The following is a 57,278-nucleotide window of genomic DNA, read 5'->3' as shown; positions in this document are numbered from 1 at the left end:
CCGTCGGCTCCGTTCTTGTCACCGCGCCCCACCCAGCGGCCGGCGGCCATCGCCGCGGCTTCGGTCACGCGGACCAGTTCCAGGGCGAGGTTGCGGTCTGGGGCCTCGGACGGTACATCGAGCTCGGACGGCAGATGATGCTCGGTCATCGGAGCGCACCTTTCTGATACGACGACGGCCGGATGAGGGTGTTGGCCACGACTCTATCGTCAGATCGACAAAATGAGCAGGGCGCCCCACGTATGAGCAGGGCACCCCGCGTATGAGCGGCTGGGGCACCTGCGACCATAGGGGGCGTGGCAGGAACGAACGGCAAGCAGAAGACGGCCCGGAGCATGGTGCTCTCCCTGGGCGTGACATTGCTCGCGGGCGGGGTCATGTACCTCTTCGTCCCGCACGACGACAGTGAACCGCAGATCAAGGCGGTCGACTACCGCGTCGAGCTGATCACGGCCCGCCGTGCGGCGCCCTACCCGGTGGCGGCGCCGGAGGGGCTGTCGGACGACTGGAAGGCGACGTCCGTGCGCTACAAGGGCGTCGACAACGACACCTGGCACCTCGGCTTCCACGCGCCGGACGGCGAGTACGTGCAGGTCAAGCAGTCGATGGAGAAGCGTTCGAGGTTCATCGACGACGCCACCCAGGGCGCCCACGAGACCAAGGCCACCGAGAAGATCGACGGCCGTACGTGGACCCGGTACACCGGCGGCCGGTACGACGCGCTGGTGCTCGCGGCCGACGACGAGGACACCAAGGGTGCGACGACCGTCGTGGCCGGGACGGGCTCGTTCAAGCAGCTCTCGGAGATGGCGGCGGCGCTGAAGCTGGCGTGAGTCGCGCGCGGCGGCGAACAGGACATGCGAAAGGGCCCCGGCGAGTGCCGGGGCCCTTTGCTGTGTCTCGGACGGCCCGTGGCTCGGACGGTCCGTGTCTCAGACGGTCCGTGACTCGGACGGTCGGTGCCTCAGACGGTCGTGACGACCTGCTCGTACGACAGCCGCGGCGAGCGCGGGAACCAGGCGTCCGGGCCCGGCTTGCCGATGTTGACCACCATCAGCGGGGTGTGGTCGTCGTCCAGGAACTCCTTGCGGACGCCCTCGAAGTCCAGGCCGGTCATCGGGCCGGCGGCCAGACCGGCGGCGCGCAGGCCGACGATGAAGTAGGCGGCCTGGAGGGTGGCGTTCAGCAGCGCGGAGTTCTCGCGCACCGGGCGCTCGGCGAAGAAGGCGTCCTTGGCCTGCGGGAAGTGCGGGAACAGCGCGGGCAGCTCCTCGTGGAACTCGTTGTCCGCGGAGAGGATGGCGACCAGCGGGGCGGCGGCCGTCTTGGGCCGGTTGCCCTCGGCCATGTGCCGCACCAGGCGCTCACGGGCCTCGGGGGAGCGGACCAGGGTGATGCGCAGCGGGGACTGGTTGAACGCGGTCGGACCGTACTTGACCAGGTCGTAGATCGCCTGGATCTGCTCGTCGGTCACCGGCTCGTCGGTGAAGGTGTTCGCGGTGCGGGCCTCGCGGAAGAGCAGGTCCTGGGCGGCGGGGTCAAGAACGAGGGACATGGCTGAACCTTTTCGAACGTCGTGCTGAACGACATCGACAGTACGCCAAGTGAAGTTCAACGTTCAACCAAAAGCGGGGCGTGGTGATCCGCTTCACAGCCCGCACCTCGATTCCCGGCCCCGCCGACGGCCTGCCGCACCACGGCTCACAGCCCCGGCCGACGGCCTACCGCTCCGCCGCCTCGGCCTCCTCCGCCGCGGCCTCCTCGGCCAGCGCCGCGTCCAGCCGCGCCCGCGCGCCCTCCAGCCAGCGCCGGCACACCTTGGCCAGCTCCTCGCCCCGCTCCCAGAGCGCCAGCGACTCCTCCAGCGTCGTACCACCGGCCTCCAGCCGGCGTACGACCTCGATCAGCTCGTCACGGGCCTGCTCGTACCCGAGCGCCTCTTCCACCTTGCTGGTCATCAACTCACCCTAGGTTCGACTCGTCTCGACACGTACGGAGAACTCGCCCTCGGCCACCCTCGCGCGCAGCGTCTCGTCCGCCGTGACCTCGCCCGGGTCGCGGACCACGTGCCCGTCGGCCTTCTGCAGCACGGCGTACCCCCGCTGGAGCGTGGCGGCCGGCGAGAGCGCCACCACGCGCGCGTGGGTGTGGGTCAGCTCCGACTCGGCGCGGTCCAGGAGATGCCCCAGACAGCGGCGGCCCCGCCCGGTCAGCGAGTCCACCAGGTCGGCGCGCTCGTCGATCATCCGGTGCGGATTCTCCATCGCCGGCCGCGCCAGCGCGTGCGCCAGCCCGCGCTCCTCCCGCTCAAGGAACGCCTCCATGCAGCGCCGCGCGCGGTTCCGCAGCTGCCGCACCCGCTCGACCTCCTCGCCGACGTCCGGCACGACCTTCTTGGCCGCGTCGGTCGGGGTGGAGGCGCGCAGGTCCGCCACGTGGTCCAGGAGCGGGTTGTCGGGCTCGTGTCCGATGGCCGACACCACCGGCGTACGACAGGCGGCGACCGCCCGCACCAGCTGCTCGTCCGAGAACGGCAGCAGATCCTCCACGCTGCCACCGCCGCGCGCGACGATGATCACGTCCACGTCGTCGATCTCGTCGAGCTCCTTCACCGCCTGCACGACCTGCGGCACGGCGTGCACGCCCTGCACGGCCACGTTGCGGACCTCGAAGCGGACGGCCGGCCAGCGGTGCCGGGCGTTCTCCAGCACGTCCCGCTCCGCGGCGGAGGCACGGCCGCAGACCAGGCCGATCAGCTGCGGCAGGAACGGCAGCGGCTTCTTCCGCTCCGGCGCGAACAGCCCCTCGCCGGCCAGCGCCTTCTTCAGCTGCTCCAGCCGCGCCAGCAGCTCGCCGACGCCGACGGGCTTTATCTCGGTCGCCCGCAGCGACAGCTGCCCCCGCGGCGCGTACCACTCCGGTTTCGCGAGGACGACCACCCGGGCGCCCTCGCTGACGACGTCGGCCACCGCGTCGAACACCTGCCGGTAGCAGGTGACGCTCACCGAGATGTCGTACGACGGATCCCGCAGCGTCAGGAACACCACACCGGCGCCCGGCCGCCGCGACAACTGGGTGATCTGACCCTCGACCCACACCGCGCCGAGCCGGTCGATCCACCCCCCGATGAGCCGCGACACCTCACCGACGGGCAGCGGGGATTCCGCGGACGTGTTCACAGCCATGCTCGTGAGCGTAACGGCAGCCGCTGACAATTCGGGGCAGCCGCAGTCCCCGGTCGGCCCCGCGGCTCAGTCCGCCGCGGCGGAGCCCCGGCGGCCGCGCTGGACGGCCGCCGCGATCAGTCCGACGGCCGGCCAGACCGCGCCCACCACCTGCGCAGCCCGCGACGCCTCCACGATCACGGCGACGGTGATCGCCGCCCCGAGCACCGGCACCAGCACATGCCGCCGCCAGCTCACCGGCCCCCCTCGCCGCCGTACCGCGAACCACCCCACCACGCTCGCGTGCAGCAGCGGGAAAGCGGTCAGCGCGCCGATGTCGACGACCGAGACGAGGTGGTCCATGCCGTCGTCCCGGCCGGCCGCCCACACCGCCGCGCACAGCAGCGCCACCCGCGGCACCCCGGCGTCCGTCCGCGACAGCGCCCGCGGCAGCCGCCGGTCGCGGCTCATGGCGAACAGCAGCCGCCCGGCCGCCGCCTGCCCCGCCAGCGCGGCGCCGACCGCCTTGCTGACCGCCACCAGGTCGTGCAGCCAGGCACCGACCGAGACGTCCACGGCGTCGAAGAAGGCCGAGCCCTGCCGGACGGGGTCGGCGGCCAGCTCCGCCGACGACACCGGCTCCAGCACGGCCACCGGATACATCTGCGCGACGAACAGCACACCCGCGAGGGCGAGACAGGACAGCACCGCGCGGGCGACCTTCTCCGAGCCGCCCGTCACCTCCTCGGCGAAGGAGGCGATCGCGTCGAACCCGAGATACGACAGCACGGCGACGGACACCGCCCCGATCACCGCGGACAGCGCGAACGCGCCCTGCGAACCGTCCCCGGACAGCGGCGACAGCCACGCCCGCTCGGCGCCGTCCCGCGCGAGGACGACGGTCGCGGCGGCCACGAACACCAGGAGGACCACGATCTCCATCGCCGGCACGAGGAAGCCCACCCGCGCGGCGACCCGTACGCCCCACAGGTTCAGCAGCGTGGTGAGGACCACCGCGAGCGCCGTCCACACCCATCGCGACACCTCCGGGACCAGCGCCTCCGCGCGTCGCGTCCGTACCGCCCTGCCCCGCCCCTCCCAGCTCACGGCCAGTCTCCCCGGCAGCCCGGCGGGGACGCGATCTCTGACCCCCGAACGCGGCCTTACGATGGGTCGCATGACTGCTTCGCCTGGCCGCCGTGTCCTGCTCGCCGCCCCCCGTGGTTACTGCGCGGGTGTGGACCGCGCCGTGATCGCCGTCGAGAAAGCCCTGGAGCAGTACGGCGCTCCGGTCTACGTCCGCCACGAGATCGTCCACAACAAGTACGTCGTGCAGACCCTGGAGAAGAAGGGCGCGATCTTCGTCGAGCAGACGGAGGAGGTGCCGCCGGGCAACATCGTGATGTTCTCCGCGCACGGCGTCGCCCCGGTCGTCCACGAGGAGGCCGCGCGCGGCCGGCTCGCCACCATCGACGCGACCTGCCCGCTGGTCACCAAGGTCCACAAGGAAGCCGTCCGCTTCGCCAACGAGGACTACGACATCCTCCTCATCGGCCACGAGGGCCACGAGGAGGTCATCGGCACCTCCGGCGAGGCCCCCGACCACATCCAGCTCGTCGACGGACCGGGCGACGTGGCGAAGGTCGAGGTCCGCGACCCGTCGAAGGTCGTCTGGCTGTCGCAGACCACCCTCTCCGTCGACGAGACCATGGAGACCGTCGACGCGCTCAAGGAGAAGTTCCCGCAGCTGATCTCCCCGCCCAGCGACGACATCTGCTACGCCACGCAGAACCGTCAGCTCGCGGTGAAGCAGATGGGCGCCGAGGCCGACCTGGTGATCGTCGTCGGCTCCCGCAACTCCTCCAACTCCAAGCGGCTCGTCGAGGTCGCCAAGCTGGCCGGGGCCCGCGCCTCCTACCTGGTGGACTTCGCCGACGAGATCGACGAGGCCTGGCTGGAGGGCGTCACCACGGTCGGCGTCACCTCGGGCGCCTCGGTGCCGGAGGTGCTGGTCGAGCAGGTGCTGGAGTGGCTGGCCCAGCGGGGCTTCGAGGACGTCGAGATCGTCAAGGCCGCCGAGGAGTCCATCACCTTCTCGCTGCCGAAGGAGCTGCGCCGCGACCTGCGCGAGGAGGCGGCCGCGCTGGTCGCCGAGCGCGGCGGGGCCGGCCCGGCCGGCGAGTGACGGGTCCGGCCCGCCCGGCCGGGACGTGACCGTCAGTCGTCCGTCGTAACGTGGAGCCATGCAGATCTTCGGCGTGGACATCGGCGGATCCGGAATCAAGGGCGCCCCCGTGGACCTGGACAGGGGCGCCCTGGCGCAGGAGCGCTGCAAGGTGCTCACCCCGCACCCGGCGACCCCCGACGGGGTGGCCGACGGGGTCAGACAGGTCGTCGAGCACTTCGGCTGGACGGGCCCGGTCGGCCTGACCTTCCCGGGCGTGGTCACGGGCGGCTCCACGGTGCGTACGGCGGCCAACGTGGACAAGAGCTGGATCGACACGGACGCCCGCGCGCTGTTCTCCGACCGCCTCGGCGGCCTGCCGGTGACGGTGGTGAACGACGCGGACGCGGCGGGCGTCGCCGAGATGGCCTTCGGCGCCGGGCGGAACCGCAAGGGCACGGTCATCCTGCTCACCTTCGGCACCGGGATCGGCAGCGCGGTCTTCGTCGACGGGACACTCGTCCCCAACACCGAGCTGGGCCACCTGGAGCTGCACGGGCACGACGCGGAGAAGCGTGCCTCCAGCAAGGCCAAGGACGACCACGACCTGTCCTGGGAACAGTGGGCCCACCGCGTCCGCGGCTACCTCGCGCACGTCGAGATGCTGTTCTCCCCGGAGCTGTTCATCATCGGCGGCGGGGTCAGCCGCAAGGCGCACAAGTTCCTGCACCACATCGAGGACATCAAGGCCGAGATCGTCCCGGCCGAGCTGCAGAACAACGCGGGGATCGTGGGCGCGGCGATGCATGCGGCGCAGGAGGGGCGGGGCGGCGAGGGCTGAGCTTGCGGGGGGCCGCGGCCGGGGCGTGGCCGGGCGGGTGCCGGATTGCGGGGCGGCCGCTGACGGGCGCGGTCGGGCCGCCGTTGGACCGGGTTGGTCGGTGTCCTGGCTGCCGTGGACTGCGGGGTCGGCCTTGTCGGGCCGGGTGTCGGGGCGCGGTAACGCCGCTGTCGGACCGCGGTCGGGCTGCGGGCTGGCCCGTGTCGGGCGGCGGTCGGACCGCTGTCGGGCGCTGTGGGGCCGCCCGTGGACTGCGGAGTCGGCCGGTGTCGGGTCGCCGTCAGACCTCGGTCGGCCGCCGTCGGACCGCGCCCGGTCGCTGACGGGGCCCGGTCAGGGCGCCTCGGACCGCCGTCGGGTTGCGGGTCGGCCCATGTCGGGCTGCTATCGGACGGCGAGGTCGGTCGCTGTCGGCCGCCCTCGGACTGCGGGGGTCGGTCGCTGTCGGGTCGCGGTCAGGCCGTCGTGGGCGGGCGCCTGCGTGCTGCCGCGGCGCGCTTGGCCATCAGCCTCAGCTTGCGTACGGTCACGATCGTGCCGGCGATCAGCGTCCCGCCGTACAGCCAGCCGGCCTGGGTCGCCAGGGCGGTGAACAGGGCCATGATCCGGGAGCCCGGTCCGTCGCCGTGGGCGAGCGGCAGCAGGCCCACCGCGAAGGCGATCGGGACCACCACAGGCGCGGTCACCAGGTCGCTGCGGCGCACCCACACCGCGCCGAGCACGCACACCGGCAGGAACAGCACGCCGTACACCAGTGGCGAGGCCCCGAAGAGCAGCTGGTCCAGGAAGCCCAGGGTGAGCATCAGGGTTCCGCAGAACAACCCGCAGCCCAGCCCGGTCAGTCGCGGTTTGGGCAGTGGCCGGGCAGAGCCGGCCGCCGCGGGAGGGGGTCGCCGGGCGGGCGCCGGCCGCCGTTCGGGAGCCGTACCGCGTGGTGCCGTACCGCGCTGCGGGCCGGGGCGGGTCGGCCGGACCACCGGCCGGGGTGGCCGGGGCGTGCGGACGACGCCGCGAGCCGTCTGCGGCGGCAGGGGCGGCGAGGTGCCGCGGCGCGGTCCTTGCTGCGGGGGGCGTGTCCTGTGTTGCTCCACTGGCCCAACTTAGGTCGTTTTATGTGCCGAATAGCCCGTCCGACACGCCGTGTGGCCCGCTTGGCCAAGCGATCGGCACATCGCCGGGGCCCGACGGGTACCCCGTAGACTGGGGGATCGGCCAGTCTCGTACGCGCTCAGCAGCACTCGGTCCCTGGCCCCCTGGCCCCGCCCTCACCACATACGGGAAGTCGCAACGTGTCGCTCACGATCGGAATCGTCGGTCTGCCGAATGTCGGCAAGTCGACCCTGTTCAACGCCCTGACCAAGAACGACGTGCTGGCGGCCAACTACCCGTTCGCCACGATCGAGCCCAACGTCGGTGTGGTCGGCGTCCCCGACGCCCGCCTGGCGAAGCTCGCGGAGATCTTCAAGTCGGAGCGGGTGCTGCCGGCGACGGTCGACTTCGTCGACATCGCGGGCATCGTGCGCGGCGCCTCCGAGGGCGAGGGCCTGGGCAACAAGTTCCTGGCGAACATCCGCGAGTCCGACGCGATCTGCCAGGTCATCCGCGCCTTCAAGGACGAGAACGTCGTCCACGTCGACGGCAAGGTCTCGCCCAAGGACGACATCGAGACGATCAACACCGAGCTGATCCTCGCCGACCTCCAGACCATCGAGAAGGTCCTGCCGCGCCTCCAGAAGGAGTCCCGGATCAAGAAGGACGTCGCGCCCAAGGTCAAGGCGGTCGAGGAGGCCAAGGAGATCCTGGAGAAGGGCGACACCCTCTTCGCGCACGGCATCGTCCAGGGCACCGAGCGCAACGAGCTCCTCCACGACCTGCACCTGCTCACCACCAAGCCGTTCCTCTACGTCTTCAACGTCGACGAGGACGAGCTGACGGACGACGCGTTCAAGGACGAGCAGCGCGCCCTGGTCGCCCCCGCAGAGGCGATCTTCCTCAACGCCAAGCTGGAGGCGGACCTCGCCGAGCTGGACGAGGAGGACGCCATGGAGCTGCTGGAGTCGGTCGGCGCGACCGAGCCCGGCCTGGCCACCCTCGCCCGCGTCGGCTTCGACACCCTCGGCCTGCAGACCTACCTCACGGCCGGCCCCAAGGAGTCCCGCGCCTGGACCATCAAGAAGGGCGCGACCGCCCCCGAGGCGGCCGGCGTGATCCACACGGACTTCCAGAAGGGCTTCATCAAGGCCGAGGTCATCTCCTTCGACGACCTGGTCGAGACCGGCTCGGTCGCCGAGGCCCGCGCGAAGGGCAAGGCGCGCATGGAGGGCAAGGAGTACGTGATGCAGGACGGGGACGTGGTGGAGTTCCGGTTCAACGTCTAATACGTTCGGCGAAAGGCCGTCTGACCTGCGACGGAGCGGGTTGGGCGGCCTTTGCGGTCCGCGCGGAGTCCGCAGCGTGCTGACTTCGGTCAACGCGCGGGGTAGCGGCTACGCCGCTTCATCGAGTAGCCCTGGTGCAGGCCCGCAGCGCGCCCGGATGCCCTCGCTGTTGGTGGCAGCGAGGGCATCAGTTGTCAGGCGGTGCGGGCTACGGGTAACTGCGAGACCCACGTCGTGACCTCGGTCAGGTGCGCGGGCTGCAGCCCGTCGTGCGGGTCGGGTTGCACGAGGAGGGTCGACATTCCGCGGCTGGTGCGCTCCACCGCCCAGGCGTGGTCGAGGCTGCTGAAGTCGTCGTCGATCCAGACGGCCGGGGCGTCGCCGAGCCAGGCGTCGACGTGGTCGCGTTTCCACAGGTAGCCGTTGGGGTGGCTGGTGGTGATCTGCGGGCGCGGCAGGTCGACGTACGGAAGGTTCGGGAGGCCCAAGAGGGGCCCGATGAGGGTGGTGGCGTCCTGGCGCCAGCTGGTGCACCAGACGGGGGTGATCAGGCCGGTACGGATCACGTCCGTGAGCATGGGGCCGTGGGCAGGGTTGAGCCAGACGGTGACCGGGTTGTCGGCGCTGCGGCCGGTGGGGACGACGTCGTGGCGGGCGTGGGTGGCCGGGGTCGAGCCGTGCTCGTCGGGGAAAGGTATGAGGACGCCGTCGATGTCGAGGAGCAGGTAGGGCGGGCGCATCGGTTCCTCCGGGGAAGCCGGGGCGAAAGGCTGGTCAGAGCCTGCGGGCGCGGATCAGCAGGGTTGTGGGCCCAGTGGCCCATGCGGGGGTCGTGGAACTCCTGGGCAGAGGTGATCCAGAAGCCCGCTCGACTGAGGTGCTTCTCCCAGCGGTCTGTGGAGAATTCCCAGCGGGCGATGGGGAGCCGGGAGCGGTCGGGGAGGGTGACGTGGTCGCGGCGAGGTCGGTCGTCACCCGAGGGGCTTCGGCCGCCGCGCTGCGGGTGGGGGACGGAGAAGGCGAGCACCCGGCCCGGCGTGAGGCGCTGGGCGATGGCCGGGAGCAGGAGCTCGGGGGCGACGAGGCCGACGGCGCCGAAGACGGAGTAGATCGCGTCGAAGTCGCCAGCGGCGTGCAGCCCAACTGGTCAGCGCTGTCAAGCTGGCAGCGATCAGGGATGCAGGTAGCTGAGTGAGTAGGCCCTCGATTAGCAGCCGTTGCAGAGCCATGTTGCGTCCTTCGTTCGATGTTGACGCATCGAGCGTGGCGCTCCGCGAGTGCGGTTTTGACAGATCTGGACAGCGCTGGACAACATCAGACGTCACTGGACGGGATCAGACGCGTGTTGCGCGGAGTGGTCGAGGTTCGCCTCGGAGGGGGAGACCGTGGCAAGACTGAGGGCGCCGGAGCTGCCGGATGGGCCCATGCGGCGGCTGAGTGAAGAGCTGCATACCCTGCATCGGAAGGCTGGGTTTCCGTCGACACGTGAACTGGCCCGCAGGACGAACGGGATCGGTAGTCACGGGCGCGTGCACGATCTCTTCTCAAAGCCGGTGCTCCCCGACTGGGGTTTCCTTGCGCTGATCGTTCTGATCCTTGCTCAGGATAGTGCTGGCCTGGAACCGGAGCCTGAAGTAGCTCGGTTCCACATGCTGTGGGATGAAGCGGCCATCGCAGAGCAGAAGGACGTAAGTAGCGATGGCGCTGAAGGCGCTGGGATGGCTGGCACTACCGATGGAACACCGTTTGACTGGGACGACGATGTCACTCGTGCGTTTGCAGAGCGCGAAGGCGCTGTAAAACAGGCAGCTTCGGATCACGCCACTCAGCCAACAAACTCTTCCAGAAGACCATGGGCGCCGCCCCATTCGGCTTCCCCGGGCGCTAGAAGAAACCTAGGGCGCTGCCTGCACTTTCTGTATGTCGATGCTGGCACGCCGACGTTCGCCCAAGCCATCGCTGCCATGGGCCTCGCGCCGAACACCCGCGAGACGCTGCGCAAGAACTTCATGCGGCCTGAAAATTTCTCTCTCAGCATGCTGCACAAATTTGTTAGAGCACTGTCGGAGATGGCGCCGTATCAGGATCCCGAGCACATGGTTCCTGTCATCACGGCACTTTGGAACAGCGCTCAGTGGGAACGCAGTAGTGAGATGGAATAGTGCCCACATGTAGGTGAAGTGGGCTAAAGATTCCCCCTGCTGGACCTGCGCTGGATGTTCAGACGCTGGATCAGTCGGGATCAGGTGTCGTAAACGGTGGAGCGATGCCCGACATGGACGACCCACACCACGAGCTCTCCATTGTCGACCGTGTAGACGACGCGGTAGTCGCCTACTCGCAGCCGACGGCGTTCCGGCTGTGACACGAGGGCGGTGGTGTTGAAGCCGAGGGGGTCGCTCTCCAGCTCGGTCAGCTTGGCCAGGATGCGCAGTGCCATGTCGCGAGGGATCTTCCGAAGCTCAGCCTGCGCCTCGGGGCGGAAGACGGTTCGGTACTCACTCACCGCGCGCCAGCGTCTCCCTCATGATGTCCTCGATCGGGATGCCGGGAGCCGGGTTGGCCATGCGCTCGTCGATGATGCGGTTGATCTCGCGCTCTTCCCATTCCTGGTACTTGCGCAGCACCTCGATGGAGACCACGGCGGCAACTTCCTTACCCCGCCGCGTGATCACCGTGGGTACGTCGTCGCGGTCCGCGCGCTCCACGACCTCCGCCAAGTGCGCGCGCACATCACGGATGGACTCTATGGGCAGTGGCTGCGTCATGCGCTCAAGAGTACCGAGTGTCCCATGTGTACACAATGGCTGCAGTCCATGGTGATCCATCGCTCGCGCTGGATGAATTCACACCGTGCTGGATCGGTGCTGGATGAGAGCGATGGAAACCGCGTTTTCGCAGGTGGGGGCTTTGTGCCCGACGTTCCGCTTCAACGTCTGATTCGTGTGGCTTCCCGCATCGCCGGGACGGTCACGGAGAAAGGGGCGGGCGCAAGCCCGCCCCTTCCGCGTTCACCGGCTCCGCGACGGGACGAGCTTGTCGAGGTCGAGACTGATCTCGAAGGGAACCGGGCGGCGCAGCGCGTTCCGGAAGATGCCGGCCGGCGCGTAGGCGCCTGTCGGCCGGTCGAGCTCGTAGACGTGGACGACGGGCGCCCCGTCCTCGTCCTCGATGCACCAGTAGTGCGGGATTCCGGCCTCCGCGTACTTGCGGAGCTTGACCGTGCGGTCGCGGTGGGCGGACTCCGGGGAGACGGCCTCCACGACGAGCTCGACGTCTTCCGGCGCGTACCAGGTGCGGTCCGGGTCGTAGGGGGCGGTCGTGACGAGCAGATCCGGCTCCGGCCGGTTGCGCTCGTCCAGCCTGATCGTCATCTCCCGCTCGATCTCGAAACCGCTGGGCGCGATGGCCTCGAGCGTGGTGGTGAGCGAGGTGACGAGGCGGCCGTGCCAGGACCGCTGGGGCGACATCATGAAGACGAGGGCTCCATCGATCAGCTCAGTATGGCGAGGTGCCTCGGGGAGGCGGTCCAGGTCCTCCGCGAACCAGCCTTCCTCACGCGGCGGGCGCATCCAGTCGGGCAGTGCGGTCATGGCTCAACGGTAGCGACTGCCCGGGAGGGCTGAGCCCTACGAGGCCCGCCGCGCCACCCGCCGGCACGCCTCCGCGTAACCCCGTACCAGCGGCCTCTCCCCGTCCTCCCGGCGCCAGGCGAGGGCGTAGCGGGTGGGGGTGATCCCGTTGACCGGGCGGGTCGTCACGCCGCCGAGGGTGATCAGGGGGGCGTTGCCGGTGGCGACCAGGCAGATGCCGAGGCCGGCGACCAGCGCCTCGTAGGTCTCCTCGGTGCCGGCGATCTCCGCGCCGACGCGGGGTGGCCGGCCGGCGCGGGCGTCGAGGGCGAGCCAGTGGTCGCGGAGGGGGCCGGCGGTCGGGGGGAGGGCGAGGAACGGCTCGTCGAGGAGGTCGGTGAAGTCGATCTCGGTGCGGGCGGCGAGGGGATGGGTGTCGGGGAGGGCGACCAGGCGGGGTTCCTCGGCGATCACGGTCCAGGCGTAGCGCTCCTGGTCGGGCAGTGGCAGCCAGACGAAGGCGACGTCCGCGGTGCCGTCGGCGAGGCCCGCGGTGGGGTCGTCCCAGACGGTCTGCCGCAGGCGCACCGCGGCTTCCGGGTGGGCGGCGGTGAACCGGGAGCGGATCGCGGGGAGGAGTCCGCCGCGGCCGGGGCTGGTGCTCATGCCGATGACCAGGGTCGTTCGCTGGGTGGCGCGGGCCCGGGCGACCGCTTCGGCGCCTTCCTCCCAGGCGTCCAGGACGCGCCGGGCGTGCGGCAGCAGTGCCTCGCCCGCCGGGGTGAGGGCGACGCTGTGCCGGTCGCGCCGGAAGAGCGCGACGCCCAGCTGCCGTTCGAGCGCGCGGATCTGTTTGCTGAGGGCGGGCTGGGAGACGTACAGCTGTTCGGCGGCGCGGGTGAAGTGCAGTTCCTCGGCCACGGTGAGGAAGTAGCGCAACTCTCTGCCGTGTACGTCCGTTGTCATGTCCAACGGTTATCACCGGGAATCTTGGACGGGCAACGCGCTTTTCCAGCACGCTTGTTGGCGTTACGGAAGTGACTTGAGAAGGGGACGGGACATGAGCAAGGTCTGGCTGATCACGGGCGCGAGCAGCGGATTCGGGCGGGCGATCACCGAGGCGGCGCTGGCCGCCGGGGACGTCGTGGTGGGGGCCGCCCGGCGCCCGGAGGCGTTGGACGACCTGGTGGCCGCGCACCCGGACCAGATGGAGGCGCTGCGGCTGGACGTCACGGACACCGGTGCCGCCGAGGCGGCGGTGCGGGACGTGGTGGAGCGGCACGGGCGGATCGACGTCCTGGTCAACAACGCGGGCCGTACGCATGTCGGCGCCTTCGAAGAGACCACCGACGACGAGCTGCGCGCCCTGTTCGACCTGCATCTCTTCGGGCCGGCCGCGCTGACCCGGGCGGTGCTGCCGTTCATGCGGGAGCGGCGTTCGGGCGCGATCGTGCAGATGAGCAGCGTGGGCGGGCAGATGTCGTTCGCCGGGTTCGCCGCGTACAGCGGTACGAAGTTCGCGCTGGAGGGCATGTCGGAGGCGCTCGCCGACGAGGTGGCGGAGTTCGGCATCAAGGTGCTGATCGTGGAGCCGGGTGCCTTCCGCACCTCGCTGTTCGAGGGGAACCGGGCCGGCTTCAGCCCCGACAGCGGGGCGTACCCGAAGGTCACCCAGACCCGCGGGTACGTGGCGACCGGCGACGGCACGCAGGCCGGTGACCCGGCCAAGGCGGCGGCCCTGATCCGCGCGGCCCTGGACGCAGAGAAGACCCCGCTGCACCTGCCGCTCGGCGACGACGCGGTCACCGCCGTGCTCGGTCATCTCGACCAGGTGCGGGACGACGTGGCGGCTTGGGAGAAGCGCACGCGGGAGACCGGTTTCGACGCCTGACGGACTCCTCCGCCGGGGGTCCGACCGGCCTCCGGTGGAGGTGACGTCTCGTCATAAACAGCGTGTGGCATGCCCGTTACGTCCGTGCAGGGCCCTTGTGCAATTCCTGTGCAGGCCTCAATCTTTCGGCTGACGCACAGTGAGGCACACGGGCCCCGGCTGGGCTCCGGCATGCCCCGCCGCTTGACATGTCTCGTCGCTTGGCATGTCCCTGACCTCCTCGTGCGTGCTCCGCACTACCCGTGCACCACCCCCACCGGCGCACCACCGATCGAGGAGGACCCCTCAGATGGCAGTGATGCGTACTCCCCACCGCACCTCCCGGCGAAGACTGGCCGCGCTCGCCGTCGCGAGCACCGCGGCGCTCGCCGCGGGCCTGGTCTCCGCGCTGCCCGCCGGCGCGGCACCCGCCGCCGCCGAAGGGCGCATCCAGTACGAGGGCGCGGCGAACGCCGTCGCCGACAGCTACATCGTGACCCTGAAGCCGGGCGAGGCCCGCTCCGGCTCCGCCGAGGGCCGCGCGCTGGCCAAGAAGTACGGCGCCACCATCGAGCGCACGTACACCAAGGCCCTCAACGGCTACGCGATCGAGGCCTCCGAGACCGAGGCGAAGCGGCTCGCCGCCGACCCGGCCGTCGCCTCCGTCGTGCAGAACCGCACGTTCAGCATCGACGCCACCCAGCCCAGCCCGCCGTCCTGGGGCCTGGACCGCATCGACCAGCGGAACCTGCCGCTGAACAGCTCCTACACCTACCCGGACTCGGCCGGGCAGGGCGTGACGGCGTACGTCATCGACACCGGCGTCCGCATCACCCACAGCGACTTCGGTGGCCGCGCCTCCTACGGCTACGACGCCATCGACAACGACAACACCGCCCAGGACGGCCACGGCCACGGCACGCACGTCGCCGGCACCGTCGCGGGCAGCGCCTACGGCGTCGCCAAGAAGGCGAACATCGTCGGCGTCCGGGTGCTGAACAACTCCGGCTCCGGTACGACCGCCCAGGTCGTCGCCGGCATCGACTGGGTCGCGCGCAACGCGGTCAAGCCGGCCGTGGCGAACATGTCCCTCGGCGGCGGCGCCGACTCCGCGCTCGACACGGCCGTACGCAACGCCATCGCCTCCGGCGTCACCTTCGCCGTGGCGGCGGGCAACGAGAGCACCAACGCCTCGACCCGGTCGCCCGCACGCGTGACGGAGGCGATCACCGTCGGTGCGACGACCTCCTCCGACGCCCGCGCCAGCTACTCCAACTACGGCACGGTCCTCGACCTGTTCGCCCCGGGTTCGTCCATCACCTCCACCTGGAACAGCGGCGACAGCGCCACCAACACCATCTCCGGTACGTCGATGGCGACCCCGCACGTCGCCGGAGCGGCGGCGCTCTACCTGGCCGACAACCCGACGGCCACGCCCGCCCAGGTGTCCTCGGCGCTGACCGCGGCCGCCACGCCCAACGTCGTCGGCAGCCCGGGCACCGGCTCGCCCAACCGCCTGCTGTACGTCGGCGGCGGCGGCACGACCCCGCCGGGACCGCGGTTCGAGAACACCGGTGACTACGCGATCAACGACAACGCGACCGCGGAGTCCCCGGTCACCGTCTCCGGCGTCTCCGGCAACGCGCCCGCGGCCCTGGCCGTCGAGGTCCACATCGTCCACACGTACATCGGCGACCTCCAGGTCCAGCTGATCGCCCCCGACGGCACGGCGTACACCCTCAAGGGCTACGGCACCGGCGGCAGCTCGGACAACATCGACACCACGTACTCGGTCAACGCGTCCGCGGAGAGCGCCAACGGCACCTGGAAGCTCCGGGTGAGCGACAACGCCAACTTCGACACCGGGCGCATCGACGCCTGGGCGCTGCAGTTCTGACCCCCTGGCAGTGCCCCTAGAAGTACTCCTCGTCCTCTAGAAGTACTCCTCGTCCTCGCGGAAGGGCTCCGGGTCCGTCACCCAGCCCGCCGCGAGGACGAGGCGTGAGTGGCGGTGCAGGGCGAGGAAACCGAAGGGGCGGTCGAAGCGGGCCCGGACGGTGGTGGTCAGCCAGCGCAGCTGCGGGATGCCCGCGCCTATGGCGCCGAACGCCGTGACCGCCGCCGCGCGGAAGCCGAGCGCCCCGAACCGGGCCATGGCGGACTGCTCGGCCGAGCCGACCGCGAGCGGGTGGGCGCTCACTCCGGGGAAGTGGCCGACGCGGTCGTCCCGCGCGGTGGTGAGGCCGAACAGGGCGTGGCGCTGCAGCAGGTCGTGGTGTCCGGTGAGGTCGAACGCCGCGGTGGTCACCTCCAGCGTCGGCGGTTCCGGCCGCTCGCTGCGCGTCCTGACCACGCGCAGGCCCGGCCCCACGTCCCCGTAGGGGAGCTGCGGGCCGGGGACCACGGGGCACCGGCGGGCGAGGACGTCCAGGCCCGCCGACAGCACCTGCCCCGGCGTCATGTGCTCCTCGCCGAGCAGCAGATGGACGTCCAGGGCGTTGTCGCCCAGCACCTTCAGCTCGGTGACGAAGCCGTGCGGGGTGTCCGCGACGCCGACCCGGTCCGGGAGCGCGCTCGCACGCCACAGCCCGAGCAGGGTCCGCTCGCTCCACGGCCCGGTCTCCGGCGCCAGCGGGTGCTCGTCGAACGGCCGCAGCCAGTTCGTGCGCAGCGTGAGCGCTCCGGCCAGCACCAGCTCGGTGCGCGCGTCCAGGGTCACCGGCATCCGCTCGATCAGCCCGCCGGTCCGCTTCGCGGCCCACGCGTCGAGTGCGGCGTGGTCCGCGGCGACGTCTCCGGACAGCACCCCGTGCGCCTCCGCCGGCAGCCCCGCCCGCCATGCCTCGCGCAGCGCCGGCGTGCGCTTGGTCCACAGGCCGACGGCCGTGTCCAGGCCGCGCGTCGCCGCCAGCCGGGCCAGCAGCTCCCGCGCCGCCGGGGCCGCCCGCTCCACGGGGAGGCCCACCGCGTCCGTCAGTTCGTCGCGGGCCGGGCCCCCGGCGCCGTCGGCGAGGAGGGCGAGCAGCGGCCACACCCCGGCCGCGGAGAACACCGTGCCGGCCTCGATGGTCCGCGCCCACCGCGCCGTCAACCCGTTGACCGCCCGGATCGTCGCGTTCGTGACCCCCATGTCGCCCCCCGTCGCCCCGCGCTTACCATGCGCCAAGTCGTACGTCAGTTCCTCATGAACCGAGTCAGGAGCACGGTACCCGTGTCCACACCCCCGCCCACCGGCCCCGAGCAGCCGCCGGGCCCCCAGGGCCAGTACCCGGCTCCGCACCCGCAGGGCCCTTACCAGCAGGGGCCGTACCCGCAGGGGCCGTACCAGCAGGGGCCGTACGCCTCCGGCCCGTACGGGTCCGCTCCGTACGGCGGCTGGCAGCCCTACCCCTACCAGCAGCAGCCCCCGGTCAACGGTGTCGCCATCGCCGCCCTGGTCCTCGGCGTGCTGTGCTTCCTGCCCGCCGTCGGGCTGGTGCTGGGGCTGATCGCCCTGCGGCAGATCAAGAGGAAGGGCGAGCGCGGCAAGGGCCTGGCGATCGCCGGTTCCGTGCTGTCGTCCGTCGGGATCGCGCTGTGGGCGGTGGCGGTGCCCACGGGGGTCGCCGCCGACTTCTGGGAGGGCTTCAAGGAGGGCGCGGCCGGCGAGACCCTCTCCGTGGACAAGGGCCAGTGCTTCGACGCGCCCGGCGGCTCCCTGGAGGGCGTGACGTACGACCTCGACGTCGTCCCCTGCGCCGGCGAGCACGACGGCGAGGTGTTCGCCACGGTCACCCTGCCGGGCGGCTCCTTCCCCGGCGACGACCACGTCACGGCGGTGGCCGAGGACAAGTGCTACACGCTCCAGAGCGACTACGCCCTGGACCTGTGGGCCCTGCCCCAGCACGTCGACGTGTACTACCTCACCCCGACCCGGCAGAGCTGGCGGCTCGGCGACCGCGAGATCACCTGCATCTTCGGCAACACCGACGAGAAGGGCACCCTGACCGGTTCGCTGCGCAACGACGCGACCACCCTGGACGCCGACCAGCTGGCGTACCTGGAGTCGGTGCGCGACCTCGACAGGGTCCTCGACCGGGAGCCCGACGACTACCCCGAGGACGACCTCGAGGTGAACACGGACTGGGCCGGCGAGGTCCGCGACGCCCTCGACGACCAGACCGAGGCGCTGCGCGGCCGCGGCTGGCCCGCGGACTCCGAGCAGCCCGTCGCCGGCCTGGTGGACGAGCTGGAGGCGGCGCGCGAGCACTGGGCGAAGGCGGCGGCGGCGACCGACGCGGACACCTTCTACGAGCACTACGAGGCCGGGTACGAGTTCTACGACGGCGCGACGACGATCGACGTCCGCGAGGCGCTGGGACTGGACACCAGCCCGCCCGAGTACGACTACGACGACGGCGCGGAGGAGGACGCGGGCGGCGGTGACCTGAATGTGTGAGCGCGGCCATAGCGGGGAGAAAGTGCCTGCGTAAGCCCCTCGCACGTCGATGTCATCACATCGAGTGATTCTCTGGCCTTTGCTTGCTCCGCGGAACCCAGGGTTGCCACGCTGTTGCTGTCTGTACAACCTGATGGGAGCGGCCAGTGACATTCGGTGAGCAGCCGGCGTACCTGCGTGTCGCGGGTGATCTCCGCAAGAAGATCGTCGACGGTCTGCTGCCACCGCACACCCGCCTGCCGTCCCAGGCGCGGATCCGCGAGGAGTACGGCGTCTCGGACACGGTCGCCCTGGAGGCCCGCAAGGTGCTGATGGCCGAGGGGCTGGTCGAGGGCCGGTCCGGGTCCGGGACCTATGTGCGCGAGCGGCCGGTGCCGCGCCGCATCGCCCGCTCCGGGTTCCGCCCGGCCGACACGGCCACCCCGTTCCGCCAGGAGCAGGCCGACACCACGGTGCGCGGCACCTGGGAGTCCGGCAGCGAGCAGACCGAGGCGAGCGGCCCGATCGCCGAACGGCTCGGCATCAAGCCGGGCGAGCGCGTGATGCGCACCAAGTACGTCTACCGGGAGGCCGGAGAGGCGATGATGCTCTCCACCTCCTGGGAACCCCTCGCGGTCACCGGCCGCACCCCCGTGATGCTGCCCGAGGAGGGGCCGCTCGGCGGGATGGGCGTGGTCGAGCGCATGGCCGCCATCGACGTCGTCGTGGACAACGTCACCGAGGAGGTCGGCGCCCGCCCCGGCCTCGCGGAGGAGCTTCTCGCTCTCGGCGGCGTCCCCGGCCACGTCGTCCTCGTCGTCCAGCGCACCTTCTACGCGTCCGGCCGCCCCGTCGAGACCGCCGACGTGGTCATCCCGGCGGACCGGTACCGGGTGGCGTACCACCTGCCGGTCAAGTAGGACGGGCTGCCGGTCGAGCAGAGCGGGCGGCCGGGACCCCTCCGGCTCACGCCCCCACGTTTCACGCGCGCCGCAGGAGCGCGCACGGGTTGGAGGGCGCACGCCCTCCCGGCAGTTGCCGTCGGCACCCGACCGGTCGGCGGGCCCGTGCGCGCCGGTTGAGATCCGGTCGTTCTCGCAGGTCGCCCGCACGATGGCGGGCAGGCCGCCGACCGCATGCGGCACTTCACATCGACGGCGCGTTCGATGCCGTGCGCCCCCTGGTGGCTGGCTTGTTGCGTATCTCTTCGTGAAAAGGCGTGTTCGCTGCGTGAAGGTTAGGCGTAGGCTCGGGCATATGCGGATTGCGGTTTCCTTAGCGGGCGGGGCGCGCAGGGCGGGAAGCGGAGGGGCGCGATGAACGACAGCACGATCACTCTTCCCTGGCTCGTCATACGCCAGGACGACAACGGCAATCGCTACCGCGTCGGCCGGTACGCGACTCGCGCCGAGGCCCAGAAGATCGCGGACAGCCTCGACAGCCGAGGTCACAAGCAGCTTTATTGGGTCCAGCGGATCGACCAGGACGGGGAGGACGCCGACGCCGTCGGCTGACCGCGCTGGATAGGCTCCGGTGCATGACGCAACGGACCGTGGTGGTGGGAGCCGCCCTGCTCGACGACGGCCGCCTGCTCGCCGCGCGCCGTAGCGCGCCCCCGGAGCTGGCCGGCCGCTGGGAGCTGCCCGGCGGCAAGGTCGAGCCCGGCGAGGCCCCCGACGCGGCGCTCGAACGCGAGCTGCGCGAGGAACTGGGCGTGGAGACCGAGGCCGTCGAGCGGGTGCCGGGGGAGTGGCCCCTGCGGCAGCCCTATGTCCTGCACGTCTGGACCGCGCGGCTGCGGCCCGGCTCCGTCGCCCCCGAGCCCCTTCAGGACCACGACGCGCTGCGCTGGCTGACCCCCGCCGAGATCTGGGACGTGGACTGGCTGGACCAGGACGTCCCGGCGGTGCGCGAGATCGCCGCCCGCCTGAGTGCGGGCGCGGGGCGAGCGGAGTGAGCGGCGGGCCCGTCCGGGTCTCTCGGGGGCGCACCCACCGCTGCCGTACGCCGTTCGTGCCACAGTGCGCCCCACTGCGCGGTACTGCCCCCTGAATATCGGGTATGTGCCCATTAACCCCACGAAACCGGACATGGGTGGGCTCGCTTGCCTGGGATGTGATCGGCGTGATCGACACCGAAGGCGACCGCGCCGAATGGACCTTTCCCGCGGACCCGGGAGCCGTTCGCACCGCCCGCTCGGTGGTCCGCGGCCAACTGCACGGCTGGGACCTCGACAGCGTCGGCGACATCACGACCCTGTTGGTCAGCGAGCTGGTGACGAACGCCCTGCGGCACGCCACCGGCCCCATCGGCGTGTGCCTCATCCGTCCCGCCGGCCTCCCCGACGTACTGCTGGTGGAGGTCTCCGACCCGCTCCCGGACCCGCCCCGCGAACGCGCCGCCCGCCCCGACGACGAGAGCGGCCGCGGACTCCAGCTGGTCGCCTCCTCCTCGCGGCGCTGGGGCAGCCGCCCCGGCGTGAACGGCAAGACGGTCTGGTTCGAACTGGCCGTGCCGACATGAGGGCGCACAAGGGTGTCGTCGTCGCACGGCCGTACCGGCACCGGGATCACGCCACCGGCCCGTGCCCGACCGCGTGATTCGAGGGCGTGTCCGCTGGTTAGAAGACTGGAAGTGTTCTCGCAGCACGGTCCGAAAACCAGCTGGACCGTGCTGTGATCGTGAACACCGTGTTGTGCGGCGCCGTAGTGCTGGATACTGCGGGCAGCCGCCGCCGGTGACCGGTGCCGGACGCGGTGAGCTGGAGGGGACGGTTCGCGTGAGCGAGATACCAGCGAAGGCCACGGAGTTCGAGGACCCGTCGGACGGCGCGAGGGCGAAGGCCGCGGACGCCGCGGGCGGATCCCGGCAGGCGCCACCCGCCGGTGCCCTGTGGCAGAGCAGTCCGCCCGGCTCCATCTACGACTACATAAAGGTCGCGTCCTTCTCCATCGGCCCGGACGGGCTGGTCGACCAGTGGAGCCTGCGCGCCGAGCAGTTGTTCGGCATCCCGGCCGAGCGGGCCGTCGGCATGGACCCCATCGCGGCGTTCATCGACCCCGACCTGCGCGAGCGCGGGCACCGCAAGATGGCCGAGATCCTGGACGGCCGGGAGTGGACCGGGGTGGTCCCGTTCCGGACCCCGGACCCGGACGGGGGGCGGGGCATGGCCGGGCTCGCCGAGGTCTATGTGATGCCCACCCGGACCGAGGAGAGCGAGAAGGCAGCGGTCTGTATCGTCGTCGACGTCCGGGTGCTGCGCAGCATCGAGACCGACCTTGCCGCCTCGCAGGCGATTTTCGGTCAATCTCCTTTCGGTTTCCTGCTGATCGACACCGAACTGCGGGTGCGCCGCGCCAACGAGCGGTTCGCCTCCGTCTTCGGCGGCACCCCCGACGACCACCGCGGCCGGGGCGTCCACGACTATCTGCCGCGCGCCGAGGCCGACCGGGTCTCCGCGACCCTGCGCCGCGTCCTGGAAACCGGCGACTCCATCACGGACATGCACGTCACGGGCTTCGTGCCCGGCACCGACGACCGGCGGCACTGGTCCGTCAACCTCTACCGCGTGCACAGCGGCACCGGCCGCCCCATCGGCATCGCCTGGCTCGGCACCGACATCACCTCCCGGCGCGACGCCGCCCGCGAGGCCGCCGCCGCCCGGCGCAACCTCGCCCTGCTCAACGAGGCCGGCGCCCGTATCGGCAACTCCCTCGACCTGGAGACCACCGCCCGCGAACTGCTCGACGTCGTCGTCCCCGGCTTCTGCGACCTGGCGACCGTCGACCTCTACCAGGGCCTCCTCGTCGGCGACGAGACCCCGCCCGGCCTGCCGGACGGCAGCGCCGAGCTCCGCCGGGTCGCCTTCGCCAGCGCCGTATCCGACGCCCCGTTCGCCGGCACCGGCCGGCCCGTCAAGGTCGGCGCGGTCCACCACTACCCGTTCAACTCGCCCTACGCGGACGCCCTGCGCGCCGCCCGGCCGAGAACCGTCCCCGCGGAGGAGGGCGGGCTCGTCCAGTCCACCCTCGCCGTGCCGATGGTCGCCCACGACACCGTCGTGGGACTCGCCCAGTTCTCCCGGACGAAGGGCAGCGAGCCGTTCGGCGACCGGGACCGCGAACTCGCCGTGGAACTGGCCGCGCGGGCCGCCGTCTGCATCGACAACGCCCGCCTCTACCGGCGCGAGCACGAACGGGCGTTGATACTGCAACGGTCCCTGCTGCCGCCCGGCGACCCCGTGGCCTCCGGACTCGACATCGCCTGCCGCTATCTGCCGGGCAACGCCTCCACCGGGCGGCCCAGCGAGGTCGGCGGCGACTGGTTCGACGTCATCGAACTGCCCGGCCACCGCACCGCGCTGGTCGTCGGCGACGTGATGGGGCGCGGACTGCGCGCCGCGGTCGCGATGGGCGAACTCCGCACGGCCGTGCGGACGCTGGCACAGCTCGACCTGGAACCCGCGGAAGTGCTCTCCCAGTTGGACGAGATCGCCCGCGGTCTCGGCACCTCCGGAGGCATCCAGCAGGCCACCCGCGCCGCGCGCCGCCCCCGCGAGGCCGACCTGTCCGAGGTCTACCTGGCGACCTGCGTGTACGCGGTCTACGACAGCGTCACCCGGCGCTGCACCTTCGCCAACGCCGGCCATCTCCCGCCGGTCCTGGTGGAGCCGGGCGAGGCGGCGCTGATGCTGGACGTGCCGCCGGGCATGCCGCTCGGCGTGGGCGGCGAGCCGTTCGAGGAGGTGGAGGTCGAACTCCCCGAGGGCGCGCTGCTGGCGCTCTACACGGACGGCCTGGTCGAGTCCCGCGACCACCCGCTGGACGAGGGGCTGCAGGCCTTCGTGGGCGCGCTGACCGACCCGGCGCAGCCGCTGGAGGACGTCTGCGACCACGTCCTGAACACCCTCGACACCCACCACGGCGAGGACGACATCGCCCTGCTCATGGCGCGCGTCCAGGGCCTGCCCGCCGAGTCCGTCGGCGACTGGACGCTGCCGCGTGAGCCGCGCAGCGTGGGCCGCGCCCGGGAGTACGCGCGCGGCCAGCTGCTCAGCTGGGACCTGGAACCGCTGGTCGACACGGCGGAGCTGCTGGTCAGCGAGCTGGTGACGAACGCGCTCAGGTACGGCGAGGGCGAGATCAGACTCCGTCTGCTGCTCGACCGCACCCTGGTGTGCGAGGTCTGGGACTCCGGCCTCGTCCAGCCGCGCCGCCGCCGCGCCCGCGACACCGACGAGGGCGGCCGGGGCCTGCAACTGGTCGGCCTGCTCTCCGCCGCGTGGGGATCCCGCCGCACCCACCGAGGCAAGACGGTGTGGTTCGAACTGCCCCTGCCGGACGGGGAGAATGGCCTGGTGGACCCGGCGGAGGCGCTGCTGAGCCTGTTCTGACCCGGCAGGGCCCCCTAGGGCCTGTCTGACAATTCCCGCCTGCCCTTCGGGCGAACGACGGGAATTGTCAGACAGGCCCTACGGCGGCTCCGGTGCCCGGCGGTCACGGGTGCGGGGGCCGCCGAAGCTCGCGGACGGGGCGGTGTCCGGGTCGGTGCCGAGGAGGATGCCGCCGAGGAGCGCGCCGCCGGCGCCGGTGCCGGGGGCCGCGTCCGGGTGGCCGTGGGCGCGTACGTCCTGTTCGGCGAGCAGGCGGGCCTGGCGGGCCAGGGACTCGGCCCTCACCGGGTCGTCCTCCCGCAGCGCCCGCGCCGCCGCCAGCCCGGTCCGCGCCTCGGCGCCGACCACGCCCCGGTGCGTGCCGACGAAGGCCTCCGCGTCGGCGACGGCACCACCGGCGACCAGCGCCCCGGCGGCCGACAGCACCCCCGCCCGCCCGGCGCCCACCGGCGCGGTCACCCGCACGATCCGGTGCAGCAGGTCGAGGGGGTCGTACGGGCCGGAGGTCAGTTCGTCGCGTACGACGGACAGCACCGCGTCGGCGTGCCGGATCCGCGCCCGCAGTTCACCGGCGGGCACGTCCGGGTCGGCCGCCCGTGCCCGCGCCGCCGCCAGTTCCGCCTCCGCCCCGGTCAGCGCGGCCGGGACCAGGGCGGCGGCCCGCCGCAGCCGGGCGGCGAGCCGTTCGACGGCGGTGACGAAGGTCCCGGCCTGGGCCACCGCCTCCTCGGCGGCCCGCAGATGGGCGACGGCCCGGCCGGTCTCGTCGCGGTCGGCGCACTGGCGGGCCTGGTTGAGACGGGTCGTGGCGAACACCAGCCGGTCCTTGGCCTGTTCCACGTACCCGACGACGGACGCGCTCGCGGCGGGCGGACACCACCGGGCGACGTCCGTGAGAGCGGCCTCCGCCGCGCCGGTCCGCCCGGCCAGTTCCCGGAACCGGCTCTCCGCCGTCTCCAGTGCCCCGCCGATCCCCCGCTCCAGGTCGCGCAGCCGGTCGAACGCGGCGGCCTGCCCGTCCAGCAGCCGCCCCGCCTCCGCGCACCGCCCCTCGATCCCGGCGAGCGTCTGCCGCCGGGCCGACTCCTCGGCCGGCACGCCCTCGTCGTACCGCCGGCGCATCCGGAACGCCGCCGCCAGTTCGGCCTCCGCCGCCCGTACCGTCCGCTCGAAGGGGACGACGGCCTCGGCGTCCGCGCGCGCCGCGGCGAAGTCCAGCTCCGCGCGGCTGGTGCGCACCCAGTCGTCCGCCGCGACCAGGGCCGCCCGCGCCCGGTCGTCCGCGTCGGCGAGGGACGGGCCCGGCGCCGGGCCGGCGGGCAGCCCGCCGGGAGTGGTCCGGGTACGGGCCCGCCGGAGGCGGCGCGCGTAACCGTACGCGCCGAGCACGACCGCCGCGCCCAGCGCCAGCAGCGGCAGGACGAGGTCGGCGGTGGTGGTCTCCTCTGTCTCCTCCTGCCGCGCCGCCGCGCTCGGTGAGGCCGCGGCGGGCGCTGTCGCGGCCGGGACGCCGGGGGTCGTCGTCATCCCCGGCAACGCCAGCCACAGCACCGCGACGACCGCGCCCAGCAGGGCGTGCGCCACCCGCGCGGATATGTACGGGTCGGCGCGCCGGGGGCGGCCCCGGATCAGGGAGGGCGTCACATTTCGGAGCGTATGAGCAGGAACCCGGCGCCGCGAGTGGGGTGCGCCTGCCGGTGGTGCGCGGAAAATGCCGGACCGCGTGGGCGGGCCGGCTGCGAGGATCGGCGGTTCCGGCCCCGTACGCCCGGGAGGCGTAGCCCATGCCCCGCACGGCCCTGACCCGCGACGACCTCGCCCCGCTCGCCCGAGCCGCGCTCGGCCGCCACCGCCCGCTGCGCTCCGTCACCCGGCTGCGCGGCGGCAGCAAGAAGGGCGTCTACCGTCTCACCTGCGACGACGGCTTCACAGCCGTGGCGTACGTCTGGTCGGCCGCCGAGGACTACTGGGACGCCGGGCCCACCGACCCCCGCGACCCGCTGTCGCCCGGCACGGACCTCGGCCTGTTCACGGCGGCGCACGACCGGCTCGCCGCCGCCGGGGTGCGCACACCGCGCCTGCTGCACGCCGATGGCACCCGCACGCGGCTCGCGGCGGACGCGGCGGTCGTCGAGGACCTGCGCGGCGGAAGCCTGGAGGAGATGCTGCGGCGGGACCCGGCAGCGGGGCGGGCCGCCCTGGACCGGCTGGCCGTCCAGCTCGGGCGGCTGCGCGAGGTGCGGGGGCCGGGCCTCGGCAAGGTCGCCGTCGTCGACGGCGGCGGGGTGTCGGACGCGCCCTCCTGCGAGCGGCGCGTCACCGACGGCGCCCTGCGCTCGATCGCGGAGGCCGCCGTACGGGACGAACGGATCGCCGCCGTACGGGACGGACTGGAGGACAGGGTGCGGGAGCTGGCCGAGGCCGTACGGCCGCGGGCCCGGTACGGCCTCGTCCACGGCGAACTCGGCCCCGACCACGTCCTGCTCGACGCCGAGGGCCACCCGGCCCTGATCGACATCGAGGGCCTGATGTACTTCGACGCCGAGTGGGAGCACGTCTTCCTGCGGATCCGCTTCGGCTCCCACTACGACGTCCTGCGCGCCCCCGGCCTCGACGAGGACCGGCTGCGCCTGTACCGGCTGGCCACGCACCTGTCCCTGGTGTCCGGTCCGCTGCGGCTCCTCGAAGGGGACTTCCCGCACCCGGAGGGGATGCGGGCCATCGCCGAGCACCACCTGCGGCAGACGCTCAGCCTGCTGCCGGACGCCTCCTGATCTTCGAGCCCAGCCACACCAGCGGGTCGTACTTGCGGTCCACGGCCCGTTCCTTCAGCGGGATCAGGGCGTTGTCGGTGATCTTGATGCCCTCGGGGCAGACCTCCGTGCAGCACTTGGTGATGTTGCAGTAGCCGAGACCGTGCTCGTCCTGGGCGGCGCTCTTGCGGTCGAGCCCGCTCTCCGCCGCCGCGTCCAGCGGGTGCATGTCCAGTTCGGCGACCCGCATCAGGAAGCGGGGGCCGGCGAACGCCGCCTTGTTCTCCTCGTGGTCGCGCACCACATGGCAGGTGTCCTGGCACAGGAAGCACTCGATGCACTTGCGGAACTCCTGCGAGCGGTCCACGTCCTCCTGCATCATCCGGTACTCGCCGGGACCCACCCCGGCCGGCGGCACGAACGCCGGCACCTCCCTGGCCTTGCGGTAGTTGAAACCGACGTCCGTGACCAGGTCCCGGACCACCGGGAACGCCCGCAGCGGGGTCACGGTGATCGTCTCGTCGGGGGCGAACACCGACATCCGGGTCATGCACATCAGCCGGGGCCGCCCGTTGATCTCCGCCGAGCACGACCCGCACTTGCCCGCCTTGCAGTTCCACCGGACGGCGAGATCGGGGGCCTGGGTCGCCTGCAGACGGTGAACGATGTCCAGGACCACCTCGCCCTCGTTCACCTCGACCGTGAAGTCCTCCAGGCCGCCGCCGTCCGCGTCGCCCCGCCACACCTTGAAGCGGGCCTCGTAGCCGCTCATTCGTACAGCTCCTCTTCGGCGAGGTACTTGACCAGCTCCTCCTTCTGGAAGAGGGCGAGCAGGTCGGGGCGGATGGGGTCGGTGGTCTCCCGGGTCAGGACGACGGCGTCCCCGGCGAGCGCGCACAGCAGGTTCACCCGCCGCCACGCCCGGTCCATCGCCGGGAAGTCCTCCCGGGTGTGACCGCCGCGCGACTCGGTGCGCTCCAGCGCCGCCCGGGCCACGCACTCGCTGACCAGCAGCATGTTCCGCAGATCGAGGGCCAGGTGCCAGCCCGGGTTGAACTGGCGGTGGCCCTCCACACCGGCCCGCGCCGCCCGTGCCCGCAGGCCGGCGAGGGCTTCCAGGGCCTGCTCCATCTCGCCCTCGCGGCGGATGATGCCGACCAGGTCGTTCATGGTCCGCTGGAGTTCCTGGTGCAGGGTGTACGGGTTCTCGCCGGTCACCGAGAAGGGCCGCAGCGCCTCCTCGGCGGCCGCGTCGACCTGGGCGTCGTCCACCCGGGGGCGCGCCCCGGCGAGGTCCGCCGCGTGGTCGGCCGCGTACCGGCCCGCCCGGCGGCCGAAGACCAGCAGGTCGGAGAGCGAGTTGCCGCCGAGCCGGTTCGAGCCGTGCATGCCGCCCGCCACCTCACCGGCGGCGTACAGCCCGGGCACCCCGCGTGCCGCCGCCGTCTCGGAGTCGACGGCGACGCCGCCCATCACGTAGTGGCAGGTCGGCCCGACCTCCATGGCCTCCGCGGTGATGTCGACGTCCGCCAGCTCCTTGAACTGGTGGTACATGGACGGCAGCCGCCGCTTGATCACCTCGGCGGGCATTCGCGTCGACACGTCCAGGAAGACCCCGCCGTGCGGAGAGCCGCGGCCCTCCTTCACCTCGGTGTTGATGGCCCGGGCGACCTCGTCGCGGGGCAGCAGCTCGGGCGGGCGCCGGTTGTTGTCCGGGTCGTCGTACCAGCGGTCGGCCTCGTCCTCGGTCTCGGCGTACTTCTCCTTGAAGACGTCCGGGATGTAGTCGAACATGAACCGCTTGCCGTCGGAGTTGCGCAGCACCCCGCCGTCGCCGCGCACCGACTCGGTGACCAGGATGCCCTTCACCGACGGCGGCCAGACCATGCCCGTCGGGTGGAACTGCACGAACTCCATGTTCACCAGGGGCGCGCCCGCGAGCAGGGCGAGGGCGTGCCCGTCGCCGGTGTACTCCCACGAGTTCGACGTCACCTTGAACGACTTGCCGATGCCGCCGGTGGCGATCACCACGGCGGGCGCCTCCAGGACGAGGAAACGGCCGCTCTCCCGCTCGTAGGCGAAGACGCCGCTCACCCGGGATCCGTCCTTGAGCACCCGGGTGACCGTGCACTCCTGGAAGACCCTGAGGTGGGACTCGTAGTCGCCGGTCCGGGCGAAGTCCTCCTGCTGGAGCGCGACGATCTTCTGCTGGAGGGTGCGGATCAGCTCCAGGCCGGTGCGGTCGCCGACATGGGCGAGACGCGGGTACTCGTGGCCGCCGAAGTTGCGCTGGGAGATCCGCCCGTCCTTCGTACGGTCGAACAGGGCGCCCCAGGTCTCCAGCTCCCACACCCGGTCGGGGGCCTCCTGGGCGTGCAGCTCGGCCATCCGCCACTGGTTGAGGAACTTGCCGCCGCGCAGGGTGTCGCGGAAGTGGACCTGCCAGTTGTCGTGCTCGTTGACGTTGGCCATCGCCGCCGCGATGCCGCCCTCGGCCATCACCGTGTGCGCCTTGCCGAACAGCGACTTGCAGACGACCGCCGTACGGGCGCCGCGCTCGCGGGCCTCGATGGCGGCGCGCAGACCCGCCCCGCCGGCCCCGACCACGACGACGTCCCACTCCTGCCGCTCGACCACGGACATCAGAAGAACCTCGGATCCTCGAAGACACCGGAAGCGACCAGGTAGACGTAGAAGTCGGCGAGCGCCACGCTCGCCAGCGACGTCCAGGCGAGCAGCATGTGCCGGGCGTTGAGCCGTCCCACGAACTGCCACATGCGGTAGCGCACGGGGTGCCGGGAGAAGTGCTTGAGCTTGCCGCCGACGATGTGCCGGCAGGAGTGGCACGACACGGTGTACGCCCAGATCAGCACGATGTTGACGACGAAGACGAGGGTGCCGAGGCCCATGTGGCCCCACTCGTAGTGCTCGTCGCGGAAGGCGAGCACGGTGTCGTAGGTGAGGATGCCCGCGACCGGGATCGCCGCGTAGAAGAAGTAGCGGTGGATGTTCTGCAGGATCAGCGGGAAGCGGGTCTCACCGGTGTACTTCCCGTGCGGCTCGGCCACCGCGCAGGCCGGCGGGGACGCCCAGAAACCCCGGTAGTAGGCCTTGCGGTAGTAGTAGCAGGTCAGGCGGAAGCCGAGCGGGAAGATCAGGATGAGGATCGCCGGTGAGATGCCCCACCAGCTGCCGAAGATCTCCCAGTTGGGTCCCGCCCGCATCGGCTCGCAGTTCTCGGCGAGGCAGGGCGAGTAGAACGGCGAGACGTACGGCGCCGCGTAGTAGTCGGCGCCTGCGAAAGCCCGCCACGTCGAGTAGACGACGAAGGCGAACAGCCCGGCGGCGGTGGCGGCCGGCGCCAGCCACCACCGGTCGGTCCGCAGATGCGGGGCGGCGATCGCGGCGCGGCCGGCGGAGCGGACACCGCCGCCGGAGTGATGGGGTTCGGTTGTCGGGGGTTCCGTACCAGTGGCCAAGGTGTGACTCCCGGTCGGCTCGGGTTGCTCAGGGTGCGCGTCGGTCGCGGGCGCCGAGACCCTCGTCGTCCGAGTCCGTCCACAGGGCGACGTCGTACGGGGTGTCGGAGATGGTGACGAGTTCCGGCCGCCGGCCGGACGCGTGGCCGGAGGCCACCTCGCGGAGCAGCGCGACGCTCGCGCGCAGATGGTCGCAGTCGGCGCGGACCCGGCGGACGTCGATTCCGCCGCCCATCTGCTGTTCCAGCCGGTTCACGGACCGGTTCAGGTCCTCGAGGCACCGCTGGACTGACACCAGTTCATCGTGCACGGACATGACGTGACCTCACTTCCGTCGGCCGGGGGGCCGTGGACGGCGACGTTCATGCGCCTGCGAGTGTTGCGCGTCACACCTGCCGGTGGGAAGGGGAGTGCACCGATTGGCCGAGGCGTGTGGGTGCATCCCGTGGTGCGTTGCGCCGCACGGGTGACTTCCGGGCGACCGTCGCCGTGTCGCCGCCCGTTGCCGAACCCTTTCCTCTTCAGTGGCCGCATACATGTGATCAGCTCCATATACCGCCAAAAGTGATCGTAACGCCCGCGGCCCCCGGAGGTAACACCAGATGTCCCACCACGGCGTCACTCCCCGCGCGGTCCTGCGCTCGGTCGCCTTCCTCACCGCGGGCGTGCTGACCGTGCCCGCCCTCGCCGGGTGCAGCTCGAAGGACCCGGCGGGCAAGCCGCTGGCCGGGCAGGACATCGCCCCCGCCGCGCGCGCCGAGGTCACCGACGGCGGCACCCTGCGCTGGGCCGTGGACGCGGTGCCGGAGACCCTGAACACCTTCCAGGCGGACGCCGACGCGGCCACCACCCGGATCGCCCAGGCCGTGCTGCCGTCGATGTACCGCATGGACGCCCAGGGCCGCCCGCAGATCGCCGCCGACTACCTGGAATCGGCCAAGGTGGTGAAGACCGAGCCGAAGCAGGTCGTCCTCTACAAACTGAGCCAGCAGGCCGTCTGGAGCGACGGCCGGGAGATCGGCGCCGCCGACTTCGCCGCCCAGTGGCGGGCCCTGTCCGGCAAGGACAGCGCGTACTGGACCGCCCGCAACGCCGGGTACGACCGGATCGAGCGGATCGAACGCGGCGAGAACGACCTGGAGGTCAAGGTCACCTTCGCGCGGCCCTACGCCGACTGGCGCTCGCTGTTCTCGCCGCTGTACCCGAAGGAGGTCATGGGCACGCCGGACTCCTTCAACGACGGGGCCCGCAAGAAGCTGAAGATCACCGCCGGGCCGTTCACCGTGAAGAAGGTCGACACCAAGGCCGACGAGGTCACCCTCGTGCGCAACCCCCGCTGGTGGGGCAGCCCCGCCCGGCTCGACGCGATCGTGCTGACCGCCGTACCCCGCGAGGAGCGGGCCGAGGCGCTGGCCGCCGGAGCGGTCGACCTGGCCGAGATCGACGCCGCCGAGGCCCGCCGCATCACCGCCGCCGCCGGACCGAGGGGCGCCTCCGCCTCCCCGTCGAAGGCCGCGCGCGACGACGAGAACGGCGACGGCGGCGGAGGAAACGCCGGGCCGGCCCGCCGGGACCAGGCGCTGAGCGGGTTCGAGGTCCGCAAGTCCCTCGAACCCGCCTACACCCAGCTCGCCCTGAACGGCTCCGAGGGCCCGCTCGCCGACGAACGCGTCCGCCGGGCCGTCGCCCGCACCCTGGACCGCGAGGAGCTCGCCAGGACCGTCCTGCGGCCGCTGGACCTGCCCGCCGTCCCGGTCGGCAGCCACCTCGCCCTGTCCGGGCAGGCCGTCTACGCCGACAACAGCGGCGCCCTCGGCGGCCAGGACACCGCCGCGGCCCAGGCCCTGCTCGCCGACGCGGGCTGGGTGCGCGGCGGACCGGTCGAGGAGGAGCAGGGCGAGAAGGCCGCGGGCCCCGAGGGCGAGAAGGCCAAGGGGAAGGGGACCGGCGACGACGGGATGTTCATCGTCGGCCAGGACGACAAGGCCAGGGACGTCCGCGACGCCGAGGACGGCAAGCGGGAGGGCCACCACCTCGCCCAGGACGGCAAGCAGCACCTGAAGCAGGGCGGCGCCCCGGGCGCGTACGCCCCCAAGGGCACCGCCGCCCCGGCCGGCACGAAGACCGGCGTGGTCGCCAAGGACGGCAAGCCGCTCACGCTCCGCTTCGTCCTGCCGTCCGGGCCGGGCTCGGAGAGCCTGCACGCGGTCGCGGACCGCATCACCCGCATGCTGGACGGGGTCGGCATCCGCACCGAGACGACCAAGGTCAGCGACGAGAGCTACTTCAGGGACCACATCGCCTCCGGCGCGTACGACCTCGCCCTGTACTCCTGGCCCGCCTCCGCCTTCCCCGCCACCGACGCCCGCCCGATCTACGCCAAGCCCGTCCCCGGCGCCGACGGCTCCCTCACCGTCGAACAGAACTACACCCGCGTCGGCACCGACCAGGTCGACCAGCTCTTCGACCAGGCGATCGCCACCCTGGACGAGTCCGAGTCCCGCTCCCTGCTCCGCAAGGCCGACGCCCGCATCTGGGCCGCGGCCGGCTCCATCCCCCTCTACCAGCGCCCGCAGCTGATCGCCGCGCGGAAGGACCTCGCCAACGCCGGCGCCTTCGGCTTCAGGACCCCGGTCTACGAGGACATGGGCTTCCTGAAGAAGGGAGCAAAGGTTTCTCCGAGAGCGTCGTCGTAGGGGCGTGGCCGCCTCCCGGCGGCGCCCGGCGAAGCCCGTTCTTCCGCGCCCCCGTACCATGGGAGGCAGGCCGAGGCGTGACCAGCCCGGCAGGGGCTAGCGCGAGCGACGCGCAGCCGATTCCACACTCCGGGAGTACGCCGCAATATGGCTGTGACCTCAACACGTCACGACATCCGCAACGTCGCCATCGTCGCCCACGTCGACCACGGCAAGACGACCATCGTCGACGGCATGCTGAAGCAGGCCGGCGCCTTCGCCGCCCACCAGCTCGACTCCGTCGACGACCGGGTCATGGACTCGAACGACCTGGAGCGTGAGAAGGGCATCACGATCCTCGCCAAGAACACGGCGGTGAAGTATCACCCCAAGGACGGCGGGGACCCGATCACCATCAACATCATCGACACCCCCGGCCACGCCGACTTCGGCGGCGAGGTCGAGCGCGGTCTGTCGATGGTCGACGGCGTCGTGCTGCTCGTCGACGCCTCCGAGGGCCCGCTGCCGCAGACCCGCTTCGTGCTGCGCAAGGCCCTCCAGCAGCGGCTGCCCGTCATCCTGTGCATCAACAAGACGGACCGCCCCGACTCCCGGATCGACGAGGTCGTCAACGAGACCTACGACCTGTTCCTGGACCTGGACGCCGACGAGGACCAGATCGAGTTCCCGATCGTCTACGCCTGCGGCCGTGACGGCGTCGCCTCGCTGACCAAGCCGGAGGACGGCACCGTCCCCTCCGACTCCACCAGCCTGGAGCCGTTCTTCTCCACGATCCTGGAGCACATCCCGGCCCCGACCTACGACGAGGACGCCCCGCTCCAGGCGCACGTCACCAACCTGGACGCCGACAACTTCCTCGGCCGTATCGCGCTGCTCCGCGTCGAGCAGGGCGAGCTGCGCAAGGGCCAGACGGTCGCCTGGATCAAGCGCGACGGCTCGATCAGCAACGTCCGCATCAGCGAACTGATGATGACCGAGGCGCTCACCCGCAAGCCCGCCGAGAAGGCCGGCCCGGGTGACATCTGCGCCGTCGCCGGCATCCCGGACATCATGATCGGCGAGACCCTCGCCGACCCCGAGAACCCGGTCGCGCTGCCGCTGATCACGGTCGACGAGCCCGCGATCTCGATGACCATCGGCACCAACACCTCCCCGCTGGTCGGCCGCGGCGGCACCGGCAAGGGCGCGGACGCCAAGGCGGCCGTGAAGGACCGCAAGGTCACCGCCCGCCAGGTCAAGGACCGCCTGGACCGCGAGCTGATCGGCAACGTCTCGCTGCGCGTGCTGGAGACCGACCGTCCGGACGCCTGGGAGGTCCAGGGCCGTGGTGAGCTGGCGCTCGCCATCCTGGTCGAGACCATGCGCCGGGAGGGCTACGAGCTCACCGTCGGCAAGCCGCAGGTCGTCACCAAGGAGGTCGACGGCAAGGTCTACGAGCCGGTCGAGCGCATGACGATCGACGTGCCCGAGGAGCACATGGGCGCGGTCACGCAGCTCATGGGCGTCCGCAAGGGCCGCATGGACAACATGTCGAACCACGGCTCCGGCTGGGTCCGCATGGAGTTCGTCGTCCCGTCCCGCGGTCTGATCGGCTTCCGCACGGAGTTCCTGACCCAGACCCGCGGCACGGGTATCGGCCACTCCATCCACGAGGGCTTCGAGCCCTGGTTCGGCACCCTCCAGACCCGTAACAACGGCTCCCTGGTCGCCGACCGCGCCGGCGCCGTCACCGCGTTCGCGATGACGAACCTCCAGGAGCGCGGCGTGCTCTTCGTGGAGCCGGGCACCGAGGTGTACGAGGGCATGATCGTCGGCGAGAACTCGCGCTCCGACGACATGGACGTCAACATCACCAAGGAGAAGAAGCTCACCAACATGCGGTCGTCCACGGCCGATGTGGCCGAGTCGATCGTCCCGCCGCGCAAGCTCTCGCTGGAGCAGTCGCTGGAGTTCTGCCGCGACGACGAGTGCGTGGAGGTCACCCCGGAGGCCGTTCGCATCCGCAAGGTGAACCTGGACGCCCGCGAGCGCGCCCGCGCCGCGAGCCGCGCCAAGCACGGCTGAACCTGACGTACCCGAGGCCCGGGCGTCCCCATCATGGGGGCGCCCGGGCCTTTTTCAACCCGTTTTTTCGCGCCGTCGCACGCCCGTACTGTCCGGAACGCGGAGACCGGCGCCCGATAGCCATGTAACACGTCCGTTTCGCGGCCTTCTTCGCCCGAACAGTTTGTCCAGATTTTGGAAGATCTACGCGTGAGCTGTGACTGAATTGAGATTTAAGAACGGTGGTCGGTAGTTGCCTCATGGCAGATAGTTAGCCGCGTAGCGCTCGGGTCAATGGGTCTCGCGCTGTGGGGACAGCGCCCGACTCACGAGCACCAGGGGGTGTCTGAACTTCCGTCAGGGGTGTCGGAGGTCCGGACAAGCGCCCCCTCCTGTTGGTGAACACGTGGAGTCACGAGGAGGAGTCCCATGCGCGGTGTCACAAGCGCGAGGCGGGCCACAGCCGTTCAGCAGGTCGTCACCACTCGCCCTTCGCCGTACGCCGATCCGCGCTGAGCCCCGGCCGGGGGCCGCTGCCGCCGTGCGCCTACGCGCGTCCGGCTGCGGATTTCCCGTCCGGTTCAGGGTGCCCTGACGCCTCTTCATGCACCGCACCGCGCTCGCCCGTTGCTTCCGGCGAGCCGGCGGTTCGGCACATCCACACCTGTGAAATGGGCGAACTGTGACAAGTCCTATCGACCTTGCGGGCGGCGGAACGTCCGCCGTCACCGACGGCGATCCCGGCAAGGAGAAGAAACCCGAGAGCGCGGGCCTGGAGGGCCGCTCACCCGGCCAGTTGATGTGGCTCCGCTTCAAACGCGACCGCACCGGCGTGATCGCCGCCTGCGTCGTCGGGTTCTACTTCCTGATCGCCCTGCTCGCACCGTTCATCGCGAAGCTGTACGGCAAGAACCCGTACACCGTCTACGCCGACGAGCGGCCCGAACTCTTCGACAGCGCGGGCGTACCGGTGCAGCCCAACGGCGGGATCAGCGGCGAGTTCTGGTTCGGCCTGGAGCCCGGCAACGGCTACGACGTCTTCACCAAGCTCCTCTACGGCATCCGCACCTCGCTGATGATCTCCGTCGCGGTGACCGTCACCGTGGTGCTGACCGGCATCCTGCTCGGCATCACCGCCGGCTATCTCGGCGGCCGGACGGACTACTGGATCAGCCGGGTCATCGACTTCCTGCTCGCCTTCCCGGCCCAGCTGTTCTTCATCGCGAGCATGCCGGTGGTCGTCGCCCTCTTCGTCCACCCTCGTGACGAGACCCCGACCTACGTGCGGGTGCTGGCCCTCATCATGGTCCAGTGGTTCCTGGGCTGGATGAGCCTGGCACGCATCCTGCGCGGCACCACACTCGCCCTGCGAGAACGGGAGTTCATCGAGGCGGCGAAGGTCAGCGGGGCCTCGCCGTGGCGGATCATCCGCAAGGAGATCCTGCCGAACGTGGTCACCCCGCTCCTCGTGCAGACCACGTATCTGCTGCCCAACTTCGTGACCGCCGAGGCCGGTCTGTCCTTCCTCGGGGTGGGCATCGTCGAACCGACGCCGGACTGGGGGCAGATGTTCTCCAAGGCGTCCACCGAACTCGTGATGCAGAACGACATCACGTACATGTTCTTCCCCGGCGTCTCGATGATCATCTTCATCGTGGCTTTCAACCTGCTCGGGGACTCGGTCAGGGACGCTTTCGATCCCAAGACGGCGCGCTGACCGTTCCATATGCAACTGGTGCAATACAGATGGGTGGAATCTGAGTGATGAGTAGGGGCGGACGCCACATATACGCCGCAATCTCAGTGCTCGCAGCCGGAGCCCTCGTGCTCACCGGTTGCAGCGAGGGCGGCAGCAAGACCGGGAACAACGACAAGAACGACAAGGAGCAGCAGGAGAACGCCGCGCGGCAGCAGAGCTCCATCCCGTTCGGCGACGCGAAGGACTCCGAGGGCCCCGCGCCCGAGGTGCCGGGCGCCAAGAGCGGCGGCACCATCTCGGTGCTGGCCCGCGACAGCTACGCCCACCTCGACCCGGGCCAGATCTACGTCCAGGACGAGATGGCGGTCTCCCAGCTGATCCACCGCGGCCTGACCGGCTACAAGGCCACCAGCGACGACGGCAGGAAGCACGAGGTCGTCGGCGACCTCGCCACCGACCCCGGGACCACCACGGACGGCGGCAAGACCTGGAAGTACACCCTGAAGGACGGCATCAAGTGGGAGGACGGCTCCCCGATCACGTCCAAGGACGTCCGGCACAGCGTCGAGCGCCTGTTCGCGCCGTTCATCAACCAGGGCCCGCCGTACCTCCAGCAGTGGCTGGCCGACACCCCGGGCGCCGACTACCGCAAGCTGCTCCCGGACGGCCCCTATGAGGGCAAGCACCTCCCGGACAGCCTCCTGGAGACCCCGGACGACAAGACGATCGTCTTCAAGTTCAAGACGGCCCGCCCCGACCTGCCGTACGCCCTGGCCATGGCCGGCTACGCCATCGTCTCCGAGAAGGGCGACACCAAGACCAAGTACGACAAGGCCCCGGTGGCGGCCGGACCGTACAAGATCCAGGAGTTCAAGTCCGGCAAGTCGATGACCCTGGTGCGCAACGAGAACTGGGACGCGAAGACGGACCCGGTGCGCCACCAGTACGTCGACCGGTTCGACATCACCTTCAACCACCAGTACGAGCAGTCCACCAAGGCGCTGCTCGCCGACAGCGGCAAGGACCAGACCGCCGTCAGCTTCAGCAACGCGGTCGACGCGGGCAACCTCTCCAAGGTCCTCAGCGACCCGAGCCTGAAGGACCGCACGGTCTCCGGCTACCAGCCGTACGTGGGCCAGATCAACATCAACCAGGCCCACCCGGAGCTGAAGGACATCAAGATCCGGCAGGCCATCGCCTACGCCCTGCCGGTCACGCCGTTCGTCCGCGCCTACGGCGGCACCGACGCGATGGAGCCCGCCGGCGGCATCCTCAGCCCGACCGTGGCCGGCTACGACGCCGCCTTCGACCCGTGGGGCAAGAAGAAGAAGCCCGCCGGTGACCCGGAGAAGGCGAAGAAGCTGCTGGAGGAGGCCGGCAAGGTCGGCATGAAGCTGACCTTCGGCTACATCAACACCCCCGAGGGCCAGCAGTACTCCACCGCCATGGCGGCGGGCCTGGAGAAGGCCGGCTTCGACGTGCAGCGCCAGGAGATCCCGGCCGAGACCTTCTACGACCAGGTCAGCCAGCTGGACAACAACTACGACATCTTCCACACCGCGTGGGGTGCCGACTGGCCGTCCGCCTCGACCGTGATCCCGCCGCTGTACGACGGCCGCGCGATCGCCGAGGGCGCGCAGAACTACTCGCAGATCAACGACCCGAAGATCAACAGCGAGATCGACCGGATCAGCAAGATCACCGACCCGGTCAAGGCCGCGGCCGAGTGGGGCAAGCTCAACGAGTACATCGTCAAGGACGTCGTCAACGTCGTCCCGACCGCGTACTACAAGCAGACCCAGATCGCCGGCTCCAAGATCGGCGGCCTCGTCTACGACGACGTCATCAGCGGCGTCGACCCGCGCCGTCTGTACGTCAAGTAACCCACGCCCTACCGGTACCCGGTGCCCCCGGCCGCGAACGAGCGGCGGGGCGCCGGGTACCGCCCGGCCCGCTGACGTCTGAGAGCTGCCCCTGCCATGCTGCGCTTCCTCGTCCGCCGCGCCCTCGGCGCCGCCGTCATCCTCTTCCTGCTCAGCATCGTGACGTTCCTGATCTTCTTCGGGATGCCACGCGACCCGGCGCTGCTGATCTGCGGCAAGTCGTGCACGCCGGCCAACCTGGAGAACATCCGGCATGTGCTCGGGCTCGACAAGTCGATCCCCGAGCAGTACTGGCTGTTCCTGCACAACCTGGTCCTGGGCAGCAACGAATACATGCAAGGGCCCTGCCCCGCGCCCTGCTTCGGCTACTCCTTCCACACCGGTGAGGCCGTCTGGGACACCCTCGTCGACCGGCTCCCCATCACCGTCTCGCTCACCATCGGCGGAGCCGTCTGCTTCCTGGTCTTCGGCCTCGGCACCGGCCTGCTCGCCGCCTGGCGGCGCGGCACCCTCATCGACAAGACGGCCACGGCCACCGCGATGGTCGTCAGCTCGATGCAGATCTACTTCCTCGGCCCGCTGGCGCTGGCGATCCTCGTCTACCAGACGCAGCTCTTCGACAAACCGACGTACAACGAGTTCACCAAGGACCCCATCGGCTGGTTCGGCGGGCTGATCATCCCCTGGGTGATCCTGTCGACGATCTTCGCCGCGCAGTACACGCGTATGGCGCGTTCGGCGATGATCGAACAGCTCCAGGAGGACCATGTGCGCACCGCCCGCGCCAAGGGCATGTCCCGGCGGTACGTCTTCTTCCGCTACGCCTGGCGCGGCTCGCTGATCCCCATCGTCACCATCTTCGGCATCGACATGGGCTCCCTGCTCGGCGGCGCCATCATCACCGAGTACACCTTCGGCCTTCCGGGGCTCGGCCGGCTCGCGGTGGAGGCGGTCTCCTTCAGCGACCTGCCGCTGCTGCTCGGCGTGATGCTCTTCGCGGCCTCGATGATCCTGCTGTTCAACATCGTCGTCGACGCCGCCTACGCCTTCATCGACCCGCGCGTACGGCTGTCCTAGGAGCACTGTCGTGACCACTCTGACCAAGGAGGCCGGCGCGCCCGTCCCGGCCGGCGAGGGTGCCTTCCTCTCCGTGCGGGACCTGCACGTCAGCTTCAAGACCGAGGACGGCGTCGTCCGTGCCGTCGACGGCCTCTCCTTCGACCTGGAGCGCGGCCGGACCCTCGGCATCGTCGGCGAGTCGGGCTCCGGCAAGTCCGTCACCAACCTGACCGTCCTCGGCCTGCACAACCCGATGTTCACCACCGTCGAGGGCGAGATCCTGCTCGACGGCAAGGAGCTGACCACCGCCCGCGAGTCCGAGCTGGAGAAGCTGCGCGGCAACAAGGCCGCCATGATCTTCCAGGACCCGCTCACCGCGCTGTCCCCGTACTACACGGTGGGCCGGCAGATAGCCGAGCCGTACCGCAAGCACACCGGCGCCTCCAAGAAGGACGCCTGGGAGCGGGCGGTGGAGATGCTGGGCAAGGTGGGCATCCCGAACCCGCAGCTGCGGGCGAAGGACTACCCGCACCAGTTCTCCGGCGGTATGCGGCAGCGCGCGATGATCGCGATGGCGCTGGTCTGCGACCCCGACCTGCTGATCGCCGACGAGCCGACCACGGCCCTGGACGTGACGGTCCAGGCACAGATCCTCGACCTGCTGAAGGACCTCCAGCAGGAGTTCGGCTCGGCGATCATCTTCATCACCCACGACCTCGGCGTCATCGCCGACATGGCCGACGACATCATGGTGATGTACGCGGGCGGCGCCGTGGAGCGAGGCAGCACGGCCGAGGTGCTGCGCGCACCGCAGCACCCGTACACCTGGGGTCTGCTGAACTCCATGCCCCGGCTGGACTCGGACGTGGCCACCCCGCTCGCGCCCATCCCCGGCAGCCCGCCCAGCCTGCTCACCCCGCCCTCGGGGTGCCGCTTCCATCCCCGCTGCACCTTCCAGGACCGGGTCGGCGGCGGCCGCTGTGTCAATGAGCGCCCCCTGCTGGCGCCGGACCGGGCTTCCGCCTGCCATCTCACGGCGGAGCAGAAGCGGACCATCTTCATCGAAGAGATCAAGCCCCGACTGGGCTAGGAGGACAACGGCATGAAAGAGGACCTCGTCCTCCCCGCCCCGCGCGAGGCCGCCGAGCCCGGCCCCGACGGGGACCCGCTGCTCGTGGTCAAGGGCCTGACCAAGCACTTCCCGGTGAAGGGCGGCTTCCCCATCCGGCGCACCGTCGGCCAGGTCCAGGCGGTGGACGGCATCGACCTGACCGTGCACGTCGGGGAGAGCTTCGGCCTGGTGGGGGAGTCGGGCTGCGGCAAGTCGACGACGGGCCGCCTGATCACCCGGCTGATGGAGCCGACGGCCGGCACGATCTCGTACCGCGGCCGGGACATCACGCACGCCGGCCGCAAGCAGCTCGCCCCGATCCGGTCCGAGATCCAGATGATCTTCCAGGACCCGTACTCCTCGCTGAACCCGCGCCAGACGGTCGGCAAGATCATCTCCGGTCCGATGGAGATCAACGGGATCCAGCCGGAGGGGGGAAGGGAGAAGCGCGTACGGGAGCTGCTGGAGATCGTCGGCCTCAACCCCGAGCACTACAACCGCTTCCCGCACGAGTTCTCCGGCGGCCAGCGGCAACGCATCGGCGTCGCCCGGGCGCTGGCCCTGGAGCCGAAGCTGATCGTGGCCGACGAGCCGGTCTCCGCGCTGGACGTCTCCATCCAGGCGCAGGTGGTGAACCTGCTCCAGAAGGTCCAGCGGGAACTCGGCATCGCCTTCCTGTTCATCGCCCACGACCTGGCCGTCGTACGGCACTTCTCACAGCGTGTCGCGGTCATGTACCTCGGCAAGGTGATCGAGGTCGGCGACCGCGAGTCCATCTACACCCGGCCCCGGCACCCCTACACCCACGCCCTGCTCTCGGCCGTGCCCGAGGTGAACGTGGCGGGCGCGGAGGCGGGGCCGCGCGAACGCATCCGGCTCGCCGGTGACGTGCCGTCGCCCATCTCGCCGCCGTCCGGCTGCCGGTTCCGCACGCGCTGCTGGAAGGCGCAGGAGAAGTGCGCGACCGAGGAACCGCCCCTGGTCCGCATCTCCGGCAACCACGAGGGCCATCTGACCGCCTGCCACTTCCCCGAAGACCCGACACTGGAGGCGCGGGGCGAGGACATCGTGCTGGACCCGGCACTGGCGGCACTGGAGGAGGGGCACGACGACCAGGGCGCCTGAGAGGATCGGCCCGTGCTGCATCACGTGGAGCTGTGGGTGCCCGACCTGGGCCGGGCGGCCGGCTCGCTCGGCTGGCTGCTGGAACGGCTGGGCTGGGCGCCGTACCAGGACTGGCCGGCCGGGCGGAGCTGGCGGCTGGGGGAGACGTACGTCGTCGTCGAGCGGTCGCCGGCCCTGCGCGGCGACCGGCACGACCGGCTGCGGCCGGGCCTGAACCACCTCGCCTTCCATGTGCCCGGCGACCGGGCCGCGCTCGACGCGCTGGTCGAGGAGGCCTTCGCGCACGGCTGGACCCTGCTGTTCCCGGACCGCCACCCGTACGCGGGCGGGGCGGAGCACTGCGCGGCCTACCTGGAGAACGCGGACGGGTTCGAGGTGGAGCTGGTGGTGAAGTCGGCCGGGACGCCCGCTGATTGACCGGCCGGGGCGCCCGCTAATTGACTCGACAGGCGAACGCGCGCCCGTCATGCTCCCAGCGATGACACGCACCGACACGCCTCCCGCATGGGACGAGCGCACCCAGCTGACCACCTTCCTCGACTACGCCCGTGACACCGCGCGCGCCAAGTGCGAGGGCGTCTCCGCGGAGAACGCCCGCCGGGCCCCGCTGCCCGGATCGCCGCTGATGACCCTGTCCGGGCTGATCAGCCACCTGCGCTGGGTGGAGTACTGGTGGTTCCAGGTGGTCTTCCTCGGCGAGGAGGACGAGGGCCCGTGGACCGAGGAGGACCCGGACCGCGAAATGCGTATCGCGGTGGACATCCCGCTGCCGGACCTGCTGCGCGAGTACGCCGACCAGTGCGCCCGCTACCGGGACCTGGTCGCCGCCAACGACCTCGACACCCGGGCCAAGCGCACCATCCGCGACGGCCGCCACGTCGACCTGCGCTGGATCCTCCTGCACCTGACCGAGGAGACCGCCCGCCACAACGGCCACCTGGACATCATCCGCGAACTGGTCGACGGCACGACCGGCGTCTGACACCCAGGCGACCCGTACAGCGAAGGCCCGCGCCTTGGGGAGGCGCGGGCCTTCTGCCCCGGGAAGCGGACGTTCGCGGGCTCGGGTCAATGGGCCGGTGAAGGTCCGTTCCGTGGTGGCGGCTGACGGAAAAGGGGTGTTGTCAGGCCGCCGCCTGGGGGTCCTTGGAGAGACGAGGGGCCGGAACGGTTCCCTCCGTCTCCGGGTAGTGGCAGGCGGTCAGGTGGCCCGGCTTGTTGCCCTCCACCTGCACCAGCGGCGGCGCCTCCGACGCGCACTTCTCGGTCGCCTTCCAGCAGCGCGTGCGGAAACGGCAGCCCGACGGCGGGTTGATCGGAGACGGCACGTCACCGGTGAGGCGGATGCGCTCACGAGCCGGCCCGTCCTCGTCGACCGTGGCCTCCGGCACGGCGGACAGCAGCGCCCTGGTGTAGGGGTGCCGCGGGTTGCCGTACAGATCGTCGCGGTCGGCGATCTCCACGATCTTACCGAGGTACATGACCGCGACGCGCTGTGAGAAATGCCGTACGACGGCCAGGTCGTGGGCGATGAAGACGAACGCGATGCCCATGTCCCGCTGGAGCTGCTGGAGCAGGTTGACCACCTGCGCCTGGATGGACACGTCGAGCGCGGAGACCGGCTCGTCGGCCACGATCAGCTTCGGCTCCAGCGCGAGGGCGCGGGCGACGCCGATGCGCTGGCGCTGGCCGCCGGAGAACTCGTGCGGGAAGCGGTTGTAGTGCTCGGGGTTGAGGCCGACGATCTCCAGCAGCTCGCGGACACGCTTCTCGCGGCCGCCGGCCGGGTCGATCCCGTTGATCTCCATCGGACCGGAGATGATCTTGCCGACCGTCTGGCGCGGGTTCAGCGACGCATACGGGTCCTGGAAGATCATCTGGATCTCGGACCGGACCGGCGCCAGCTGCTTGCGGCCCGCGTGCGTGATGTCCTGGCCGCGGTACGAGATCGTGCCGGCCGTCGGCTCCATCAGGCGGGTGATCAGGCGGCCCGTCGTCGACTTGCCGCAGCCGGACTCGCCCACCAGGCCCAGGCTCTCGCCCTCGTGGACCTGGAAGTCCAGGCCGTCCACGGCCTGCACCGCGCCGATCTTCCGCTTGATCGGGAAGCCGCCCATCACCGGGAAGTGCTTGGTCAGGCCCTTGACGTCCAGGAGGGGGTTCGTGTTGCTCATGATCGTGAAGTCCCGTCTCAGTTACGTCAGCGCCGGGTTTCGGCGAGGTCGGCGAGGAAGTCGGCGCGCTGCCCGGCCGTCAGGTGGCAGGCCGAGCCACGGCCGTCCACCACGTCGAGGACCGGCCGCTCGGTGGAGCACAGGCCGCCCGCGACCTTCTCCGCGAACGCGCACCGCGGGTGGAAACGGCACCCGGACGGCGGGTTGAGCAGCGACGGCGGCGAACCCGGGATCGGGTTCAGCGGCACGTCGACCGGGTGGTCAAGGCTCGGCATGGAGCCCAGCAGACCCCAGGTGTAGGGGTGCTGCGGGGTGCGCAGCACCTCCTTCTTGCTGCCGCGCTCCACGCACCGGCCGCCGTACATCACCAGCACGTCGTCCGCGATGTCCGCGATCACGCCCAGGTCGTGGGTGATGAAGATGATCGAGGTGCCGAACTCCTGCTGGAGGTCCTTGAGCAGGTCCATGATCTGCGCCTGCACGGTCACGTCGAGCGCGGTCGTCGGCTCGTCCGCGATCAGCAGCTCCGGGTCGCAGACCAGCGCCATCGCGATCATCGCGCGCTGGCGCATACCGCCGGAGAACTGGTGCGGGTAGTCGTCCACCCGGATGTCCGGCTGCGGGATGCCGACCCGGCGCAGCATCTCCACCGCCCGCGCCCGGGACTCCTGCTTGGAGGCGCCGGTGTGCTTGCGGTAGGTCTCGGCGATCTGCCGGCCGACGGTGTGGTACGGCGACAGCGAGGCCAGGGCGTCCTGGAAGATCATCGCCATCTTGTTGCCGCGCAGCTTCTCCAGCTCCCGCTCACTGGCGGTCAGCAGCTCCTTGCCGTCGAGCAGGATCTCGCCGTCGAGGCTGGTGCGCTTGCGGTCGTGCAGGCCGAGGATCGCCAGGTTGGTGACGGACTTGCCGGAGCCCGACTCGCCCACGATGCCGAGCGTCTGTCCCTTCGCCAGGTCGAAGGAGAGACCGTCGACGGCCTTGACGACGCCGTCTTCGGTGGAGAAGTGGACCTTCAGGTCCCTGACGGACAGGAAGGGCTGCTGGTCGGTGCTCGTCACGGGGACGCTCCTGAGGGGGGTGATGCCGGGGTAGCTGGTGGGGACCGGGTCAGGCGAGCCGGATACGCGGGTCGATGAGGGCGTAGACGAGGTCCACGATGATGTTGGCCACGACGATCGCCGAGGCGGCGACGACCGTGACGCCGAGCAGCATGGGCAGGTCGCTGTCGGTGACCGCGCGCACGGCGCGGGTGCCGAGCCCCTGCAGGCTGAACGTCGACTCCGTGATGATGGCACCGCCGATCAGGGTGCCCATGTCGATGCCGAAGATCGTCACGATCGGGCCCATGGCCCCGCGCCAGGCGAACCGGAAGAAGACGTTGCGGCTCGACAGGCCCTTGGCCCGGGCCGTGCGCACGTAGTCCTCGTTCAGCTGCTCGACCAGCTGCGAGCGGGTCATACGCGTGTAGTTGGCGGTGAAGATGATGGACAGCACGATCCACGGCAGCAGCAGACCCGAGACCCAGGCGCCGGGGTCCTCGGTGAACGGCGTGTACGACGGCGGGTCCAGCACGCCGAGCTGCTGCACCAGCAGGAACATGGCGATGTAGCCGACGAAGTAGATCTGCAGCGAGGAGCCGAGCAGCGAGACGGAGCTGGCGGTCTTGTCCAGCCAGGTGCCCTGCTTCACCGCGGCGATCATGCCCGCGCCGATACCGATGATCAGGAAGAAGACGGCCGCGCCGATGGCCAGCGAGATGGTCGTCGGGAGGTCCTTCATGATCGTCTCGAAGACCGGCTCGGTGTTCGTGAACGAGTAGCCGAGGCAGGGCGCGTTGCAGTGCCCGTAACCGATGTAGTCACGGCCCACGAAGATGCCCTGGAGCCAGTGCCAGTACTGCACCGGCATGGGGTCGGCGATCCCCAGGTTCTGCCGCACCTGCTCCAGCAGCTCCGGGTCACAGACCTTGCCGCAGGCCATCCGGGCGGGGTCGCGCGGGATGGCGTAGAAGAGGAAGAAGGTGACGGCGCTGATGATCAGCAGAATGACGAGTGCGCCGATCACTCGGCGGACCAGGAAACGCAGCATGGGTGTGGACTTTCCGGACGGGGCGCCGTCGCCGGGGTGTGGGGAGCGTGGACGGGGCCGGGGCGGCGGGCCGTTGTGCGGTCCGCCGCCCCGAGGGTGCGTCAGGCCTGGGCGAAGACCTTGGCGATCGAGACGCAGGTGTCACCGGGGTTGTACTGCACGCCACCGATCTTGGAACCGTGGAAGTAGTTCCGGATCGGGTTGTAGTCCGGGACGCAGGCGGCCAGCTCCATGATCTGGCGGTCGATGTCGCCCCAGGCCTTGTTGGCCTTCTCCGGGTCGGTCTCGACGGTCGCCGCGGCGATCGCCTTGTTGACGCTGGTGTTGTCGAGCTGCGCCCAGTTCACACCGCCGTCGGCGACCTGGCTGCCGTCCCAGCACGGGTAGATGACCGCGTAACCGGCCGGCCAGTCCGGGCCCCAGCCGGCCGCGAACAGGTCGAACTCGTTGTCCAGCTGGCTGATCTCGCTGTAGAAGGTGGTCTTGTCGACCTGCTTGGTCACCACGCTGAAGCCCGCCTTCTCCAGGGCGTTCTTGATGGTGACGGCTTCCTTCACGGCCTTGTCGGACTGCTGGAAGGCGATGACCAGCTTCTGGCCCTCCTTGCCGGCCTCCTTCAGCAGCGCCTTGGCCTTCTCCGGGTCGCCCATCGGCTTGGTCTTCTTGCCGTACAGGTCGAAGTCGGCGTGGCCCGGGGTGAGCGGGGAGATGATCGTGGTCGCGGTCTCGGTGACCGCGGAGCCACCGCGCTGCTGCTTCAGCTGCTGGGCCGGCCACGCCCAGTTGATGGCCTGGCGGACCTTCTGGTCCTTGATCCGGGTCATGTTGATCGGGAAGTAGTAGCAGGTCGTGTCGACCTGGGTCAGCACGCGCTTCTTCAGCGTGGCGTCGCCCATGACCTTCTGGACCCGCTCGGAGGCGACCTCGTTCAGCAGCGACATGGCGAACGCGTCGTTGCCCTTGTCGGCGATGTACCGGTCGGTGGAGGCCAGCGACTGGTAGCCGAACTGCATGACGACCTTGTCCGGGTAGCCGTTGCGGACCGGGTCCTTGTCGGCCTCCCAGTGCTCGTTGCGCACCAGGACGAGGGACTTGTCGATGTCCCGGCTCTCGATCTTGTACGGGCCGCAGGAGTACGGGCGCTTGTCGTACTTCTTCTTGGTGTCGTGCTTCTTCGGCACGATCGCGAAGCCGCGCATGGCCAGCATGTAGTTGAAGTCCGCGTGGCCTTCCTTCAGGCGGAAGGTGACGGTGTTGCCGTCGATCTCGATGGACTTCAGGTGCTTGCCCTCGTACGGGCCCTTGTACTTGTCGCCGCCCTCGAGCCAGTTCTGCGGGTAGCGGGGGCCCTCGGTGACGAAGTCGGCGAACAGGCGCTCGAAGGTGTGGCGGACGTCCTCGATGGTGACGTCCTCGCCGTCCTCCCACTTGACGCCGTCCTTCAGCGTGAAGGACCAGGTCTTGCCGCCGTCCTTCATGGTGCCCGGGTCGGTGGCGAGGTCGCCGACCAGGGTGGTGTTGCCCTTGGAGTCCATCCGGTAGCCGGTCAGACCGCGCAGGAACAGCACCGCGCCGGCGCCGGTGTACGAGGAGTAGATCTGGGCCGGGTCCAGGTGGTCGAAGTCGATCTGGTCCAGCGTGTAGATCGTGCCGCCCTTCTTCGCGCCGGGCATCTCCGGGGCCGGGCCCTGGGAGTCGGCCTTGGTGCCGACCGTGATGGTGGCGGCCTCGGCCTTGTCCATCGACGGGGCCTTGCTGGCGCTGTCGCCGCCCGCGTTGCCGCTGCTGCACGCGCTCAGCATCGTGGTGGCTCCGGCGGCCACACCGGTGGCTATCAGGAAGTTTCTGCGCGAGAAGGACATGGCTTACCTGCCTAGGAGTGAATGGATGAGAGAGGTGCTGCTCGCCGGGCGGCGGTGACCGGGCTTGGGGTGGTGCGGGTGCTCAGCGCTTGGACTTGGGGTCCAGGGCGTCACGGACGGAGTCGCCGAGCAGGTTGAACGCGAGGACGAAGATGATCATCGACACGCCCGGGAAGATCATGAAGGTGATGTCGTCCGTGTAGAACGTGGCACCGCGCTGGATCATCACGCCCCAGTCGGGAGTGGGGTCGATGATGCCGACGCCGAGGAAGGCCAGGCCCGCCTCCGCGGTGACGAACGCGGGAAGCATCAGCGTGGACTGGATCAGGATCGGGGTCCACAGGTTGGGCAGCAGTTCCTTGAAGATGATCCGGGCCGGGGAGGCGCCGGTCACCTTCGCGGCCTCCACGAACTCCCGCTCGCGAAGGGCCAGCACCTGGCCGCGTAGCAGCCGGGCGATGGAGGCCCAGCCGAAGGCCGTGAGAACCAGGATCAGGCAGGTCGCCCGCAGCGAGGTCGGGATCTCCTCGTCCGGTGCCACGAAGAGGCCGTAGACGACCGGCATGAAGGCGATGAAGAACAGGGTCGACGGGAACGACAGCAGGATGTCGATGATCCGGCCGATGATGAAGTCGGTCCGGCCGCCGAGGTAGCCGGCCGTGATGCCGACGATCACACCGATCACCGTGACCAGCAGCGTGGTGGCGGTCGCGATCAGCAGCGAGGTGCGGATGCCGTAGATCAGGAAGGTGAAGACGTCCCGGCCCATCGAGGGCTCGACGCCGAACCAGAAGTCGCCGTCGATGCCGCCGTTGGCCTTGATGGGGAAGCCCGCGTCGTTGAGCAGACCGGGGATCTCCTGGCCGTACTGGTCGTACGGGTTCTTGCCGTAGAGGGCGGAGATCAGCGGCGCGCAGATCGCGATCAGGAAGAAGAAGATCACGATGCAGGCGGATATGACGCCCGTACGGTCCCGCTTGAAGCGGTTCCAGGCCAGGCGGCCGGGGGAGCGGCTCTCGTTGCCCTTAGGGGTGGAGGGCGCGGGCGACGTGTCGACGCTCTCGTCGGTCACCTCAAGCGGGGCAGCCGCGGATGGAGTTGGGGGGGTCATGGTGCTCCTGGCCCAAGGGAGGGTCTGAGTGACTCCGCAGGGCGCTCCCCTACGGGCTACGCGGGACTTTTTCAACGCAATTCATTCAAGGTCAACAAATTCTGGTCCGAGTTGGGTTTCTCTTTACTTTCTTTGCCTCCCCTTGACTGTTCCGTAGCTACGCGGGTAGCGCTTCCGTGATCAACCCGTGTCTTACATCGGGCCAACTGCGTGAAACGGACTATGTGTTCGTTATGCGGATGGCTGGGTGTCGAAATGCGTACATGCCCGGGTTGTTTTCCAACGGTTCGGCATCGGATCCCGGTGATCTGTTGCGTGACTTTTGAAGATCCACTTCAGCGTGCGGGCGACCGGGGGACAAGATCACCCCAAAGGACCGAGTACATTCGCGGCATGCCCTGATTCAGCTGATATTTGCCGATAACGAACCGGCTGGGTCTGAGGAGGCACACCATGCGCGGAGCCACGCACGCCACATGGGCCGCATGCACCGCGGCGGCAGTCCTCGCGGCGACCGCCTGCGGAGGCGGCGGCGACGGCGGCGCCGGTGGCGCGGTGCTCAGCTCCTCGTGGGGGGACCCGCAGAACCCCCTGGAACCGGCCAACACCAACGAGGTGCAGGGCGGCAAGGTCCTCGACATGATCTTCCGCGGGCTCAAGCGGTACGACCCGGAGACGGGTGAGGCGAAGGACATGCTCGCCGAGAGGATCGAGACCACCGACTCGCAGAACTTCACCATCACCGTCAAGGACGGCTGGACGTTCAGCAATGGCGAGAAAGTGACGGCGAAGTCCTTCGTCGACGCCTGGAACTACGGCGCCGACCTGAGGAACAATCAGCGCAACGCGTACTTCTTCGGGTATATCGAGGGCTACGACAAGGTCCACCCGGAGAACGGCGGCGAGCCGAGCGCCGACACCCTCTCCGGACTGAAGGTCACCGGCGACCGCACCTTCACCGTCAAGCTCACCCAGAAGTTCTCGACCTTCCCCGACACCCTCGGCTACAACGCCTACGCCCCGCTGCCCCGCGCCTTCTTCGACGACCACGACGCCTGGCTGGCCAAGCCGGTCGGCAACGGGCCCTACGCCGTGCAGTCGTACACCCGCGGCTCCCAGATGTCCCTGCGCAAGTGGGAGGAGTACCCCGGCCCGGACAAGGCGCGAAACGGCGGGGTCGACCTCAAGGTCTACACCGACAACAACACCGCCTACACCGACCTCATGGCCGGCAACCTCGACCTGGCCGACGACATCCCCGCCGCCCAGCTGCGCAACGTCCGCAGCGACCTCGGCGACCGCTACATCAACACCCCCGCCGGCATCATCCAGACCCTCGCCTTCCCGTACTACGACTCCGAGTGGGGCAAGGACGGCATGGAGAAGGTCCGCAAGGGCCTGTCCATGGCCATCGACCGCAAGCAGATCACCGACACGATCTTCCAGAAGACCCGCACCCCCGCCACCGACTGGACCTCCCCGGTGCTCGGCGAGGACGGCGGCTTCCAGGAGGGGCTGTGCGGCGACGGCTGCGACTACGACCCGGCCCAGGCCAAGAAGCTCATCGAGGAGGGCGGCGGGCTGCCCGGCGGCCAGCTCAAGATCACGTACAACGCGGACACCGGCTCCCACCGGGACTGGGTCGACGCGGTCTGCAACTCCATCAACAACGCCCTCGACAACGACCGCGCCTGCGTCGCCAGCCCGGTCGGCACCTTCGCCGACTTCCGCAAGCAGATCACCGACCGGAAGATGGCCGGGCCGTTCCGGGCGGGCTGGCAGATGGACTACCCACTGATCCAGAACTTCCTCCAGCCGCTGTACTACACCAACGCCTCCTCCAACGACGGCAAGTGGTCCAACGCCGAGTTCGACAAGCTCGTCGACGACGCCAACGCCGAGAGCGACACCGCGAAGGCCATCCAGAAGTTCCAGCAGGCCGAGAAGGTCGTCCGGGACGCCATGGCCGCCATCCCGCTCTGGTACCAGAACGGCAGCGCCGGCTACTCGCAGCGGCTCTCCGACGTCAAGCTCAACCCGTTCAGCGTCCCGGTGTACGAACAGATCAAGGTGAGCTGAGGAGGCGCCATGGGACGCTACGTCGTCCGGCGGCTGCTCCAGATGATCCCGGTCTTCATCGGGGCCACGCTGCTGATCTTCCTGATGGTGAACGTGATGGGCGACCCCATCGCGGGCCTGTGCGGCGAACGGCAGTGCGACCCGGCGACGGCCGCCCGGCTCAGACACGAGTTCGGCCTCGACAAGCCGGTCTGGCAGCAATACCTGACCTACATGGGCAACGTCTTCACCGGTGACTTCGGCACCGCCTTCAACGGCCAGCCGGTCACCGGGCTGATGGCCTCCGCCTTCCCCGTCACCATCCGGCTGACGATCGTGGCGATCCTCTTCGAGATCGTCATCGGCATCACCCTCGGCGTGATCACCGGCCTGCGCCGCGGCCACCCCGTCGACACCTCGGTCCTCCTGGTCACCCTCGTCGTCATCTCCGTCCCCACCTTCGTCACCGGCCTGCTGCTCCAGCTGCTGCTCGGCGTCGAGTGGGGCTGGATCAAGCCCTCGGTGTCCCCGGAGGCCGCCTTCGGCGAACTGATCGTCCCCGGCCTCGTCCTCGCCTCGGTCTCCCTCGCCTACGTCACCCGGCTGACCCGCACCTCCATCGCCGAGAACAAACGCGCCGACTACGTCCGCACGGCGATCGCCAAGGGCCTGCCCCGGCACCGGGTCGTCACCCGGCACCTGCTGCGCAACTCCCTCATCCCGGTCGTCACGTTCATCGGCACCGACATCGGCGCGCTGATGGGCGGCGCGATCGTCACCGAGCGGATCTTCAACATCCACGGCGTCGGCTACCAGCTCTACCAGGGCATCCTCCGCCAGAACACCCAGACCGTGGTCGGCTTCGTGACCGTCCTGGTCCTCGTCTTCCTGGTCGCCAACCTCCTCGTCGACCTGCTGTACGCCGTACTCGACCCGAGGATCCGCTATGCCTGAGCAGCCGCCCTACGAACCCGAGCGCGCCATCGCCGGCACCGGCATGGGCGGGCAGATGGACCTCGCGGCGAGCGAGGCGGTGACCCTGGAACCGACACCGCCGACCGCCCCCGGCGGACCGGCTCCGGGCGGACCGGCGGACACCGGCCCGGCGGGCGGCAAACCCCGCTCCCTGTGGTCCGACGCCTGGCACGACCTGCGCCGCAACCCCGTCTTCGTCATCTCCGGGCTGGTGATCCTCTTCCTGGTCGTCATTTCCCTGTGGCCGTCCCTGATCGCCTCCGGCAACCCCCTCGAGTGCGACCTCGCCAAGGCCCAGCAGGGCTCCCAGCCCGGCCATCCCTTCGGCTTCAACGGCCAGGGCTGCGACGTCTACACCCGCACCGTCTACGGGGCCCGCACGTCCGTCGCGGTCGGCGTCTGCGCGACGCTCGGGGTGGCGCTCCTCGGCAGCGTGCTCGGCGGACTCGCCGGATTCTCCGGCGGCGCGTGGGACTCGGTCCTGTCCCGGACCACCGACATCTTCTTCGCCATCCCGGTCGTCCTGGGCGGCCTGGTCCTGCTGTCGGTGGTCACCAGCAACACCATCTGGCCGGTGATCGGCTTCATGGTGCTGCTGGGCTGGCCGCAGATCTCCCGGATCGCTCGGGGCTCCGTCATCACCGCCCGGCAGAACGACTACGTGCAGGCCGCCCGCGCCCTCGGCGCCTCCCGCACCCGCCAGCTGCTCCGGCACATCGCGCCCAACGCCGTGGCCCCGGTCATCGTCGTCGCGACCATCGCGCTCGGCACCTACATCGCCCTGGAGGCCACCCTGTCCTACCTCGGCGTGGGCCTGAAGCCGCCCAGCGTCTCCTGGGGCATCGACATCTCCGCCGCCTCCCCGTACGTCCGCAACGCCCCGCACGCCCTGCTCTGGCCGTCCGGCGCGCTGGCGGTCACCGTGCTGGCGTTCATCATGCTCGGCGACGCGGTCCGCGACGCCCTCGACCCGAAGCTGAGGTGAGCCGGCACATGCTGCTGGAGGTACGCGACCTGCGCGTGGAGTTCCGGACCCGGGACGGCGTCGCCCGGGCCGTCAACGGCGTCACCTACGGCGTGGACGCGGGCGAGACGCTGGCCGTGCTCGGCGAGTCCGGCTCCGGCAAGTCGGTCACCGCCCAGGCGGTCATGGGCATCCTCGACATGCCGCCGGGGCGGATCACCGGCGGCGAGATCCTCTTCCAGGGCCGGGACCTGCTGAAGCTGAAGGAGGACGAGCGGCGCAGGGTGCGCGGCGCCGGCATGGCGATGATCTTCCAGGACGCGCTGTCCTCGCTGAACCCGGTGCTGTCCGTGGGAGACCAGCTCGGCGAGATGTTCGTCGTGCACCGGGGCATGTCGCGGAAGGACGCCCGGGCGAAGGCGGTCGAGCTGATGGACCGGGTGCGCATCCCGGGCGCGAAGGAGCGGGTGCGGCAGTACCCGCACCAGTTCTCCGGCGGCATGCGCCAGCGCATCATGATCGCCATGGCGATGGCCCTGGAACCGGCCCTGATCATCGCCGACGAGCCGACGACGGCCCTGGACGTGACGGTGCAGGCCCAGGTCATGGACCTGCTCGCCGAGCTGCGGCGCGAGTACGACATGGGGCTGGTCCTCATCACCCACGACCTCGGGGTGGTCGCGGACGTCGCGGACCGCATCGCCGTGATGTACGCGGGCCGGATCGTCGAGTCGGCCCCCGTCCATGACCTCTACAAGGCCCCCGCCCACCCCTACACGCGCGGCCTGCTGGACTCCATCCCGCGGCTGGACCGGAAGGGCCGGGAGCTGTACGCCATCAAGGGCCTGCCGCCCAGCCTCCTGGACATCCCCCCGGGCTGCGCCTTCCACCCGCGCTGCCCGATGGCCCGCGACGTGTGCCGCACCGACGCGCCCCCGCTGTACGAGGTGGACGAAGGGGGCGGCGAGCGGGGCAGCGCCTGCCACTTCTGGAGGGAGTGCCTGCATGGCTGAGCCGATCCTGGAGGTGCGCGGGCTGGTCAAGCACTACCCGCTGACCCGGGGCGTCCTCTTCAAGAAGCGGATCGGCGCGGTCAAGGCGGTCGACGGCGTCGACTTCACCCTGTACCGCGGCGAGACCCTCGGCATCGTCGGCGAGTCCGGCTGCGGCAAGTCCACGGTCGCGAGGATGCTGGTCAGCCTGGAGCGGCCGACCGCCGGTTCGATCCGGTACAAGGGCGAGGACGTCACCAGGCTCTCCGGCCGCGCCCTGAAGGCCGTACGCCGCAACATCCAGATGGTCTTCCAGGACCCCTACACCTCCCTCAACCCCCGGATGACGGTCGGCGACATCGTCGGCGAGCCCTTCGACATCCACCCCGAGGTCGCTCCCAAGGGGGACCGCCGCCGCAGGGTACGGGAACTCCTGGACGTGGTCGGCCTGAACCCGGAGTACATCAACCGCTACCCCCACCAGTTCTCCGGCGGCCAGCGCCAGCGCATCGGCATCGCCCGCGGCCTGGCGCTGCGCCCGGAGATCATCGTCGCCGACGAACCCGTGTCGGCGCTGGACGTCTCGGTCCAGGCGCAGGTCGTGAACCTGATGGAGCGTCTGCAGGACGAGTTCGACCTGTCGTACGTCTTCATCGCCCACGACCTGTCGATCGTCCGGCACATCTCCGACCGGGTCGGGGTGATGTACCTGGGCCGGATCGTCGAGACCGGCCGCGACGCCGAGATCTACGACCACCCCACGCATCCCTACACCCAGGCCCTGCTGTCCGCCGTGCCCGTGCCCGACCCCGAGGCGCGGGAGCACCGGGAGCGGATCATCCTGCACGGTGACGTGCCGTCCCCCACCAACGTCCCCTCCGGCTGTCGCTTCCGCACCCGCTGCTGGAAGGCCCGCGAGCGCTGCGCGCTGGAGGTGCCGGCGCTGGCGGTCCCGGAGGCCTTCGAGCACGGCACCGGTCCCGCCGTCCACCCCAGTGCCTGCCACTTCGCGGAGCGCAAGCACGTGGTCCCGACCGAGCCGGCGGAGTAACACGGTGGCAACTCGCCCGACCCGGTTCCGATATACGGACGCGGCAGACTGAACTCCGTACGGCCGTGCGGGTGCCGTTGACGGGCCGGGGTGCGCGCCACCCCGGCCCGTCGCCCGTGCTACTCCGCCAGGCCCAGCGAGCGCTTGAGGAAGTCCACCTGGAGCAGCAGCAGGTTCTCGGCGACCTGCTCCTGCGGGGTCATGTGCGTGACCCCCGACAGCGGCAGCACCTCGTGCGGGCGGCCGGCGGCCAGCAGGGCGGAGGACAGCCGCAGGGCGTGGGCGAAGACCACGTTGTCGTCGGCCGTGCCGTGGACGATCATCAGCGGACGGTGCGGCTCCGCGGGGGACGACAGTCCCTCGTCCGTCACCAGGGAGCTGCGCGCGTACGACTCCGGGTGGGCGGCCGGGTCGCCGAGGTACCGCTCGGTGTAGTGCGTGTCGTAGAGGCGCCAGTCCGTCACGGGGGCGCCGGCGATGCCCGCGTGGAAGACGTCCGGGCGGCGCAGGACCGCGAGCCCGGCCAGCCAGCCGCCGTAGGACCAGCCGCGAATGGCCACTCGGCGCAAATCCAGCGGGTGATTCCGCGCCAAATCCTGCAGCGCCTCGATCTGGTCGTCGAGGGAGACGGTGAAGTCGTGGTGGACGGCCTTCTCCCAGGCGGGGGAGCGGCCCGGCGTGCCCCGGCCGTCCGCGACGACCACGGCGAACCCCTGGTCGGCGAACCACTGCGAGGTCAGATGGGCGTTGTGCGCGGCCACGACGCGGGGGCCGTGGGGGCCGCCGTAGGGGTCCAGGAGAACCGGCAGGGGAGTGTCACCGTCGTAGTCCCGAGGCATAAGCACGGCGCACGGAATCCTTCGTGCGCCCCCCTCGGTGAGCGTCACGCGCGGGGACATACCGGGATCCTCCGCGTACGACGGGATGATCGCCGTCTGCTTCCCCTCCCGCAGCACCCGTACCAGCGCTCCCGGCCGCTCCAGCGTCGCCGACACCAGGACGGTCACGTCTCCGGCGCGCACGGCCGAGTGCACACCGGGCTCCTCGGAGAGGCGCTCGACGCCCAGCTCGTTGACGCGGTAGACATGCACCTCCCCGGTCTCCGGCCGTTCCGCTTCCGCGCCCGCGGACGCCGACACGAGGACGTCGTGAGACGTCACGTCGAGTACCGCACGGACGTGCAACTGGGCTCCGGTCAGCGGCCGTTCACCCACCGCGAGCACCCGCGCCCCGCCCTCGTCGGCGATCCGGACCAGCTGCCCGGAGGGGGACCAGCAGGGCACTCCAGGGAAAAGATCCAGCCAAATCGGATCTTCATCCGCGTGCACCATCCGGGTCGCCCCGGTGTCCGGGTCCACGGCCAGGTACAGCTGGCTCCGCTGGTCGCGCGCCTGCACCAGCAGAAGCGGCGCACCCGCCTCTGACCAGTGCACTCGCGCCAGATACGGGTAGCGGGCCCGGTCCCAGACGACCTCCGTGCGCGCTCCGTCGAGGTCGACGACGAAGAGCCGGACGTCCGCGTTCGCCGTCCCAGCTGCCGGATAAGGGACGTGTTGTGGGTCACGTTTCGGCTGCGCGGGATCGGAGATCCACCAGCGCTCCACGGGCGTGTCGTCCACCCGCGCCACCAGTAGCCGGTCCGACTCCGGCGCCCACCAGAAGCCGCGCGAGCGCCCCATCTCCTCGGCCGCGATGAACTCGGCCAGGCCGTAGGACACGCCCTCCGATTCCGGTTCCGCGAGCGCCCGGTCGCCCTCACCCTCGGCGCCGACGACCCGCAGCGCGCCTTGCCCGGCGTACGCGACCAGCCGTCCGTCGGGGGAGGGACGAGGGTCGATCACCGGCCCGGCGGCGGGCAGTTCCCGCGCCGTGCCGGCCCGCAGCTCGGCCGCGAAAAGCCGCCCTGACAAGGCGAAAGACGCCAACTCGACCGCCGCGTCGGTGGCGTAGCCGACGATGCCGGCACCGCCCTCACGGCTGCGTTCGCGGCGCGCCCGCTCCTCGGGTGAGAGGTCTTCCGCGGCGCCGCCCAGCAGGGCACCCGGGTCGGCGGCGACCCGCTCGGTGCCGTCCGCGAGGTCGAGCACCCACAGGGCGTTCGCCCGGTCCGTACCGGAACGCGAGCGCAGGAACACGACACGCGACGCGTCGGGCGCCACGGTGAACGAGCGCGGCGCGCCGAGCGTGAACCGCTGGGTCCGCGCGTGCCGTCGGGGGAAGGAGACAGGCTCGGTCGTCATGCCCTGACCATATTGGCCATGCGCCCCCTTGTGCGGCTGTGCGCCGACCGATGCGCGCGCACGGATAGTTATGATCACTAGCGCTGCGTGGGTATGAACCTGCTGGCTGCTGTA

Annotated in this window: 50 protein-coding genes and 2 pseudogenes (1 of these 52 cut by a window edge); 28 read left to right on the top strand and 24 right to left on the bottom strand. The window is 70.5% G+C overall.

Features of this window, described 5'->3' with window-relative positions; all coding sequences use genetic code 11:
• Positions 1-149, bottom strand: the start of a protein-coding gene (glpX, locus tag AMK31_RS10860) for a class II fructose-bisphosphatase (protein WP_073940246.1). 883 nt of this gene lie to the left of the window's left edge; only the first 149 of its 1,032 coding nucleotides appear in the window; its start codon is at positions 147-149; its stop codon lies beyond the left edge, outside the window.
• A 147-nt stretch (positions 150-296) separates the two neighbouring features.
• Between glpX and AMK31_RS10855 the strand changes: the two genes are divergently transcribed.
• A complete protein-coding gene (locus tag AMK31_RS10855) occupies positions 297-833 on the top strand; it encodes a DUF4245 domain-containing protein (protein ID WP_073940245.1) in 537 nt (178 codons plus the stop codon).
• A 131-nt stretch (positions 834-964) separates the two neighbouring features.
• Here the strand turns inward: AMK31_RS10855 and AMK31_RS10850 are convergent, their stop codons facing one another.
• The 4 genes and pseudogenes from AMK31_RS10850 to AMK31_RS10835 all read right to left on the bottom strand — a co-directional run.
• On the bottom strand, positions 965-1,555 hold the full coding sequence (locus AMK31_RS10850; RefSeq protein ID WP_073940244.1) for a malonic semialdehyde reductase: 591 nt from the start codon (positions 1,553-1,555) through the stop codon (positions 965-967).
• A gap of 166 nt (positions 1,556-1,721) precedes the next feature.
• Positions 1,722-1,958, bottom strand: coding sequence for an exodeoxyribonuclease VII small subunit (locus tag AMK31_RS10845; RefSeq protein WP_073940243.1), 237 nt, complete (start codon positions 1,956-1,958; stop codon positions 1,722-1,724).
• A gap of 9 nt (positions 1,959-1,967) precedes the next feature.
• Positions 1,968-3,185, bottom strand: a complete 1,218-nt coding sequence (gene xseA / locus AMK31_RS10840) for an exodeoxyribonuclease VII large subunit (RefSeq protein WP_073940242.1) — start codon at positions 3,183-3,185, stop codon at positions 1,968-1,970.
• Positions 3,186-3,251: 66 nt separating this feature from the next.
• A pseudogene (locus AMK31_RS10835) lies at positions 3,252-4,223 on the bottom strand (APC family permease); the annotation flags it as partial.
• Positions 4,224-4,332: 109 nt separating this feature from the next.
• On the opposite strand from AMK31_RS10835, the gene AMK31_RS10830 reads away from it, so the two are divergent.
• On the top strand, positions 4,333-5,349 hold the full coding sequence (locus AMK31_RS10830) for a 4-hydroxy-3-methylbut-2-enyl diphosphate reductase (protein ID WP_107468581.1): 1,017 nt from the start codon (positions 4,333-4,335) through the stop codon (positions 5,347-5,349).
• Between the two features lie 58 nt (positions 5,350-5,407).
• Positions 5,408-6,169 carry a polyphosphate--glucose phosphotransferase gene (gene ppgK / locus AMK31_RS10825; RefSeq protein ID WP_073940240.1) on the top strand — a complete coding sequence of 254 codons (762 nt, stop codon included), beginning with the start codon at positions 5,408-5,410 and terminating at the stop codon, positions 6,167-6,169.
• 455 nt (positions 6,170-6,624) lie between these two features.
• On the opposite strand, the gene AMK31_RS42400 is transcribed toward ppgK, so the two are convergent.
• On the bottom strand, positions 6,625-6,972 hold the full coding sequence (locus AMK31_RS42400) for a DUF6542 domain-containing protein (protein WP_385311046.1): 348 nt from the start codon (positions 6,970-6,972) through the stop codon (positions 6,625-6,627).
• Positions 6,973-7,458: 486 nt separating this feature from the next.
• On the opposite strand from AMK31_RS42400, the gene ychF reads away from it, so the two are divergent.
• Positions 7,459-8,547, top strand: a complete 1,089-nt coding sequence (gene ychF, locus AMK31_RS10815) for a redox-regulated ATPase YchF (protein WP_073940238.1) — start codon at positions 7,459-7,461, stop codon at positions 8,545-8,547.
• A 194-nt stretch (positions 8,548-8,741) separates the two neighbouring features.
• On the opposite strand, the gene AMK31_RS10810 is transcribed toward ychF, so the two are convergent.
• Both AMK31_RS10810 and AMK31_RS41465 read right to left on the bottom strand, forming a co-directional pair.
• Entirely contained in the window at positions 8,742-9,287 is a 546-nt protein-coding gene (locus AMK31_RS10810; RefSeq protein ID WP_073940237.1) for an HAD domain-containing protein, read from the bottom strand.
• Between the two features lie 34 nt (positions 9,288-9,321).
• Positions 9,322-9,685 (bottom strand): annotated as a pseudogene (locus AMK31_RS41465) (SAM-dependent methyltransferase); the annotation flags it as partial.
• Positions 9,686-10,076: 391 nt separating this feature from the next.
• On the opposite strand from AMK31_RS41465, the gene AMK31_RS40375 reads away from it, so the two are divergent.
• Positions 10,077-10,709, top strand: coding sequence for a hypothetical protein (locus AMK31_RS40375; RefSeq protein ID WP_143204229.1), 633 nt, complete (start codon positions 10,077-10,079; stop codon positions 10,707-10,709).
• An 80-nt stretch (positions 10,710-10,789) separates the two neighbouring features.
• Here AMK31_RS40375 and AMK31_RS10795 read toward each other — a convergent pair whose 3' ends face one another.
• The 4 genes from AMK31_RS10795 to AMK31_RS10780 form a co-directional block, all read right to left on the bottom strand.
• Positions 10,790-11,053, bottom strand: coding sequence for a type II toxin-antitoxin system RelE family toxin (locus AMK31_RS10795; protein WP_073940235.1), 264 nt, complete (start codon positions 11,051-11,053; stop codon positions 10,790-10,792).
• Entirely contained in the window at positions 11,046-11,315 is a 270-nt protein-coding gene (locus tag AMK31_RS10790; protein ID WP_019434848.1) for a type II toxin-antitoxin system Phd/YefM family antitoxin, read from the bottom strand. The genes AMK31_RS10795 and AMK31_RS10790 overlap by 8 nt, the downstream gene beginning before the upstream one ends.
• A gap of 243 nt (positions 11,316-11,558) precedes the next feature.
• Positions 11,559-12,140, bottom strand: a complete 582-nt coding sequence (locus tag AMK31_RS10785) for a Uma2 family endonuclease (protein ID WP_073940234.1) — start codon at positions 12,138-12,140, stop codon at positions 11,559-11,561.
• 36 nt (positions 12,141-12,176) lie between these two features.
• Positions 12,177-13,085 carry a LysR family transcriptional regulator gene (locus tag AMK31_RS10780; protein WP_198948467.1) on the bottom strand — a complete coding sequence of 303 codons (909 nt, stop codon included), beginning with the start codon at positions 13,083-13,085 and terminating at the stop codon, positions 12,177-12,179.
• A gap of 94 nt (positions 13,086-13,179) precedes the next feature.
• On the opposite strand from AMK31_RS10780, the gene AMK31_RS10775 reads away from it, so the two are divergent.
• A complete protein-coding gene (locus AMK31_RS10775; protein WP_073940232.1) occupies positions 13,180-14,010 on the top strand; it encodes an oxidoreductase in 831 nt (276 codons plus the stop codon).
• 289 nt (positions 14,011-14,299) lie between these two features.
• Positions 14,300-15,886, top strand: coding sequence for a S8 family peptidase (locus AMK31_RS10770; protein WP_073940231.1), 1,587 nt, complete (start codon positions 14,300-14,302; stop codon positions 15,884-15,886).
• 36 nt (positions 15,887-15,922) lie between these two features.
• Here AMK31_RS10770 and AMK31_RS10765 read toward each other — a convergent pair whose 3' ends face one another.
• Positions 15,923-17,119: a serpin family protein gene (locus AMK31_RS10765; RefSeq protein ID WP_073940230.1), complete on the bottom strand. Its 1,197-nt coding sequence runs from the start codon at positions 17,117-17,119 to the stop codon at positions 15,923-15,925.
• Positions 17,120-17,200: 81 nt separating this feature from the next.
• Between AMK31_RS10765 and AMK31_RS10760 the strand changes: the two genes are divergently transcribed.
• The 6 genes from AMK31_RS10760 to AMK31_RS10735 all read left to right on the top strand — a co-directional run bounded on the left by AMK31_RS10760 (position 17,201) and on the right by AMK31_RS10735 (position 23,798).
• Entirely contained in the window at positions 17,201-18,427 is a 1,227-nt protein-coding gene (locus AMK31_RS10760; RefSeq protein WP_073940229.1) for a DUF4190 domain-containing protein, read from the top strand.
• A 146-nt stretch (positions 18,428-18,573) separates the two neighbouring features.
• Entirely contained in the window at positions 18,574-19,326 is a 753-nt protein-coding gene (locus AMK31_RS10755) for a GntR family transcriptional regulator (RefSeq protein WP_073940228.1), read from the top strand.
• A 396-nt stretch (positions 19,327-19,722) separates the two neighbouring features.
• Positions 19,723-19,920 (top strand): SPOR domain-containing protein, encoded by a 198-nt coding sequence (locus tag AMK31_RS10750; protein WP_073940227.1) that lies wholly within the window; start codon positions 19,723-19,725, stop codon positions 19,918-19,920.
• A gap of 23 nt (positions 19,921-19,943) precedes the next feature.
• The gene (locus AMK31_RS10745; protein ID WP_073940226.1) at positions 19,944-20,363 is read left to right on the top strand and encodes a (deoxy)nucleoside triphosphate pyrophosphohydrolase; all 420 of its coding nucleotides are present in this window, start codon (positions 19,944-19,946) and stop codon (positions 20,361-20,363) included.
• A 137-nt stretch (positions 20,364-20,500) separates the two neighbouring features.
• On the top strand, positions 20,501-20,929 hold the full coding sequence (locus AMK31_RS10740; protein ID WP_073940225.1) for an ATP-binding protein: 429 nt from the start codon (positions 20,501-20,503) through the stop codon (positions 20,927-20,929).
• 256 nt (positions 20,930-21,185) lie between these two features.
• Entirely contained in the window at positions 21,186-23,798 is a 2,613-nt protein-coding gene (locus tag AMK31_RS10735) for a SpoIIE family protein phosphatase (protein WP_241842616.1), read from the top strand.
• Between the two features lie 78 nt (positions 23,799-23,876).
• Here the strand turns inward: AMK31_RS10735 and AMK31_RS10730 are convergent, their stop codons facing one another.
• Complete coding sequence (locus AMK31_RS10730; protein ID WP_073940223.1) at positions 23,877-25,442, bottom strand: hypothetical protein; 1,566 nt, start codon at positions 25,440-25,442, stop codon at positions 23,877-23,879.
• 140 nt (positions 25,443-25,582) lie between these two features.
• Between AMK31_RS10730 and AMK31_RS10725 the strand changes: the two genes are divergently transcribed.
• A complete protein-coding gene (locus tag AMK31_RS10725) occupies positions 25,583-26,572 on the top strand; it encodes a phosphotransferase family protein (protein WP_198948466.1) in 990 nt (329 codons plus the stop codon).
• Here AMK31_RS10725 and AMK31_RS10720 read toward each other — a convergent pair.
• The 4 genes from AMK31_RS10720 to AMK31_RS10705 are packed head-to-tail and all read right to left on the bottom strand — an operon-like array spanning position 26,547 to position 30,346.
• Complete coding sequence (locus AMK31_RS10720) at positions 26,547-27,323, bottom strand: succinate dehydrogenase/fumarate reductase iron-sulfur subunit (protein WP_073940222.1); 777 nt, start codon at positions 27,321-27,323, stop codon at positions 26,547-26,549. The genes AMK31_RS10725 and AMK31_RS10720 overlap by 26 nt on opposite strands.
• Entirely contained in the window at positions 27,320-29,194 is a 1,875-nt protein-coding gene (locus tag AMK31_RS10715; protein WP_073940221.1) for a fumarate reductase/succinate dehydrogenase flavoprotein subunit, read from the bottom strand. Before AMK31_RS10715 ends, AMK31_RS10720 begins: the two co-directional genes overlap by 4 nt.
• Positions 29,194-30,030 carry a hypothetical protein gene (locus AMK31_RS10710; RefSeq protein ID WP_073940220.1) on the bottom strand — a complete coding sequence of 279 codons (837 nt, stop codon included), beginning with the start codon at positions 30,028-30,030 and terminating at the stop codon, positions 29,194-29,196. Before AMK31_RS10710 ends, AMK31_RS10715 begins: the two co-directional genes overlap by 1 nt.
• 28 nt (positions 30,031-30,058) lie before the next feature.
• Positions 30,059-30,346 carry a hypothetical protein gene (locus AMK31_RS10705; protein WP_073940219.1) on the bottom strand — a complete coding sequence of 96 codons (288 nt, stop codon included), beginning with the start codon at positions 30,344-30,346 and terminating at the stop codon, positions 30,059-30,061.
• A gap of 286 nt (positions 30,347-30,632) precedes the next feature.
• Here AMK31_RS10705 and AMK31_RS10700 point away from each other — a divergent pair, with 286 nt between their 5' ends.
• The 9 genes from AMK31_RS10700 (at position 30,633) to AMK31_RS10660 (ending at position 42,628) form a co-directional block, all read left to right on the top strand.
• A complete protein-coding gene (locus tag AMK31_RS10700; RefSeq protein WP_073940218.1) occupies positions 30,633-32,726 on the top strand; it encodes an ABC transporter family substrate-binding protein in 2,094 nt (697 codons plus the stop codon).
• A gap of 147 nt (positions 32,727-32,873) precedes the next feature.
• A complete protein-coding gene (gene typA / locus AMK31_RS10695; protein ID WP_073940217.1) occupies positions 32,874-34,790 on the top strand; it encodes a translational GTPase TypA in 1,917 nt (638 codons plus the stop codon).
• 661 nt (positions 34,791-35,451) lie between these two features.
• Complete coding sequence (locus AMK31_RS10690; RefSeq protein WP_073940216.1) at positions 35,452-36,486, top strand: ABC transporter permease; 1,035 nt, start codon at positions 35,452-35,454, stop codon at positions 36,484-36,486.
• Positions 36,487-36,533: 47 nt separating this feature from the next.
• Positions 36,534-38,351 carry an ABC transporter substrate-binding protein gene (locus AMK31_RS10685; RefSeq protein WP_079186799.1) on the top strand — a complete coding sequence of 606 codons (1,818 nt, stop codon included), beginning with the start codon at positions 36,534-36,536 and terminating at the stop codon, positions 38,349-38,351.
• Positions 38,352-38,447: 96 nt separating this feature from the next.
• Positions 38,448-39,428, top strand: a complete 981-nt coding sequence (locus AMK31_RS10680) for an ABC transporter permease (RefSeq protein ID WP_073940215.1) — start codon at positions 38,448-38,450, stop codon at positions 39,426-39,428.
• 10 nt (positions 39,429-39,438) lie between these two features.
• Positions 39,439-40,500 (top strand): ABC transporter ATP-binding protein, encoded by a 1,062-nt coding sequence (locus tag AMK31_RS10675; protein WP_073940214.1) that lies wholly within the window; start codon positions 39,439-39,441, stop codon positions 40,498-40,500.
• Positions 40,501-40,512: 12 nt separating this feature from the next.
• Positions 40,513-41,646: an ABC transporter ATP-binding protein gene (locus AMK31_RS10670; RefSeq protein ID WP_073940213.1), complete on the top strand. Its 1,134-nt coding sequence runs from the start codon at positions 40,513-40,515 to the stop codon at positions 41,644-41,646.
• Between the two features lie 12 nt (positions 41,647-41,658).
• A complete protein-coding gene (locus tag AMK31_RS10665) occupies positions 41,659-42,063 on the top strand; it encodes a VOC family protein (RefSeq protein WP_073940212.1) in 405 nt (134 codons plus the stop codon).
• Between the two features lie 61 nt (positions 42,064-42,124).
• Positions 42,125-42,628 carry a DinB family protein gene (locus tag AMK31_RS10660; protein WP_073940211.1) on the top strand — a complete coding sequence of 168 codons (504 nt, stop codon included), beginning with the start codon at positions 42,125-42,127 and terminating at the stop codon, positions 42,626-42,628.
• Positions 42,629-42,770: 142 nt separating this feature from the next.
• Here AMK31_RS10660 and AMK31_RS10655 read toward each other — a convergent pair whose 3' ends face one another.
• From AMK31_RS10655 to AMK31_RS10635, 5 genes are all read right to left on the bottom strand, one after another.
• Entirely contained in the window at positions 42,771-43,820 is a 1,050-nt protein-coding gene (locus AMK31_RS10655) for an ABC transporter ATP-binding protein (RefSeq protein WP_073940210.1), read from the bottom strand.
• Positions 43,821-43,846: 26 nt separating this feature from the next.
• Positions 43,847-44,881, bottom strand: a complete 1,035-nt coding sequence (locus tag AMK31_RS10650) for an ABC transporter ATP-binding protein (protein ID WP_073940209.1) — start codon at positions 44,879-44,881, stop codon at positions 43,847-43,849.
• A 49-nt stretch (positions 44,882-44,930) separates the two neighbouring features.
• A complete protein-coding gene (locus AMK31_RS10645) occupies positions 44,931-45,911 on the bottom strand; it encodes an ABC transporter permease (protein WP_073940208.1) in 981 nt (326 codons plus the stop codon).
• Between the two features lie 101 nt (positions 45,912-46,012).
• A complete protein-coding gene (locus AMK31_RS10640) occupies positions 46,013-47,773 on the bottom strand; it encodes an ABC transporter substrate-binding protein (RefSeq protein WP_073940207.1) in 1,761 nt (586 codons plus the stop codon).
• 82 nt (positions 47,774-47,855) lie between these two features.
• Positions 47,856-48,884: an ABC transporter permease gene (locus tag AMK31_RS10635; RefSeq protein WP_198948465.1), complete on the bottom strand. Its 1,029-nt coding sequence runs from the start codon at positions 48,882-48,884 to the stop codon at positions 47,856-47,858.
• Positions 48,885-49,337: 453 nt separating this feature from the next.
• On the opposite strand from AMK31_RS10635, the gene AMK31_RS10630 reads away from it, so the two are divergent.
• The 5 genes from AMK31_RS10630 to AMK31_RS10610 are packed head-to-tail and all read left to right on the top strand — an operon-like array spanning position 49,338 to position 54,924.
• Entirely contained in the window at positions 49,338-50,963 is a 1,626-nt protein-coding gene (locus AMK31_RS10630) for a peptide ABC transporter substrate-binding protein (RefSeq protein WP_073940205.1), read from the top strand.
• A gap of 9 nt (positions 50,964-50,972) precedes the next feature.
• Positions 50,973-51,896 (top strand): ABC transporter permease, encoded by a 924-nt coding sequence (locus tag AMK31_RS10625; RefSeq protein ID WP_073940204.1) that lies wholly within the window; start codon positions 50,973-50,975, stop codon positions 51,894-51,896.
• Entirely contained in the window at positions 51,889-52,902 is a 1,014-nt protein-coding gene (locus tag AMK31_RS10620; RefSeq protein WP_073940203.1) for an ABC transporter permease, read from the top strand. The genes AMK31_RS10625 and AMK31_RS10620 overlap by 8 nt, the downstream gene beginning before the upstream one ends.
• An 8-nt stretch (positions 52,903-52,910) precedes the next feature.
• Complete coding sequence (locus AMK31_RS10615; protein ID WP_073940202.1) at positions 52,911-53,894, top strand: ABC transporter ATP-binding protein; 984 nt, start codon at positions 52,911-52,913, stop codon at positions 53,892-53,894.
• On the top strand, positions 53,887-54,924 hold the full coding sequence (locus AMK31_RS10610) for an ABC transporter ATP-binding protein (RefSeq protein ID WP_073940201.1): 1,038 nt from the start codon (positions 53,887-53,889) through the stop codon (positions 54,922-54,924). Before AMK31_RS10615 ends, AMK31_RS10610 begins: the two co-directional genes overlap by 8 nt.
• Before the next feature lie 119 nt (positions 54,925-55,043).
• On the opposite strand, the gene AMK31_RS10605 is transcribed toward AMK31_RS10610, so the two are convergent.
• Positions 55,044-57,164, bottom strand: a complete 2,121-nt coding sequence (locus AMK31_RS10605; protein WP_073940200.1) for a S9 family peptidase — start codon at positions 57,162-57,164, stop codon at positions 55,044-55,046.
• Positions 57,165-57,278 lie beyond the last annotated feature (114 nt).

Source organism: Streptomyces sp. TSRI0107 (assembly GCF_001905845.1).
Taxonomy (GTDB): domain Bacteria; phylum Actinomycetota; class Actinomycetes; order Streptomycetales; family Streptomycetaceae; genus Streptomyces.
This window is presented reverse-complemented; position numbering and strand designations above follow the sequence as displayed.

Bases quoted from the DNA above. Each gene is read 5' to 3' on its own strand.
- AMK31_RS10845 (WP_073940243.1), bottom strand. From the start codon at position 1,958: ATGACCAGCAAGGTGGAAGAGGCGCTCGGGTACGAGCAGGCCCGTGAC.
- AMK31_RS10625 (WP_073940204.1), top strand. From the start codon at position 50,973: ATGGGACGCTACGTCGTCCGGCGGCTGCTCCAGATGATCCCGGTCTTC.
- AMK31_RS10610 (WP_073940201.1), top strand. From the start codon at position 53,887: ATGGCTGAGCCGATCCTGGAGGTGCGCGGGCTGGTCAAGCACTACCCG.
- AMK31_RS10640 (WP_073940207.1), bottom strand. From the start codon at position 47,773: ATGTCCTTCTCGCGCAGAAACTTCCTGATAGCCACCGGTGTGGCCGCC.
- AMK31_RS10725 (WP_198948466.1), top strand. From the start codon at position 25,583: ATGCCCCGCACGGCCCTGACCCGCGACGACCTCGCCCCGCTCGCCCGA.
- AMK31_RS10680 (WP_073940215.1), top strand. From the start codon at position 38,448: ATGCTGCGCTTCCTCGTCCGCCGCGCCCTCGGCGCCGCCGTCATCCTC.
- AMK31_RS10810 (WP_073940237.1), bottom strand. From the start codon at position 9,287: ATGCGCCCGCCCTACCTGCTCCTCGACATCGACGGCGTCCTCATACCT.
- AMK31_RS10785 (WP_073940234.1), bottom strand. From the start codon at position 12,140: ATGACCGCACTGCCCGACTGGATGCGCCCGCCGCGTGAGGAAGGCTGG.
- AMK31_RS10630 (WP_073940205.1), top strand. From the start codon at position 49,338: ATGCGCGGAGCCACGCACGCCACATGGGCCGCATGCACCGCGGCGGCA.
- typA (WP_073940217.1), top strand. From the start codon at position 32,874: ATGGCTGTGACCTCAACACGTCACGACATCCGCAACGTCGCCATCGTC.
- AMK31_RS10745 (WP_073940226.1), top strand. From the start codon at position 19,944: ATGACGCAACGGACCGTGGTGGTGGGAGCCGCCCTGCTCGACGACGGC.
- AMK31_RS10715 (WP_073940221.1), bottom strand. From the start codon at position 29,194: ATGTCCGTGGTCGAGCGGCAGGAGTGGGACGTCGTCGTGGTCGGGGCC.
- AMK31_RS10605 (WP_073940200.1), bottom strand. From the start codon at position 57,164: ATGACGACCGAGCCTGTCTCCTTCCCCCGACGGCACGCGCGGACCCAG.
- AMK31_RS10780 (WP_198948467.1), bottom strand. From the start codon at position 13,085: ATGACAACGGACGTACACGGCAGAGAGTTGCGCTACTTCCTCACCGTG.
- AMK31_RS10850 (WP_073940244.1), bottom strand. From the start codon at position 1,555: ATGTCCCTCGTTCTTGACCCCGCCGCCCAGGACCTGCTCTTCCGCGAG.
- AMK31_RS10770 (WP_073940231.1), top strand. From the start codon at position 14,300: ATGGCAGTGATGCGTACTCCCCACCGCACCTCCCGGCGAAGACTGGCC.
- AMK31_RS10635 (WP_198948465.1), bottom strand. From the start codon at position 48,884: ATGACCCCCCCAACTCCATCCGCGGCTGCCCCGCTTGAGGTGACCGAC.
- AMK31_RS10775 (WP_073940232.1), top strand. From the start codon at position 13,180: ATGAGCAAGGTCTGGCTGATCACGGGCGCGAGCAGCGGATTCGGGCGG.
- AMK31_RS42400 (WP_385311046.1), bottom strand. From the start codon at position 6,972: ATGCTCACCCTGGGCTTCCTGGACCAGCTGCTCTTCGGGGCCTCGCCA.
- AMK31_RS10620 (WP_073940203.1), top strand. From the start codon at position 51,889: ATGCCTGAGCAGCCGCCCTACGAACCCGAGCGCGCCATCGCCGGCACC.
- AMK31_RS10750 (WP_073940227.1), top strand. From the start codon at position 19,723: ATGAACGACAGCACGATCACTCTTCCCTGGCTCGTCATACGCCAGGAC.
- AMK31_RS10720 (WP_073940222.1), bottom strand. From the start codon at position 27,323: ATGAGCGGCTACGAGGCCCGCTTCAAGGTGTGGCGGGGCGACGCGGAC.
- AMK31_RS10660 (WP_073940211.1), top strand. From the start codon at position 42,125: ATGACACGCACCGACACGCCTCCCGCATGGGACGAGCGCACCCAGCTG.
- xseA (WP_073940242.1), bottom strand. From the start codon at position 3,185: ATGGCTGTGAACACGTCCGCGGAATCCCCGCTGCCCGTCGGTGAGGTG.
- AMK31_RS10765 (WP_073940230.1), bottom strand. From the start codon at position 17,119: ATGGGGGTCACGAACGCGACGATCCGGGCGGTCAACGGGTTGACGGCG.
- AMK31_RS10790 (WP_019434848.1), bottom strand. From the start codon at position 11,315: ATGACGCAGCCACTGCCCATAGAGTCCATCCGTGATGTGCGCGCGCAC.
- AMK31_RS10655 (WP_073940210.1), bottom strand. From the start codon at position 43,820: ATGAGCAACACGAACCCCCTCCTGGACGTCAAGGGCCTGACCAAGCAC.
- AMK31_RS10685 (WP_079186799.1), top strand. From the start codon at position 36,534: ATGAGTAGGGGCGGACGCCACATATACGCCGCAATCTCAGTGCTCGCA.
- AMK31_RS10670 (WP_073940213.1), top strand. From the start codon at position 40,513: ATGAAAGAGGACCTCGTCCTCCCCGCCCCGCGCGAGGCCGCCGAGCCC.
- AMK31_RS10645 (WP_073940208.1), bottom strand. From the start codon at position 45,911: ATGCTGCGTTTCCTGGTCCGCCGAGTGATCGGCGCACTCGTCATTCTG.
- AMK31_RS10615 (WP_073940202.1), top strand. From the start codon at position 52,911: ATGCTGCTGGAGGTACGCGACCTGCGCGTGGAGTTCCGGACCCGGGAC.
- AMK31_RS10830 (WP_107468581.1), top strand. From the start codon at position 4,333: ATGGGTCGCATGACTGCTTCGCCTGGCCGCCGTGTCCTGCTCGCCGCC.
- AMK31_RS10700 (WP_073940218.1), top strand. From the start codon at position 30,633: ATGTCCCACCACGGCGTCACTCCCCGCGCGGTCCTGCGCTCGGTCGCC.
- AMK31_RS10705 (WP_073940219.1), bottom strand. From the start codon at position 30,346: ATGTCCGTGCACGATGAACTGGTGTCAGTCCAGCGGTGCCTCGAGGAC.
- ppgK (WP_073940240.1), top strand. From the start codon at position 5,408: ATGCAGATCTTCGGCGTGGACATCGGCGGATCCGGAATCAAGGGCGCC.